Genomic DNA, 57,671 nt, shown 5'->3' with positions numbered 1-57,671 from the left:
ACCCGTTCTTCCGGGTTTTTCGGGTCGACGTGTTTCGCCAAATAATCCCCGATTTGGTAAGCGACATCTGTGATCACTTGCTGAGTCAATCCTTGCTGTTGCGCTTGTTCTAAACGTTCCGCCAAAAAGTCTTTCCATTGTTCAAAGTTATCCAGTACCGACATGTCAATCCCTCCTTGTTGAATGTTTCAAGGATAGTTTGCCTGCCGAACCGGAAAATATACGTTCAACAATACCAGCCGCCGTTGACGGAAATGACTTGGCCGGTGATATACGAAGCGGCATCAGACAGCAAAAACGCCACCGTTTCCGCCACCTCATCCGGGGTGCCGAGCCGGCCGGCTGGAATTTCGTCAGTGAGCGCTTCCAGCTCCTCAGGACGAAACACCCGCAGCATATCGGTATCAATCGCCCCCGGTGCAACAGCGTTGACGCGAATGCCGCTTGGGGCAAGCTCCTTGGCCAGCGCCTTGGCAAACGCGTTCTGCCCTCCCTTTGTCATCGAGTACACCGCCTCGCATGAAGCGCCGCACAATCCCCAAATCGAGGAAATGAACACAATATGACCGCGCTTTCTCGCCACCATTGATGGGGTCAGCCTTTTGATGAGCAACGCCGGGCTTGTCATGTGAAGCCGCACCATCCGCTCGATTAATTCATCGTTCATGTCGGTCAACAATCCGTAATAGCTTGCACCACTGTTGTAAACGATGGCATCAACCGGGCGATCGATTTGCGAAACGAGCTTTTCCACCCCATCCAGTGCCGACAAATCGGCCTCAATCGGCACAATATGCACATCGTTAAGCTCTTCTTTCAGCGCTTCAACAGGCGCCCGTCGCCGATAGTAATGGAGAAAAAGTCCGTACCCCTCCCGAGCGAGCACACGAGCGATGCTTTGTCCGATGCCTCCAGAGGCTCCCGTGATCAAGGCGTAGCGCATGAAACCATCCTCTCCTTTTTGCCGCAAAAAAGCATCCTTCTCAGGAAGGATGCCTTATTGCCCTTTTGGAACGACTTCGCAAACCGCGATTTGCGAATCGCGGAAGCAAGAAGAGGCAACCGCCGCGATATCGTCCATGGCAAGGGATGAAAGCGCCGGCAAAATGTCAAACAAGTTGGATCCGTAAAACGCGTAGCGCGTAAACTGGTTGGCGATGTATTCCGGCGAGTTGAGCGCGCGCAAAAAGGCGCCGATTTTTTTCTTTTTCACCCGTTCAAATTCTTCCTTTTTTATAGTCTCCGCGGCAAACGACAGCAGCACCGTTTGAATTTCCGAAGCGAGCCGTTCAGCGTCCCTTGTATCGCCGCCGATCAACGCGAAGCCGAACCCGCGCTCTTCTGTATAATCGTACATAAATGTATCATCGATCAATCCTTCGCGGTACAGCCGTTCATAATGCGGCGAGCTTTTTCCAAACAAATAGTCCAATGCGACGTGGAAGGCAAGCTCATGCCGAAGTTTTTGTTCGCCGGCTTCAGGAACGGACGGCGCTTTGATGCCGACAAAGCATTTGTTCGTCTGCACATGCATCGGAATCACTTTTTTCTTTTCCGCTACTGCGCTCGGTTCTTCATACGCAAACCGCTTCACTTCCGGGGCTTGCGGGAACGACTTTTTCGCCTGGTTGTCGCGGATTTGCTGCATGATTTTTTGTTCATCGACCGGGCCGACGACAAACAAAAGCATGTTGCTCGGGTGGTAAAACGTTTCGTAGCACTCATACAGCAACTCTTTCGTAATTTGGGCGATCGATTCAACTGTGCCGGCGATGTCGATTTTGACCGGATGGTTGTGATACATGCTTTCGATGGCGCCGAAATAGACGCGCCAGTCTGGGTTGTCGTCGTACATCCGGATTTCCTGGCCGATGATCCCTTTTTCTTTTTCCACTGTCTTGTCGGAAAAGTACGGGCTTTGCACAAAATCGATCAACGTTTCCAAGTTTTTCTCGACGTTGTCGGTGCTTGAGAACAAATAGGCGGTGCGGGTGAACGTCGTAAAGGCGTTCGCCGAGGCGCCTTGTTTGCTGAACTGCTGAAACACGTCGCCGTCTTCTTTTTCAAACAGCTTATGCTCCAAAAAATGGGCGATGCCGTCCGGAACGCGCTTCATCTCCGTTTTACCGAGCGGGACGAACTGGTTGTCGACCGAACCGTAGTTCGTGGTGAATGTCGCATACGTTTTGTTGAATCCTTTTTTCGGCAAAATGTATACGTCAAGGCCGTTGTCCATTTTTTCATAAAACAGCTCTTCGTGCAACGTCTCATACACCCGTTTTTCCATCTTCCGTCGCCTCCATTCCAGTCAAAAAGTACACCGTATCAAGCTCCACCTTGTCAGCGGCGCGCACCACATCCTCGCGCGTCACTTGATCGGTGCCGGCAATCCATTCATCGATCGGGCGCTTTCGCGTTGAGACGACGTTATGGTACAACACCTCCACAAGCCCGCGCGGCGTATCGAGCGTCTCAAGCAGCTGGTTGCGGATGACCGCTTTCGTCTGCGCCATTTCTTCATCTGTGAAATCGCCGTTTTTCATCGCCTGCATTTGCTCATCGATGATGCGGCGCGCCTTCTCATAGTTGGCCGGTTCAATGCCGGACATGACCATAAGCAGCCCTTTATGGCTCTCAAGCCTTGAGGCGGCATAATAGGCAAGGCTTGCCTTCTCGCGGACGTTGATGAACAGCTTCGAATGGGAAAAACCGCCAAAAATGCCGTTAAACATTTGCAAGGCGTAATAATCGTCATCTTCATACGTCACATTTGTCCGATAGCCGATGTTGAGCTTTCCTTGCTTCACGTCTTGCCGCTCGATGACTTCGCGAACTTCCCCTTGCGGCTTGACAGAAACCGACGATGCGCGCTCCCGCTTTGGACGATCCGGCAAAGAGAAGCGCTGCTTCACCGCTGTGAGCACCGCCTCTTCAGCCACGTCGCCAATGACATATAGATCCAGCTCATCCTCGGCCAGCGCTCGTTCATAATAGCGATACAGCCCTTCCGCCGTGATGCCGTCCACGTCTTCAAGCTCGCCGTTTGGCGAGAGGGCGTACGGTTCGCCTTTGCACATTTCTTCTACAAGGCGCATGTTCGCATAGCGCATTTTGTCATCATACACCGCCTGAATGCGTTGACGGAGCGCCCGCTTTTCCTGCTCGACAATGTCGGTGACAAACCGCCCGCCATCAAGAGCCGGGCGGAACAGAAGATCGGCCAAGAGCTGAAACGCTTTCGAAAGCAACGGCGTTTGCTCCGGCAAAAATCGTTCATTGGCGACATCGATGCGAATCGTCATGATATGATGTTCGCCTTTTTTCGTTAAATCGACGTTCAGCGTCGCCCCATACAGTTCATCCAAATAGGTGCGCAGCGCCTTAACGCTCGGATAGTCGGCCGTGCCGCTTTGCAAGACGTATGGCAAAAGCGCGCGCAGCGTGACCGTTTCTTTAGCAAGAGGGGCCTTCATTTTCCAAACGATCGTGTTCGTTTTGTACTTATCGGTCGAAATCGTATGGACGCGAACCGGTCCGACCGCTGTGACTTTTTCGTCGACCAATCCAACTCCTCCTTACTTTTTCTCTTTGCAGATATGCACTATCTTTAATTTATTGTAAAGCGTCTTATCAACAATATACCTTTTGCCAATAGAAAAATGCAAATCATTCCATTCAGCAAAAAACGGCCGTCCGTTTTTCGGACAGCCGCTTTCATCACCGTTTTCCTTTGATGTATGGCGTGCCAGCCGCTTTCGGCGCCTCAGCGCGGCCGATGAAGCCCGCCAGCGCCAAAATCGTGAGTGCATACGGGGCGATGAGCAAGTAAACGGTCGGGACGTTTTTCAAGAACGGAATCGTTTGCCCGACGATGCTTAAGCTTTGCGCCAACCCGAAAAAGAGCGCCGCCCCCATCGCGCCGATCGGATGCCACTTGCCGAAAATCATCGCCGCAAGCGCCATAAATCCGTGCCCGGAAATCGTCGCATGGCTGAAATCGCGGGAAATGATCGTCGCGTATACCGCACCGCCCAAGCCGCCGAGCGCGCCGCTGATCATGACAGCGATGTAGCGCATTTTGGCGACATGAATCCCCATCGTATCCGCCGCCATCGGATGTTCGCCGACCGCACGCAGCCGCAGGCCAAACGGCGTTTTGTAAATGACATACCATGATACAAACGCCAGCGCAATGGCGATATATGACGGCGCGTACGCGTTAGAAAACAACAGCGGCCCGATGACGGGAATGTCGCTTAACACTGGCACGTCAATTTTGTCAAACCCAACTTGAATTTGGTCCGTCTGCCCCTTGCCGTACATTTTCTTCACTAAAAACAGCGACAGACCAAGCGCCAAAAAGTTGATCGCCACTCCGCTTACGACTTGGTCGGCACGAAATGTGACCGACGCGACAGCGTGCAGCAGGGAAAATACAGCGCCGACCACCATGGCAGCCAATAAGGCAAGCCACGGCGTCCATTCGCCAAACCGATCGGCAAACGTCAAATTAAAGACGATGCCGACAAACGCGCCGATGGTCATCAATCCTTCAAGCCCGATGTTGACGACGCCGGACCGTTCACTAAACACGCCGCCAAGGGCGGTGAAAATGAGAGGAGCCGCAAAGAAAATCGTTGTCGGGACAATCGTTTGCAAGACGTCATACACGCTCACTTACTCCGCCCCCTTTTGCCAACGAGATAACAGCCAGCGGATCATGTAGCTGGATGCAACAAAGAAAATGATGAGCGCGATAATAATATCGACGAGTTCGGTCGGCACGCCGGCGCTTGACGGCATTTCCAACGCCCCGACTTTTAAGGCGCCAAACAACAAGGCGGAGAGCAAAATGCCAAACGCGTTGTTTCCTCCGATCAAGGCAACCGCGATGCCATCAAATCCAAGGCCGGTAAAGCCGGCTTTCGTCGAGATGTTTCCAAATGTGCCAAGCCCCTCCATCGCCCCGGCGACGCCGGCAAAAGCGCCGGAGATGACCATCGCTAAAATGATGTTGGCGCGCACATTCATGCCCGCGTACTGTGACGCATGCTGATTGAAACCGACCGCCCGCAGCTCAAACCCTTTCGTCGTCCGCTCAAGCAAAAACCACATGACAAATGCGGCGGCGACAGCGATGAAAATGCCGTAATGCATGGTGGAATGATGCGTAATGGCATCAAAAAAGTCGGAGTGAAGCGATGCGCTTTCTTTCACCGGCTTTGATTTAAATCCCTCATCAGACAAAACGGAACGGATGATGGCGTTCGTTACATGCAAAGCAATATAGTTCATCATGATCGTAATAATGACTTCGTGCACTTTTAAATACGCCTTCAGCACACCCGGAATCAAGCCCCATAGCGCCCCGGCCAACGCGGCGGCCAACAAGGCGAGCGGCAAATGGATGATTTTGGGCAAATCAAAGGACACCCCGACCCAGACGGCAGCGAGCCAGCCGACGATCAGCTGCCCTTCAACCCCGATGTTAAACAAGCCGGTGCGAAAGGCAAACGCCACCGCCAAGCCCGTTAAAATGTATGGCGTCGTCTGGCGGATCGTTTCGCCGATATAGTACGTATCGCCAAACGCCCCGTACACGAGGGCGTAAAACCCAGCGATCGGGTTGTAGCCGCTGGCAAGCATCACGATCGAACCGGCGATCATGCCAAGAAGAACGGCCAACAATGGTATCAAAAATTGCTGGAGACGATTCGACTTCATCACGACACACCTGCTTCCTTCCGTTTGCTTCCGGCCATCAACAGCCCGAGCTCCTGTTCGGTTGTTTCTTTCGGATCGACGATGGCGACGATGTTTCCTTCATAAATGACAGCGATCCGGTCGCTGACGTTCATCACTTCGTCAAGCTCAAACGAGACGAGCAGCACCGCTTTCCCGCGGTCTCGCTGTTCAATGAGCCGCTTATGAATAAATTCGATCGCTCCAACATCAAGCCCCCTCGTCGGCTGGGCGGCGATCAACAAGTCCGGATCGCGGTCGACTTCACGGCCGATGATCGCTTTTTGCTGGTTTCCGCCCGACAGCGCCCGCGCCTTCGTATATTCATCCGGCGTGCGCACGTCAAATTCGCGGATGAGCTGGCGCGCTTTTTCGTAAATGGCTTGAAAATTCAACAGACCCCGTTTCGAGTACGGCGGCTGATAGTACGTTTGCAGCACCATGTTTTCGCCGATCGGAAAGTCAAGGACAAGCCCGTGTTTATGCCGATCTTGCGGAATATGGCCGACGCCGGCTTCGATGATTTTGCGCGGCGGCAAATTCGTAATGTCTCGGCCGTTGAGGCGGATTGTCCCTGATTCAGCTTTGATCAAGCCGGTTATGGCTTCAATGAGCTCGGTCTGGCCGTTGCCGTCGACTCCAGCAATGCCGACGATCTCGCCGGCGTGCACCGTCAAGTTCAAACCGTTGACCGCTTTGATCCCGCGCGCGTCCTTGACGACTAAGTCTTTAATTTCCAACACCGGTTTTCCCGGCTCAGCCGGTTTCTTAGCGGTCGTAAACTGCACCTCGCGGCCGACCATGAGCGCCGCCAGTTCGTTCGGATTCGTCTCCGCCACATTGAGCGTCGCAATTCCTTTGCCGCGGCGGATGACGGTGACGCGGTCGCACACTTCCATAATTTCTTTGAGTTTGTGCGTAATTAAAATGATGGATTTTCCTTCGCGGACGAGCGTGCGCATAATTTGCATGAGCTCGCGAATTTCCTGCGGCGTCAACACCGCTGTCGGTTCGTCAAAAATCAAAATATCGGCGCCGCGGTAAAGCGTCTTTAAAATTTCCACGCGCTGCTGCATGCCGAAAAAAATGCCGAAAANCGCGGACGAGCGTGCGCATAATTTGCATGAGCTCGCGAATTTCCTGCGGCGTCAACACCGCTGTCGGTTCGTCAAAAATCAAAATATCGGCGCCGCGGTAAAGCGTCTTTAAAATTTCCACGCGCTGCTGCATGCCGACGGAAATGTCGGCGATCTTCGCTGTCGGATCGACCGCGAGTCCATATCGTTCCGACAATTCGCGCACTTCCCGCTCCGCCCGCTTCATATCGATCGTTCCGGCCCGCGTCGGCTCGCTGCCTAAGATGATGTTTTCCGTCACGGTGAACGTATCGACGAGCATAAAGTGCTGATGCACCATGCCGATGCCAAGATCATTGGCGACGTTCGGGTCGGTGATGCGCACCGGCTTTCCTTTCACGCGGATTTCGCCGCCGTCCGGCTGGTATAAACCGAACAGCACGTTCATGAGCGTCGATTTGCCGGCCCCGTTTTCGCCAAGCAGAGCGTGTATCTCCCCCTTTTTCACTTGCAGCGTAATGTTGTCATTGGCGACAAACGTGCCAAACACCTTGCGGATATTGAGCATTTCAATCACGTATTCCAAGCGATTCACTCCTTACTCAAGCAAGGTCAAAATCACAAAATGAAAGGCGACAGCGAAACAGCCGCCCTTCATTTTATGATTTTGAAGAAGGCTAGCGGCGCGCACTAGCCTTCTTGGCCTTTGTTCGTCACTTGATCGTCGCAGCGAATTGCTCGTACTCTTTCCGGTTTGTCGGAACTTTCACTTCGCCTTTGATGATTTTTTGCTTCCATTCGTCAACTGTTTTTAACACGTTCTCCGGAATGTTGTCTTGCGTCGGGGCAATGCCAACCCCATTTTCCGGCAACCCGTACTCAATCGTTTTGCCGCCCGGGAAGTCGCCCTCTTTCGCCCGTTTCGCCGTGTCATAGACAGCGACGTCGACGCGTTTCACCATCGAAGTGAGCGTTACGTTGTACGTTTTGCCGCCGACTTTCACTTCTCCCTCCGGCGCTTGGTCTTTGTCAACACCGATGACCCAAATTTCGCGGTTCGGATCTTTCTTCTTCAAATCTTTCGCTTCCGAGAAGACGCCGTTCCCAGTCGCGCCCGCTGCATGGTAGATGATGTCGATGCCAGATGCGTACATGCTCGAGGCGATCGCTTTCCCTTTATCCGCTTGGTCGAACGCCCCGGCGTATTGCACTTCCACAGTCGCCTTCGGATTGACCGCTTTCACGCCGGCGCGGAATCCGCTTTCGAATTTTTCGATCAACGGAATCTCCATCCCACCGACAAAGCCGATTTTATTCGTTTTCGTCATTAGCCCGGCGACAACACCGACAAGGAACGAGCCTTCATGCTCCTTGAACGTGATGCTGGCGACATTTGGCTCGTCAACAACAGTGTCGACGATGGCGAAATGTTTTTTCGGGTTTTGCTTAGCGACTTCTTTCACCGCGTCGCCCATCAAATACCCGATGCCGAAAATCAAGTCAAAGTCGCTGCGCACAAGCTTGTTTAAGTTCGTGGCATAGTCAGCGTCGCTCGATGACTGCAAGTAGTCGTAGCCGCCGCGGCCTTTTTCAAGCCCGTTGTCTTTGCCGAACTTTTGCAGCCCTTCCCAAGCCGACTGGTTGAACGATTTGTCGTCAATGCCGCCGACGTCGGTGACCATGGCGACACTGAACGTATCTTTCTGATTGCCGCCTCCCGCATTGTTGCCGGCTTGTCCGCAGGCGCTAAGCAGCGTGCCGGCGGCAAACAGGACGGACAACACCAATCCGATTCGCTTTTTCACATTCACTACCCCCTGGCTTGAAAATTTGTTCTTTAATTAGTATAAAGCTTCCGCTCTCTTTCTATGTACCCATTTTCACCCCCCTTAAAAGCTGAACCGCTTCCGCATGACATGGAAGCTGAACTTGTCGGAGCGGAAGTAGTTGACGGAATAAAAAATCGGCTCATCGTTTTTATCGAAATGCATTTGCTTGAGCACAAGCAGCGCCGTTTCCGGGTCGCATTGCAAAATCGGCGACACTTTTTCATGATAGCCGAGCGGCACGATGCGCGCGACCGCATAGGCGATATCACGATGCGTTTGGTTGTGCAAGTTTTCAAACAGCGACTCCTGTTCATAGGAGATGCCCTTTGGCAAATATTTGCATAAAATTTTATCCAAGCAATAAACGACCGGCTCCCCATCGGCGGTGCGCACCCGCTCGATGAGCAACAAATTCTCGTCCGGCCGGCATTGGAAGCGGCGCATATCGTCTTCCGTCGGCTGTTGGATGGAGGAAGACAAAAAAATCGTTCCTGGCTTGCGCCCCGCTTGACGAATCATATCCGTGACGCTTGAGAGCTGCTCGATGCCGGACGTAAACAGCGGACGGGCGTTGACAAACGTTCCGACGCCGTGGCGGCGGATGATAATGTTTTCTTCTTCCAGCACCCGCAGCGCTTCCCTCAATGTCGCCCGGCTGACGCCAAGCTGTTTGGCGAGTTCAAACTCGGACGGCAGTTTTTGCTTTTCTTTGTACACTCCCGTTTCAATATCGCGCTTGATGCGATCAATCACTTGCAAGTAAAGGTGGCGGCTGTCTGATTTGATTGACATGACAACGTCCTCCGTGTTACGCATTTCCGTTGAGATCAGACCTCTGACATTAGACATATAACCTTTTTGAGATTACTATATCATTTTTTACTGGGCAAATAAATAGGTGATATCAAATTTTGTCGAAGAAAAAGAAATAGGATTGGCAACGCTTCCAATAAGATGTATGATTGAGCGGGCAGGCTTTTTTCGCCCGCCCTTTTTCCCATTTATGATGTCTTTTTTAAATCTTCCTTCGACCAAAGAACGGCGCGCGGCTTGCTTCCTTCATACGGGCCGACGACGCCGCGCTCCTCCATGGCATCAATGAGCCGAGCGGCGCGATTGTAACCGATGCGGAAGCGGCGTTGCAGCATCGAGACGGAGGCGCTTTGCATTTCAACGACAAGACGGACCGCCTCATCGTACAACTCGTCTTCAAGGGCTGAGGAAGAGGGTTCGCTGTCTTCGACGAACATCTCCTCATAATATTGCGCCTGCTGCTGTCCGATGACAAACCGAACGACTTCTTCCACCTCTTGGTCGGAGACAAACGCCCCTTGGACGCGCACTGGTTTTGAGGCCCCCATCGGCAAAAACAGCATATCGCCGCGGCCGAGCAGTTTTTCCGCCCCGCCCATATCCAAAATGGTGCGCGAGTCGATTTGCGATGATACACTGAAGGCGATGCGCGACGGAATGTTCGCTTTGATGACGCCGGTGATGACGTCCACCGACGGGCGCTGGGTGGCGATGATCAAATGGATGCCAGCGGCGCGCGCCATTTGCGCCAAACGGGTGATCGCCTCTTCCACATCCGAGGAAGCCACCATCATCAAGTCGGCCAATTCGTCGATGATCACGACGATGTATGGCAAAAGCGGCTGCTGTTCCGACGCCGTTTCGTTATGGTGGCGGATATGCTCGTTATATCCTTCAATGTTGCGCGTGCCGGTATGCGAGAACAGCTCGTAGCGCCGCTCCATTTCTTGGACGACTTTTTTCAGCGCCTGGGCCGCTTTTTTCGCGTCGGTGACGACCGGTGTCAACAAATGAGGAACACCGTTGTACACACTTAACTCCACCATTTTCGGATCGATCATCATCAGCTTCACCTCATGCGGCTTCGTGCGCATGAGCAGGCTGACGATAATGCCGTTGATGCAGACGCTTTTGCCGCTGCCGGTCGCGCCGGCGATCAACAAATGCGGCATTTTGTTTAGTTCCGCAGCGACGACTTCACCGGAGATGTCGCGCCCAAGCGGAATCAAAAGCTTCGCCTTGTCCCGTGTATGCTCAATGGCTTCCAGCACTTCGCGCAGCGAAACAGTGGCGATCTCTTCATTTGGCACTTCGATGCCGATCGCAGACTTGCCGGGGATCGGTGCTTCAATGCGGATGTCTTTCGCCGCCAAAGCGAGCGCCAAATCGTCGCTTAAGCTGACAATTTTGCTCACTTTCACCCCGACGTCCGGATACACTTCATATTTCGTCACCGCCGGACCGAGGTGCACTTGCGTCACTTTCGCCTTGACGCCGAAGCTTTGGAACGTTTTCTCCAGTTTTCGCGCGTTGGCGTAAATGTTCGCATGATCGGCCGATTGCCCGGCCGGCTTCGGCAGGCGAAGCAAATCAAGCGGCGGCAGGTCGTAATTGGTGTTTTCATGCTCGGAAAACGCAAGCGGCGGCGCCGGTTTGTCCTCCTCCCCCCCACTGTCGCCTTCCACCAGTGGATTCTTCTCTTCTTCCGGCTCAGCGGCCGACCGGACCGCGGCAAAATCGGAAATGATCGGCGGCGGGGAAAGCAGTTCCTCATCCGGCTCGACGCTGCTTGCTTCAGCCGGCTCGTCTTCCCGCTTTGCGGCCGCCCGCCGCGAGCGTCGGCTTCGGCCGCCGCTTTCCTTGCGCTTCCTCCCCGCCCGCCATTGCTTTATATCTTCGACAAACGCCAACCATTCTTTTCGCACAAACGCTGCGGCAAAAGCAACCCATTTGCCGGCCGTCTCGCGCAGCGATTTCCCGGTCAGCACGACAAAGCCGACGATGAACAGAAGGAAACAAATCCATTTCGTCCCGGGCGAATCGAACAGCTGGTAGCTGGCGGCAAATAACAGGGCGCCGACCATTCCGCCCCCTAAATCCACATCGGCCGCCTTGCCGCTTGCTTCGTTCCAAAACAGCCCCCACGTCGTCCGAATGATGCTCGGATCAAGCTCGCCGCGCCGCGACATGAGTTCAAACAGCTTGTCATGGCTCAAAAGCAGAAGCGCCGCGGCGATGGACGAAGCGCCGACAAACGGGCGGCCCGTCCATGACGGCCACTCCCGCCGCCACATGACGATGAGCGATAATAGGAAAAGTCCGCCTACTAATAGCATGTACCATTCGCCGAAAAAAAAGCGACCCACAAGCACGAGCGTCTCCCCGACAAGCCCGAGGCGGGCCATCGCAACGACAGCGACCGCGAGCAAGCCAAGTCCGATCAATTCAAAGCGGATGGTTTCCGTCCATGGCTGTGTTTTTGACGGCTTCCCTTTTCTTCTTCGCTTTCGTTTCGCCATGATCGTTCACTCCAGCATGAATGAATTGGCAAGCCGGAAAAAAGCAGCCAACAATGGCTGCTTTTTTCCGTTTGTTTTCTATTATATCATGAACGGCTGAACAATTCATTACGATGTTGCCAGAGAAGCCGGAAATCGCGCCCCAGGCGCATATTTGGCGTTTAAAAAATGGAACGGATTCGTGCTTAAGTTTTGCACGATTTCATATTCTCCCGTTTCGACAGCTTGGACGAGAAACGGAATGCCCTCGTAATACACCATTTTCCGCTTCTCATAAACAGCGGCATCGACCGGAAAAATTAAATGTTCGGGCATGATCGTATACAAAATCATTGGATCATCTTCCCTTCCCCGTTTTTCCTCATCGCGATCAGCTCGCGCAGCTTCGCCATCGCTTGGGACACGCCCCCGACTTCATCGATGAGCCCGTACCGGACGGCGTCAGGCCCAACGACGTTCGTGCCGATGTCGCGCGTCAAATTGCCTTTGGAAAACATGAGCTCTTTAAACTTTTCCTCGCTGATCTTCGAATGTTTCGTCACGAAGCGGACGACGCGCTCCTGCATTTTATCCAAGTACTCAAACGTCTGCGGCACGCCGATGACAAGCCCCGTCAAACGGATCGGATGAATCGTCATCGTCGCCGTCTCGGTGATGAACGAATAGTTGCACGACACAGCGATCGGCACGCCGATCGAATGGCCGCCGCCAAGCACAACGGAAACAGTCGGTTTCGAGAGCGAGGCGAGCATTTCGGCAATGGCGAGCCCTGCTTCCACATCGCCGCCGACCGTATTTAAAATGACGAGCAGCCCTTCAATTTTCGGGTTTTGCTCGATGGCCACAATCTGTGGAATGACGTGCTCGTATTTCGTCGCCTTATTTTGCGGAGGCAGCTGAATATGCCCTTCAATCTGTCCGACGATCGTCAAACAATGAATGTTCGTATCGGGATCCATTTGCGGGACGTTCGTCTGCCCAAGCTGGGTGATGGCCGCAGTCGCTTCCTCGGCCTTTGTTTCCGGCTGTTCGCCCTCGGTTTCCGCTTGAAAATAACGTTCCTTCTCCATCCATTTCGTCTCCTTTCTTGTCGATCATACGCTTAGTATGGCCGAAAGAAAAAAGAAAAATGCCGGCAACGGCTGACCGTTTCCAGCATTTTCCAGTTGACTTTGAGCATGATTGCATTATACTTCCATAATAATAGGCAAAATCATTGGTCTGCGCTTCGTTTTTTCAAATAAAAACTGGCTTAACGCTTCACGGATGTTCGCTTTCAACGACGACCATTCAAGCATGTACGATTCAAGGCAGCGCTCGATGATTGCCGCCACCATTTTCTCTGCTTCCTCAAGCAGTGTCTCAGACTCGCGCATGTAGACGAACCCCCGCGAAATGATTTCCGGGCCGGCGGCGATCGTTTTCGCTTCTTTATTCAGCGTGACGACGGCGATCAAAATGCCGTCTTGGGACAATAAGCGGCGGTCACGCAACACAATGTTGCCGACATCGCCAATGCCGAGGCCATCAATTAAAATATTGCCGTACGGCACTTTGCCGCCGGGGCGGGCGGCACCGCCGCGGAACTCGATCACTTCGCCTTTGTCGATTAAAAACGTCCGCTCCTCCGAGATGCCGACCGCCTTCGCCAACCGGGCGTGCGCTTTTTGCATCCGATATTCCCCATGCACCGGAATAAAGTATTTTGGCTTCATTAAATTGAGCATCAACTTTAATTCTTCTTGGCAACCGTGCCCAGATACGTGCACTTGCCGGTCGCGGTAAATCACGTTGGCGCCGGCCCGATACAAGGCGTCGATCGTTTTCGCGAACCCAAGCTCATAGCCCGGCATGACGGATGCGGCGACGATGACGGTATCCCCTTCTTTGATGTTCACTTGTTTGTTCGCTTGACGCGCCATGCGCCAAAGCGCGCTCATCGGCTCGCCATGCCCGCCGGTTGTCAAAATGACGAGCTCGCGGTCATTGTAGCGATCGATATCGTGCGCAGAAATCGTCACCTTGTCTGGAACGTGCAAATAGCCAAGGCGCACGGCGATGTCCATTACTTTATGCAGCGTTTTGCCGATGACTGCCACTTTACGCCCGGATTGGTGGGCGGCGTACAGCACTTGCTGGATGCGGGTGATGTTGGAAGCGTAGCAGGCAACAAACACGCGTCCTTTCGCATGGCCGATCACGTCAGCGATCTCATAGGCGACTACCGTATCGGAGCCGCTGTAGCCGGGGCGTTCGGCGTTTGTGCTGTCCGACAAAAGACACAGCACCCCTTCTTCGCCGATTTGCGCCATTTTCCCTAAGTCGGTGCGGTTGTTGCCGTACGGGGTTTGGTCAAATTTAAAATCGCTCGTGTACACGATCGCACCTTGCGATGTATGCAGACTGATGCCGATCGAATCGGGGATGCTGTGGATCGTGCGGAAAAACGTCACTTTCGCCTTGTCAAACACGAGCTCCGCATCCGGATGAACTTCATTGAGCTTCGCGCCCGACACCCCTTGTTCTTTTAACAGCGCCTCCGCCAACCCGAGCGTCAGCTTCGTTCCGTATACCGGCACAGACAGCTGCTTGAGCACGTAGGCGATCGCCCCCATATGCTCCTCGTGCCCGTGGGTGAGAAAAATTGCCTGAATGCGATGCTGCCGTTCAATCAAATATGTGATGTCCGGGATCACTTTGTCGATGCCGAGCATTTCGTCTTCCGGAAACATCACCCCGGCGTCGATGACAAAAATGTCCTCGTCCAATTCGACAACATACATGTTTTTGCCGATTTCTCCGACTCCCCCAAGGGCAAAAATGCGTATTTTCTCTACCGGCTTTATTTTCGATTTCAAGGCTGCGTCCTCCCAATTGTGATGCTAACCCGCTCAAAGTCACTTGCTTTTATTATAACGAATCGATGCTGAAAAACACAAGATGGTTCATTCACCAGCCAATGGATTTCACAGCCAAGGCAAAAAAAGGCCCCAACGCGCAAGCAAAGCGTTGGGGAATCGTTTCGTTACGACAGCGCATCGAGCAGGCGGCTTAGCTCCTTCCGCTCTTGTTCGGTGAGCGGCACAAGCGGAAGGCGCACCGAACCAACGTCCAGTCCGCGCAGCTGCAGCGCCGTTTTCACCGGCACCGGGCTTGGGGCGGCAAACAAGCCTTTCATGAGCGGCAGCCATTTTCGATGCAGCGCCGCCGCCTTCTGATGATCGCCCGCTAAAAAGGAACGAATCATTTCCTGCATTTCATTGCCAATGATGTGCGAAGCGACCGAGACGACGCCATTGCCGCCGATCGCTAGCACTGGAAGCGTCAAGCTGTCGTCGCCGCTGTAGAGCAAAAAGTCGTCCGGCGTACGCTCAATGATTTCCGCCATGGCGTCCAAATTGCCGCCCGCTTCCTTGACAGCGACAATGTTCGGAACTTCGGACAGCCGGATGACCGTCTCCGGAGCAAGACTCACCGACGTGCGCCCTGGAACGTTATACAGCATCACCGGCAGCGATGTGCTTTCGGCAATCGCTTTGAAATGTTGATACAGCCCTTCTTGGTTCGGCTTGTTGTAATACGGCGCCACAAGCATGACAGCATCGACGCCCGCCTCTTCCGCCTTTTTCGTCAGCTCGATCGACGCGCGCGTATCGTTCGTGCCCGTTCCAGCAATGACCGGCGCCCGGCCGTTGACGACGGAGACGACATGGCGAAAAAGCGCGATTTTTTCCTCGGTCGTCAACGTCGGCGACTCGCCGGTCGTGCCGGCGACAACGAGCGCATCTGTGCCATTGTCAAGCAAATAGTTGACAAGCTCCGTTGTTTTTGCCAAGTCGAGATTCCCTTTTCGGTCAAATGGCGTAACCATCGCCGTTATGATGTTCCCGAACTGAACCACGGTTTTCACTCCTCGCTCCAAATCGCTTCATCTTCGCCCGCATCCGCCTCGGATAAACAGAAGGCGTCATGCAGAGCGTTGACCGCCTTTTCCATATCGTCTTGCTTCACTAGCACCCAAATCGTCGTATGGCTGTCGGCGGACTGCAAAATTTGAATGCCTTGCTCCGACAAGGCAGTGACGATTTTCGCCGTCACCCCCGGTACGCCGGCAATGCCGGCGCCGACGACCGACACTTTGGCGCATCGGGGCGTCACGGCCGGTTCGTAGCCGATGCGGCGCAGGGCGGCCACCGCTTTTTCCGTCATGTCGCCGCTCACGGTGTACACAACACCGTACGGGGAAATGTTGATAAAGTCCACGCTGATCCCTTCATGGGCCATCGCTTGAAACACGTCAGACTGCAGCTCATAGTGGCCTTCTTTCGCCAGCACTTTGATTTGTGTGACGTCGGCGACGTACGTAATGCCGGTGACAAGCCGCTCTTTCACATCGCTTCCTTTTCGGCCGCGCACCGATGAAGTGACGAGCGTCCCGGGGGCATCGGAGTACGTGGAGCGAATGCGCAGCGGCACTTTCGCCTGCATGGCGATCTCCACCGCGCGCGGATGGATCACTTTCGCCCCTTGGTACGCCATGTTGCAAATTTCCGTATACGTAACGACGTCAAGCGGCCGGGCGCTCTCAACGATGCGCGGGTCGGCGGTCATGACGCCGTCGACATCGGTGAAAATATCAACCCACTCCGCGTTTAACGCCGCGCCGAGCGCTGCCGCCGACGTGTCGCTCCCGCCGCGGCCGAGCGTTGTTATGTCGCCGTTTTCCGCCATGCCTTGAAAGCCGGCGACAACGACGACGTCGTATTGCCGAAGCGCCTCAAGGAGGCGGTCGCAGCGCATTTCGAGAATTTTCGCGTTCGTATGATCGCTGTTCGTGCAAAATCCTGCCTGGGCGCCGGTGAACGCCGTCGCTTTGATGCCGTGTTCGTTCAACAAGTTGCTGAACACAACGCTTGAGATGATTTCTCCGCACGCCATAAGCATATCTTGCTCTCGTTTTGTGACATGGTGATGAACGCCGCCGATCAAACTAAGCAGCGTATCGGTCGCATATGGATCGCCGCAACGTCCCATAGCCGATACGACGGCCACGACTTTATAGCCATCTTCCAACGCCCGTTCAATATGGCGGCGCGCCAAGTTCCGCCCGCGCTCGTCGCGGACGGACGTGCCGCCGAACTTTTGAACAATGAGTTTCATGCTAACACCTCGATGCTTTTTCAAATGAGCCCGAGCTTCAACAAACTTTCTGCGATTTGCACCGAGTTCGAGGCTGCACCTTTTAGCAAGTTGTCAGCGACAATCCATAGATGGAAGCCGCGGCGGTTGTCCAAATCGCGGCGGATGCGGCCGACAAACACGTCGTACTTACCGACGCAATGGGCCGGCATCGGATACAACTGTTCGCTCGGATCATCTTGAAGCACGACGCCCGGCGCTTCGCGGAGCACCGCCTGCAAGTCAGAGGCGGTGACGCCGTCTTGTTCAATTTCGATGTACACCGATTCCGAATGGCCGCTCGCCACCGGAATGCGCACGCACGTCGCCGCCACTTTCAGCTCAGGCATATGCATAATTTTTTTTGTTTCATTGATCATTTTCATCTCTTCAAACGTAAATCCATTGTCTTGAAACTTATCGATTTGCGGAATGGCGTTGAACGCAATTGGGTAATGCTTTCGGTCCGATTTCACTGGCAAAATGTTCGCCTCCACCGGCTTCCCTTCGAGCACCGCTTTCGTCTGCTCGTTGAGCTCTTCAATGGCCTGCGCTCCCGCCCCGGAGACGGCTTGGTACGTCGAGACAATGACGCGCTCTAGGCCAAACGCCTTCCGAATCGGCTCCAACGCCACAACCATTTGAATCGTCGAGCAGTTCGGATTGGCGATAATGCCGTTATGCCACGTCAAGTCGCTTTCGTTCACTTCCGGAACGACAAGCGGCACGTTTTCCTCCATCCGAAACGCGCTCGTATTGTCGATCACGATCGCTCCGCGCCGCACCGCTTCCGGCGCCAGCGCTTTCGATACGGCGCCGCCGGCGCTGAACAAGGCGATGTCGACCCCGTCAAAGCGCTCGGGCGATGCCGCCTGCACTTCGATCTCCTCGCTGCGAAAGCGCATTTTTTTGCCGGCTGACCGCTCCGATGACAACAAAGTCAATTTTCCAACCGGGAAGTTCCGGTCTTCAAGCGTCCGCACCATTTGCTGTCCGACGGCCCCCGTTGCTCCGACGACAGCGACATGATATTGTTTTTGAGCCATCCACCATTCTCCTTCCACATCGTCACTCTAAGAAGTGAATTCATAGTCTTTATTTTATCACATTCCGCTGTGGACGAGAGAACATTTTTATGCGGAACATGGATTTTCGATTCAGTTGTAGCGGAACCGCTCGATAATGACCGGCTGCAGCTGCTTCCCTTCAAGCGCGGCGAGAATCGTATCGCGCAAAAGCGGCATGTAGGCGACCATGGAGTTCGGCTTCGCCTGCGGGGCGTCTTGGCCGAACGGGATGAAATAAATGTTTTTTGCTGCCATAAGCCGCATTAGATTGACGCCGTTTAAGCCGAGCGCATCGTTCGTCGAAATGCCAAGCACGACCGGGCGGTGGTTGCGCATCGTCGCTTTCGCCGCCATCAGCACGGGGGAATCCGTCATGGCATTGGCCAGCTTGCTCATCGAGTTGCCGGTGAGCGGAGCGATCACCATGCAGTCGAGCGGAATTTTCGGCCCGAGAGGCTCCGCTTTGACGATCGTATCGATCACTTCATGTCCGGTCAGTTGTTCGAGTTTTTTCACCCATTCTTCCCCTTCGCCAAAGCGGGTGTTCGTCGTTTTCACCGTATAGGTGACGATCGGCAGCACCTCCGCTCCTTCGTTGACAAGCTTCTCGATCTCCGGGAACACCGCATCATATGTGCAATGCGACCCGGTGAGGCCAAAGCCGATCCGTTTTCCTTTCAAGCTGTTTCCGCTCATGCATGATTCTCCTCCCGTTTTTGTAAATCTGCATATAATAGTTGCGCCAAGACGTTGGCAATGATTTGCCCAGCTGTCTTCGGCGCGACAATCCCCGGCAGCCCGGGCGCCAAAATGGCTTTCACTCCCCGTTTTTCGGCATAGCGGAAGTCAGTGCCGCCCGGTTTTGACGCCAAATCGATAATCAGCGTATGGGGCGGCATTTTGGCGATGACGCTCGCCGTCACGATGAGATGAGGCACGGTGTTGATGCAGACGTCAATGTCACGCACTTCTTTTTCCAAATCGTTTAAGTGAAACGGCACGAGCCCCATTTCTGTAATGCGGGCGAGATGCTCCGACCGGCGCGCCCCGACTTTCACTTTCGCCCCCAACGCGGCGAACGTCCGGGCGACGGTCATGCCAACGCGTCCAAGCCCCAAGACGGCAACGCATGAGCCGTGGATCGTAAAATCCGTATGCTGAATGACCATCATCACCGTGCCTTCCGCGGTCGGAATGGAGTTGTAAATGGCGACATCGTCGCGCTCAAACAACTGCACGTGCTTGCGCCCTGTTTTTTTCACCAATTCGTCCAAATACGCGTTGCTGATGCCGGAATAAATCGTGCATTGCCGCGCCGTTTTTTGCACCATCTCTTCTGTAAACGGAATCGGTTCGTGGGCAAACACGCTGTTGACGTTTCCGTCCAGCGTCGTGCCGTGAACCGGCAAAATGATCGCATCCAAATCGGCAAAATCGACTTCGCCAATCGGCAGCTTCATCGCCCCGGTGAAATGATGGGCGAGCTGGTCGAAGCCGACAAGCGACAACTTCGCGTCGAGTTCAACGAGTTTGCGGATGACTTCAAGCTGCCTAGCATCGCCGCCGATGATGGCGATATGCATTCCTGTCAGCATCATGTTGTACGCTCACCTTCTTTTCTGGCAAACTGCTCCGTTTCCTTTCCCATCTTATGTTGGAAGGAAAATATAGGTGAATATCCTTGCGGGAAAAAATGGGCGATATGCGCCCAAAGCTGACAAGAGGCAGTCATTTTTTCTGTTTTTGTTCCTTACATATAAAGTAAAGAAGCGAAAAAGGAGGAAACCAGCATGAGGCTGAGCGAGTTAAGCGGAAAAGAAATTGTCGATGTAAGCCGAGCCGAGCGGCTCGGGGTGCTCGGGCAGACCGATTTGGAAATCAACGAGCAAACGGGGCAGATCGAGGCGCTGCTCATCCCAACGGGAAAATGGTTCGGGTTTCGCAAAGACGGACAGGAAATTCGCGTGCCGTGGAAATATATTCGCAAAATCGGCGCCGATATGGTGATGATCGACGTCCCCGAGGAAGGGTGAAAGAGGCGGAAACGAAAAAGCTAACAACCTAGCGAAAGGTCGTTAGCTTTTTTGGGCTCGGTCTATGAACGGAGCGGGCGCGGCAGCACGCCGTCCGGGCTGATTAAGGCGAGCGCGTAATCGTCCGTGAAAACCGTGCGCGCCAGTTCGTTTACTTTTTCCACCGTGACACTTTCAATCTCTTCAATGATCTCATCAAGCGAGCGGTGGCGGCCGAGAAGGAGTTCATTTTTGCCGTTGCGGCTCATCCGGCTGTTCGTGCTCTCGAGCCCAAGCATCAGGCTTCCTTTCATCTGCTCTTTGCTGTTATGCAACTCTTTTTCGGTCACTCCGTCCTCCTTCAGCTGGCGAATGGTGTGCTGGATCGTTTCGAACAGCACATCAAGCTGGCTGCTTCCTGTGCCGGCGTAAATGGCGAGCAGGCCGCTGTCTTGGTAGGCGGAATGGTACGAGAACACCGAATACGCCAATCCGCGCTGTTCGCGCACTTCCTGAAACAGCCGGCTGCTCATGCTGCCGCCTAAAATATTGTTCAAGATGAGGAGCGGGTACGCGTCCGGATGGCCGATCGGCAACCCGTTGAATCCGATGCATACGTGCGCCTGCTCAGTGTCCTTTTTGCGCGCGATCTTTTGCGGCACAAACGCCGGCGTCCCTGAAGAAGGCGGCTTGCTCTCTGCGGCAAACGAGCCGAAATAGCGCTCGACCTCATCAATAAACCGTTCGTCGACGTTGCCGGCGACCGAAATGACGACGCGATCCGGTGTATAGTAGTCCGCCATATATTGGCGCAGCGTGTCGCCAGTAAACGTGCGCAGCGTCTCTTCCGTGCCCAAAATCGGATAGCCGAGCGGATGACCCGCATAGCACGCTTTGCCGAGCAAATCGTGGACGATGTCATCCGGTGTATCTTCATACATTTTGATTTCCTCGAGCACGACGTTGCGCTCCTTTTGCAGCTCATCCTCCACAAATGTCGAGTGGAAAAACATATCGGCGAGCATTTCAAGCGCCAGCGGCGCGTGTTCATCCAACACTTTGGCGTAGTAACACGTATACTCCTTCGATGTAAAGGCGTTTACTTGCCCGCCGATGCTGTCGAATGCTTCCGCAATGTCCCGGGCCGTGCGCGTCGTTGTCCCCTTGAAAAACATATGCTCTAAAAAATGGGAAATGCCATTGGTTTGCTCCGTTTCATTGCGCGAGCCGGTCCCGATCCATATGCCGATGGCCACCGACCTTACAGTCGGAATTTGCTCGAGCACGATTCGCACACCGTTTTTGCACGTATATTTGTTAATCAACTCCATGTTCCTCCTGTTTGTTTGCCAGTCTTTTCTCATCGAATAAGGCCGTCAAGCTGCCTAGGGCGTAGCCTTTTTGCTTAATCGAGATGATCAGCTCGTCAAGTGCAGCCGCCGTCGGCATCGTTGGGTGCATCAAAATGATGGCGCCAGGATGAACTTTCGATGTCACCCGTTTCACTATAACAGATGGCGACGGTTTTTGCCAATCAATTGTATCGACGCTCCATAGAATCGTTTTCATGCCGAGTTCCGCGGCGACCTCGACGACCTCGTCGCGGTAGCTGCCGCTTGGCGGGGCAAACCATTTGCATTTAACCGATGTCGCCGCCTCAATCACTTCGTTTGTTTTTTCGAGCTCGCGGCGGATGTTGTCGACAGCGAGCGTTTTCATATCGGGATGGCTGTAGGAATGGTTGCCGATTTCATGGCCGGCGTCTGCTATCATTTTTGCCATCTCCGGGTGTTTTTTTACCCATCGTCCTTCCAAAAAGAACGTCGCCTTGACATTGTATTTTTTCATCGTCTCAAGCATGTCGGGGAGGTATTCTTCCCCCCAAGCGACATTGACCGCAAACGCCACCATCGGCTTGTCAGGATGGCCGCGGTAAATCGGCGCCGGCGGCAAATCGTCCAAATGGACGCGCGGGGGCACTTGACGGAACACGAGTTTTCGCTCATCAAACATCCCCGTTTTCTTCATGTTTTGATAGGAGGCGTCAATGTCGACGGCGAGCCCGTTGTAGCCGGGCGTCGCCTTCCATACTTTATCGATGACCGCATCTTGGGCGGGAATTTCATATTGCTTCGCTTGTTTGACGATCGTGTCGTACAGCTTGTCGCGCTCTTTCATCGCGGTTGTTTCCATCGGCCGCCAGTTCGCGATGTAATCGCCAACCGGAGGCCAATGAACCGCCGCCCAGGCGGCAAGAAACATGACCGCTAGCGCCATATAGCGGGCAATTCCGTTGTTCACCCTTGTCCCCCTCCTTTTTTACTACTACAACATATGTCTTACGGGGACAGGATAGAACATAACAAAAGAGCCTTAAGAAACAAATTCCTAAGGCTTCATGCGATGGCGCTCCGGCCGTCTTCCTCGTTTTTCCCTAGATTCCCGCGGCAGTTCCCCTCCAATGTTGCGGGCATCGCGCAACACCGCTTTGCGCGACAGGTTGACGCGCCCTTGCTTATCGATTTCCGTTACTTTCACTAAAATTTCATCACCAATCGAAACGACGTCTTCGACTTTGCCGACCCGCCCTTCAGCGAGCTCGGAAATATGGACAAGCCCGTCTTTGCCGTTGAACAACTCAACGAAGGCGCCGAATTTTTCAATCCGTTTCACTTTGCCTAAGTACACTTGGCCGACTTCGACTTCGCGGACGATGTCTTCGATGATTTGCTTCGCTTTTTGGTTGGCCGCTTCATCCACAGACGAGATGAAAATCGTGCCGTCTTGTTCGATGTCGATTTTGACGCCGGTTTCGTCGATGATTTTGTTGATCTGCTTGCCGCTTGGTCCGATCACCTCCCGGATTTTGTCCGGGTTGATGTGCATGATCAAAATTTTCGGTGCATATTTGGACAGCTCTTTGCGCGGTTCGCTGAGCGTTTGCATCATATGATCCAAAATCTCGAGCCGCCCTTTGCGCGCTTGCATGAGCGCCTCTTCCAAAATCTCGCGCGTCAATCCTTTGATTTTAATGTCCATTTGCAATGCCGTCACGCCTTTTCTCGTGCCGGCGACTTTAAAGTCCATATCGCCAAGATGGTCTTCGATGCCTTGAATGTCTGTCAAAATCGTGTAATGGTCGTCGTTTTTCACAAGCCCCATGGCAATGCCGGCGACCGGTGCTTTAATCGGCACCCCAGCATCCATCATCGCCAGCGTGCTGGCGCAAATGCTGGCCTGCGATGTCGAGCCGTTCGACTCCAGCACTTCGGAAACGAGGCGGATCGTATACGGGAATTCGCGCTCCGACGGCACGACCGGCTCGAGCGCCCGTTCGCCAAGCGCCCCGTGTCCGATTTCACGACGCCCCGGCCCGCGCATCGGCCCGGTTTCCCCGACGGAAAACGGCGGGAAGTTGTAATGGTGCATAAACCGCTTCGATTCTTCAAGGTCAAGCCCGTCCAAAATTTGCACATCACCAAGCGCCCCAAGCGTACAAACGCTCAACACTTGCGTCTNCATGATATCGCAAAAGCGCGCCGAAAACAGGACGCCGACCGCCGATGAAAGCGGACGGATTTCATCGACTTTGCGCCCGTCCGGACGGATTTTCTCGACCGTGATCAAACGGCGCACTTCCTCTTTTACGAGTTTATGCAAAATTTCCTGTACTTGCTTGAGCTTCTCCTCATCCGCTTCTTCCGCCTCATATTTGGCGATGACGCCAGCTTTCACATCTTCAATGGCAGCATCGCGCGCCAGTTTCTCCGGCACTTGCACCGCTCGCTTAATGTCCGCTTCGGCAAGCTGGCGGATTTCCGCCTCCAGCGCTGGATCCGGCTCGTAAAGGACGACTTCCATTTTTTCTTTGCCGACTTGGGCGGCGATTTCCTCTTGGAAGGCGATGAGCCGCTTCACTTCCTCATGGCCGAACATGATCGCTTCCAAAATCACTTCTTCCGGCACCTCATCCGCCCCGGCTTCCACCATGTTGATCGCATCTTTTGTGCCGGCGACGACAAGATGCAGATCGCTTTTTTCCATTTGCTCGACCGTCGGATTGATGACAAACTGGCCGTCAACGCGGCCGACGATGACACCGGCGATCGGCCCTTCAAACGGAATGTCGGAAATCGTCAGCGCCACCGACGAACCGATTAAGGCCGCTACTTCCGGCGCGCAGTCTTGATCAACGCTCATGACCATCGAGACGACTTGCACTTCGTTGCGGAATCCTTCGGCAAACAGCGGGCGAATCGGTCGGTCGATGAGACGGCTCACCAAAATGGCTTTCTCGCTCGGGCGACCTTCGCGCTTAATAAACCCGCCAGGAATTTTTCCAACCGCATACAACCGTTCCTCGTAGTTGACGGTAAGCGGGAAAAAGTCAACGTTTTTCGCCTCTCGCGACGCGGTGGCTGTGCTCAACACGACCGTATCGCCGTAGCGGACGAGCGCCGCGCCATTCGCCTGTTTCGCCAGCTCGCCGGTTTCGACGATGAGCGGCCGCCCGGCCACATCGATGGAAAACACGCGTTTCTCTTGTTCCATACAGACGAGTACTCCTCTCTATGTACAGATGAAATTTAGATCAGCTGATGATTAGTATAGACGAATTGGCACCATTGTTATCATCGCCGTGTCAATCACGCCTATAAACTAGCAAAAAAGCGGGAATGCTCCCGCTTTTTTATCGACGTAATCCAAGTTTCTCAATCAATTCACGGTAGCGCGCCACATCTTTCTTGCGCAAGTAGGCCAATAAGTTGCGGCGCTTCCCGACCATTTTCAGCAAGCCGCGCCGTGAATGATGGTCTTTTTTATGAATGCGCAAATGCTCGTTCAAGTTGTTGATTTGCTCCGTCAGGATCGCAACTTGCACTTCCGGAGAACCAGTGTCGTTCTCATGGATTTTAAACTGCTCGATGATTTCGCGTTTGCGCTCCTGCGTCAATGCCATCCTTGTTCACCTCCCTAGTCCTAGATCCCCGATTGCCGAGCGGGCGTCGGTGACTCGCCTAGCCAAGCAATGGTTCGCATACATTGATTAGAATACCTCTTTTTCCGGCAAAATGCAAGTCTTTTCGCTGAAACAGCGGAAATACTGCTCCGCCTCTTTCTTGTCGCGGGCGATTTGCGCCGTCAGTTCATCGACACTGGTAAACTTCTGCTCGCTCCGCAGACGGCGGTGCCACTCAATGGTCATCGTTTGTCCATAAATATCGCCGGAAAACTCGAATAAGTGCACCTCAATATTCGGCAATCCTTCGCGCGTTTTATGGAACGTCGGTTTGTAGCCGACGTTCGCCACCCCTTCATATACTTGCCCGCCGATCACCGCCTTGACTGCATAGACGCCGACTGCCGGCAAGGCATAATCGCTGTTTAAAGCGATGTTCGCCGTTGGAAAGCCGATCATCCGCCCGCGCCGTTCCCCGGCAACGACCGTTCCTTCAAGCTCATAAAAGCGGCCGAGCAGGCGGGGAAGCTGTTCGACCGCCCCGTCTTCGAGCAGTTTCCGCACCCGGGACGAGCTCACTTTTTCCCCGTCGACCGCGAGCTTCGGAATGACCGTCTGTCCAAAGCGGCCGCGCGCATGAATCGGCATCGTCTCCATCGTTCCTTTTCCGAACCGCCCATAAGTGAAATCGAAGCCGGCGACGACATGTTTCACGTGCAACCCGTCCAAATATTGGTCAACGAACGCTTCTGGCGACAGCGCAGCAAACGTCGGCGTAAATTCAACGATGTACAGCCGGTTGACGCCAAGTGATGCAATCAGCTGCTCCTTTTTGCCAAGCGGCGTGATCGAGCGCAGCTCGGACTGTTTGCCAAGCACAACGGACGGATGAGGATGAAACGTCATCACCGCGCTTTCGTACCCACGCTCGTTGGCGATCTCGACCGCGGTGCGGATCACTTTTTGATGGCCGAGGTGGATGCCGTCGAAATAGCCCAGCGCCATCACCGTCGGGGGGAGCGCCTGGCGTTCGAGACGGTGGGGATGCGAAAGAAACAGCGTTTCCATGTCCATGACCTACCTTCTTTATTTCCGCGCTGCACCCGCGGCGTTAACGAAACACTTTGAGCGGTTTCATCAAGCCGGGGCGCGCCGGATGCTTCACGTACAGGGCCAGCGCTTCCCGCTCGGGCGAAACAAGCACGACCGGCCCGTCAAGCTTCTCTAAAAAAGCGGGAAGCCGGAGCAGCGCCCCGTTTTTTACCTTCTCTGCTACTTTATCATTGATTTCATATTTCGGCAAATGAAAAAGCGCCCGCTCGATCGGGATGAGCAAGGCATCAGCCGTCCCGTCGGCCGCCCGGCGCTCAACGTCTTCAAACGTTACGCAATCTTCAAGCCGAAACGGCCCGGACGCCGTACGGATGAGGTCGGACATATGCGCCGGATAGCCGAGCCGCTCGCCGATCATCACCGCCAGCGTACGCACGTACGTGCCTTTGCTGCACGTGACGCGAAAGCGAAATGACACCGTTTCCCCAAAGAATTGTTCACGTTCATCAAGCAGTTCGAGCTCATAAATGGTCACGCGCCGCGTCGGACGTTCGACTTCGATGCCGGCGCGCGCGTATTCATACAGTTTTTTGCCGCCCACTTTCACCGCGGAGTACATCGGCGGCGTTTGCTCAATTTCTCCGGTCAAGCTGTCAAACACCGCTTCGATTTCCGCGCGCGCAATCGGCCGGTCAACCGGACGGGCGGCGATGATGTCGCCGTCCGCATCTTCGGTTGTCGTCGCGGCGCCAAGCGTCACTTTTCCTTCATACGTTTTCGTCGTCCCGGTCAAAAACTCGGCGATGCGCGTCGCCTTGCCAAGGCAAATGGGCAGCACACCGGACACGTTTGGGTCAAGCGTGCCGGTGTGTCCCGCTTTTTTTACGCCAAGCAGACGGCGCACTTTGGCCACGCAGTCGTGAGACGTCATCCCTTTCGGTTTATTCAGCAGCAATACCCCGTCCATCGACGCACCCTTTCCGTTTCCATGATCATGAATGGAAATGGATAGACGGTTCGTCTATCCATTGTTCGGCTCCCCATCCGCCTCTTTCGCCGGGTGGTCATCGCTTGAAATTTGCCGAATCAGCTGTTCGATGCGGCTGCCGTATTCAATCGTTTCATCGATTTCAAAGAAAATTTCCGGCGTCTTGCGAAGGCGGATGCGCTGCCCGATTTCCGAACGGATAAACCCTTTCGCTTTCTCGAGCGCCTTCAACGTCTCTTCCTGCTGCTTGTCATCGCCAAGGACGCTGATGTACACTTTCGCCTGTTGCAAATCACCGGTGACCCGCACATCGGTCACCGTGACAAAGCCGATGCGCGGGTCTTTCAGCCTGCGGCTGATGATGTCGCTCAACTCTTTTTTCATTTGCTCGCCAACGCGAGTTGCCCGTATATTCATCACCCATCACCTCGGTTACAACCACTCGAATGATGTGGCCGCCCGCTCCAGCTCAGGGAACGAGTCGATCAAAGCAAGCGCACGCTCGAGCTCCCGTTCGGTCGCCCGGCGGCTGGACGTAATGGCAACAAGGCCGATGGTCGCTCGTTGCCATGCGTCTTGATGATCGATTTCGGCCACAGAGACGTTATATTTTTGCCGGATTCTTGTCATGACCCGCTGCAGGACGGCCCGTTTATCCTTGAGCGAGCGGGCGTTGTAGATGATGCATTCGCACGCAGCGAAGCCGATCATGCCCGGGCCACTTCCTGCATGATGTATGCTTCGATGACATCTCCTTCTTTGATATCATTGAAGTTTTTGATCGTCAGCCCGCATTCATACCCTTGCGCCACTTCGCGCACATCGTCTTTATACCGCTTGAGCGAATCGATTTCCCCTTCGTAGACGACGATGCCTTGGCGAATGAGGCGCACCTTGCTGTCGCGGGTGATTTTGCCGTCCGTGACATAGCAACCGGCGATCGTGCCGACTTTCGATACTTTGAACGTTTGCCGCACTTCCGCCTGACCGATCACTTTCTCTTCGTACTCCGGATCGAGCATCCCTTTCATCGCCGCTTCAATTTCCTCGATGACATTGTAAATGATGCGATGGAGGCGGATGTCGACTTTTTCCGATTCAGCGGCGCGCTTTGCGTTTGCATCCGGACGGACGTTAAATCCAATGACGATGGCGTTCGATGCCGTCGCCAGCGAAATATCCGATTCGGTGATGGCGCCGACAGCCGCGTGGATGATTTTCACCCGCACGCCTTCCACATCGATTTTTTGCAAGGCGGCGACAAGCGCCTCAACCGATCCTTGAACATCGGCTTTGACGATCAAATTCAGCTCTTTCATTTCGCCTTGCTTAATTTGTTCAAACAAATCATCCAAGCTGACGCGCGTTTTGACGCTTCGCTGCTCCTGCAGCTGCCGCTGCGCCCGCGCCTCCGCGATTTGCCGCGCCTTTTTCTCATCCTCAAACACCATGAAGCGGTCGCCGGCTTGCGGCACTTCATGCAGCCCAGTAATTTCGACTGGCATCGACGGAGTCGCCTCTTTGACGCGCCGGCCGCTGTCGTTCACCATCGCGCGCACGCGCCCGTATGTTGTGCCGACGACGATCGGATCGCCGACACGCAACGTTCCCGCTTGAATCAAAAGCGTTGCCACCGGGCCACGCCCTTTATCAAGCTTCGCTTCGATCACCGTACCGACCGCACGCCGGTTCGGGTTGGCTTTTAATTCTTCCATCTCACTGACAAGCAAAATCATTTCCAAAAGATGATCAAGGCCCTCTTTCGTTTTCGCCGACAACTTGCAGAAAATCGTATCGCCGCCCCATTCTTCCGGAACGAGGTTGTATTCCATCAATTCTTGCATGACGCGGTCCGGGTTCGCTTCCGGCTTATCGATTTTGTTGATGGCGACAATAATCGGCACGTTTGCCGCCTTGGCGTGGTTGATCGCTTCCACCGTCTGCGGCATCACCCCGTCATCCGCGGCAACGACAAGAATGACGATATCGGTCACTTGCGCGCCGCGCGCCCGCATCGTTGTAAACGCTTCATGCCCCGGCGTATCGAGGAACGTAATTTTTTTGTCATTGACCGTCACTTGATACGCACCGATGTGTTGCGTAATACCGCCGGCTTCTTGCTCCGTCACTTTGGAGTGGCGGATCGCATCAAGCAACGTCGTTTTCCCGTGGTCGACGTGCCCCATGATCGTCACGACCGGCGGCCGTTCAACCAAATCTTCCGGCGCATCGACAATTTCGATCGCTTCAAAGTTCGTCTCATCGATCGTCACTTTTTCTTCGACTTCAACGCCGTAATCTGAGCAGATGAGCTCGATGGCGTCTTTGTCTAAATCTTGGTTGATTGTCGCCATCACGCCGAGCATAAACAGCTTCTTAATAATTTCCGACGGTTCGCGGCCAAGCTTTTTCGCCAGTTCGGCCACGGTAAGCGAGCCTTCAAACGTAATTTTTTTCGGCAGCTCTTTTTCTTTTTTCGCCGGCTGCGGCGCTTGTTTTGCGGCTGGTGCTGCCTGCTTTTTCCCTTTCGCCGGCCCTTTTCCTTTCTTTTTCGCCGCTTGGAGCAGTTTCTTTTCTTGCTGTTGCGCCTCGGTTTTTTTCGTTTCCTTCCCTTTTGGCGCTCCCTTTTTCTTCGCCGGTTTCATTTTCGCCGCTTCTTTGCTGTCGTCAAAAATTTCCTCATCAGCAAAATCGGCCGCTTTCGCCGGCGTCGGCCGTTTCGGCTTCTCCGTTTTCTTTTCCGCTTTTTTCTCTTCTTTTTTCCCGGTGTTCGGGCGATATTGATGGTCGAGTTTTTCGACGACATCAGCCTCCAGCATCGCCATATGGTTGTTCACTTCAATGTTCATTTCTTTCAATTTATGAATGACGTCCTTGCTTGGAACGTTCTGTTTTTTCGCGTATTCATACACACGCATTTTCGACATACATTCACCCCCATTAAGATCGGTCGAGCATCGTTTGCAATTGGCGCGCAAACCCTTCGTCGATGACAGCGACAACGACGCGGGCGTCCTTGCCGATCGCGCCGCCAAGCACATACCGGTCCGGTACTTTGCAAAGCGGGACGCCATAAAACGTGCATTTGTCCGTCACTTTTTTTTCGGTGTTGACGGATGCGTCTTGCGAAAGCAAGACGAGCCGCGCCCGGCCCCGCTGCACTTCTTTGACGACAAGCTCCTCGCCGGAGACGACTTTGCCCGCCCGCTGCGCCAATCCAAGCAGCGATGCCCAACGGTTATGCTTCATGTCCGGCCTGTTTCTCCTTTTCCGCCAAGGCGAGCAATTCGTCATAAATCGCATCATCGATGTCTGCTTTTAAATGGCGGGCCAAAATGTTTTTCTTTTTCGCCTGCAAAATGCACTCCGGATCAAGGGTAATATACGCGCCGCGCCCCGCCTTTTTGCCGGTTGGGTCGATCGACACTTCCCCCTCTTTCGAGCGGACGATGCGCACCATCTCCCGTTTCGGCTTCATCTCTCCAGTGACGACGCATTTGCGCAACGGAATTTTCTTTTGCGCTGCCATTTTTCATTCCCCCTCACTCGATTTCCGCCGATTGATCAAACGATGGGCCGTTTTCTTCGCTATTTTCATTATCGGCCGCCGCATCGCTGAAATCAAGCGAAGTGGATGGCGCATGCGGATCAATGCCCATCTCCCGCGCTTCCGATTCGCTTTTAATATCAATTTTCCAGCCGGTCAATTTCGCCGCCAGCCGCGCGTTTTGCCCGCGTTTGCCGATGGCGAGCGACAGCTGATAGTCCGGAACGATGACCGTCGTCGCCTTTTGCTCCTCGTTGACAATGACGCGCAACACTTTCGCCGGGCTTAACGCGTTGGCGACAAACTCCACCGGATCGGCCGACCAGCGGACGATATCGATTTTTTCTCCGTTCAGCTCATCAACAATGGCCTGCACGCGTTGCCCTCTCGGTCCGACGCATGCGCCGACCGGATCGACCTCCGGGTTGTCGGAGTGGACGGAAATTTTCGAACGGTCGCCGGCTTCGCGGGCGATCGATTTAATCTCGACCGTTCCGTCGTAAATTTCCGGCACTTCGAGCTCAAACAGCCGTTTCAACAGTCCCGGGTGGGTGCGGGAGACGAAAATTTGCGGCCCTTTTGTCGTTTTTTCCACTTTCGTAATGTATACTTTCAACCGGTCGTGCGGCTTATAGGTTTCATTCGGCATTTGTTCGTTTGCCGGCAGGAGCGCCTCCGCCTTGCCGAGGCTGACGTAGACAAAGCGCGGGTCGACGCGCTGAACGATGCCGGTCATAATGTCCTCTTCACGGTCGACAAATTCGGCGTAGATGATGCTCCGCTCTGCCTCGCGCACGCGCTGGGTGACGACTTGCTTCGCCGTCTGTGCGGCGATGCGCCCGAAATCGCGCGGCGTCACTTCGAGCTCGATGACGTCGCCGATTTGATAATTCGGATTGATCCGCTGCGCGTCCTCAAGTGAAATTTCAAGGCGCGGATCGGCCACCTCTTCGACGACATCTTTGCGCGCGAACACGCGGATCGTGCCGGTGTCCATATTGAGATCGACGCGCACGTTTTGCGCCTGGCCGAAATTGCGTTTATACGCTGAAACGATCGCCGCTTCGATCGCTTCCATCACGACTTCTTTGCTGATGCCTTTTTCCCGCATCAGATCGGCTAACGCCTCAAGCAATTGCGTGTTCATGCAACAAAAATCCCCCTTTTGCGATTAGAAGAAAATAACGGCTAATCGGGCGCTTGCCACTTTTTCATACGGAATGGCGACCGTTTTTTGCCGTCCGCGGTCTTTGACCAACAGCGTCACGGTCGTTCCGTCAAAAGCGGTTAGTTCGCCTTCAAACTGCTTTTCTCCTTCAATGGGCTCATACGTTTTGATATATACATTTTTCCCAATGGCCTTGGCAAAATCTTTTGCCTTTTTCAGCGGCCGCTCTGCTCCGGGCGATGATACTTCCAAAAAATAGTTATGCGGAATCGGATCGACTTCATCCAGCTTTTCGCTCAATTTTTCGCTGACAGCACCGCATTGTTCAATATCGACGCCATCGTCAGAGTCAATGAAGACGCGCAAAAACCAATTTTTCCCTTCCTTCACATATTCAATATCGACGAGTTCAAGCCCCATTTCGTCCAAAATCGGTGTGACGAGTTGTTCGACCGTTTCTGTCACCTTTTTGCTCATTGTGTTCCTCCTTACCGAGCAAACGTGCATGCGTGGCATAATGAGAAAATCCCCTGCACAAGGCGGGGAATGAACGAGAGACGGGTGCCCATTCAAGACGAAAGAGTGGGTTTCCCCACTCTCTGCTTGCCATTATCTTTGCCAATTCCACTAAAACTATAACACATTGGGAAATATATTGCAACGGGAAACTGCCGCTCGGGCGAAAGAGCGCTGTCCGCTTCCTTCAGCGGCGGCGTTTCCACTAAAACAGCGACAGCTGGTTATGGTCTGGAAGCGAGTCAAGGCAGCCGCGGCTTTCTAGATACTCGAGCAGCGTTTTCGACAATTTGCCGCGCTGTTGCAAATCCTCCTTCGACAAAAACTCACCTTCCTCGCGAGCGCGCACGATCGCCTGCGCCACGTTCGTCCCAAGCCCCGGAATGGCGTTGAACGGCGGAATGAGAGAATTGCCGTCAATGACGAATTCCGTCGCCTGCGAGCGGTACAAATCGATATTTTTAAAGGAAAAGCCGCGCTCGCACATCTCTAAGGCCACCTCAAGAACCGTGAGCAAGCTTTTTTCTTTCGCCGTCGCCTGAATGCCTTTGGCGTTGATTTCCTCAATCCGCTTGCGAATGGCGGCTGATCCTTTGATCATGGCGTCAAGGTCAAAGTCCTCCGCCCGCACCGTAAAGTACGACGCGTAATACAAAAGCGGATGGTGCACCTTAAAGTAGGCGATGCGCACCGCCATTAACACGTAGGCGGCGGCGTGCGCTTTCGGGAACATGTACTTGATTTTTTTGCATGAATCGATGTACCACTCCGGCACGTCATGTTTGCGCATTTCTGCTTCAAACTCCGGCGTTAAGCCTTTTCCTTTGCGCACGGATTCCATGATTTTAAAAGCGAGCGACGGCTCGAGCCCGCGGTAAATCAAATAGACCATAATGTCGTCGCGGCAGCCGATGACTTCCGATAACGTACACGTGCCGTTTTGAATGAGCTCTTGCGCGTTGCCGAGCCACACATCGGTGCCGTGCGACAAGCCGGAAATTTGCACGAGTTCGGAAAACGTTTTTGGCCTTGTCTCTTCCAACATTTGTCGAACGAAGCGCGTGCCAAACTCCGGAATGCCGATCGTGCCGACATTGCACATGATTTGCTCCGGCGTAACGCCAAGCGGCTCGGTGCTGCTGAAAATGCCCATCACATCCGGGTCGTCGGTCGGGATCGTTTTCGGATCGATGCCGCTTAAATCTTGCAGCATGCGAATGACCGTCGGATCGTCGTGCCCGAGAATATCGAGCTTCAACAAATTGTCGTGGATCGAATGGAAGTCGAAATGGGTCGTCCGCCATTCAGAGGACGTGTCATCGGCCGGATATTGAATCGGCGTAAAATCGTAAATTTCCATATAATCAGGGACGACGATGATGCCGCCCGGATGCTGTCCGGTCGTCCGCTTCACCCCGGTGCAGCCAGCCGCGAGCCGGTCGATTTCCGCGCCGCGCAGCTCTAAGTTATGGTCGCTCGCATACGCTTTGACAAATCCGTACGCCGTTTTGTCAGCGACCGTGCCAATCGTCCCGGCGCGGTAGACGTTGTCTTCGCCAAACAGCACTTTCGTATAGTTGTGGGCGCGCGGCTGGTATTCGCCGGAAAAGTTCAAGTCGATATCCGGCACTTTGTCGCCTTTAAAGCCGAGAAACGTCTCAAACGGGATGTCGTGCCCGTCTTTCTTGTATTTCGTTCCACATCGCGGGCAGTTTTTATCCGGCAAATCAAACCCTGAGCCGACTGAACCGTCGTTAAAGAACTCCGAATGCTTGCAGTTTGGGCAAACGTAATGCGGCGGCAGCGGATTGACCTCGGTGATTTCCGTCATCGTCGCGACAAACGACGAGCCGACCGATCCGCGCGACCCGACAAGGTAGCCGTCATCGAGCGATTTTTTCACAAGCTTGTGCGAGATCAAATAAATGACGGCAAAGCCATGGCCGATGATGCTTTTTAGCTCCTTCTCAAGCCGCTCTTCAACAAGTTTCGGCAACGGGTCGCCGTAAATTTCCTTCGCNCGTGTCTTGTTGTCCGTATGTTGCATGTCGTTGATATGTACCTTCGTGCAAATAGTACACATGAATCATTTTATTAGCAGTATCAACAAAAAAATAGCCGAAAAATTTTTTCACAAGCTTGTGCGAGATCAAATAAATGACGGCAAAGCCATGGCCGATGATGCTTTTTAGCTCCTTCTCAAGCCGCTCTTCAACAAGTTTCGGCAACGGGTCGCCGTAAATTTCCTTCGCCCGCCGGTAGCTCATTTCCCTGATTTCCTCGTCCGCCCCTTCGATGCGCGGCGTATACAGCTCATCTTTGATCGGCTTGACATCGCCGATTAACGAAGCGATTTTTTGCGTGTTGTCAACGACGATTTCCTTCGCTTTTTCCGGCCCTAAAAACGAGAAGCAGTCAAGCATTTCATTCGTCGTACGGAAATATACATCCGGCAGTTCATGGCGGTTGAGCGGATTCGCCCCGCCTTGCGAATGGATTAAGATTTTCCGGTAAATTTTATCTTCTGGGTTCAAGTAATGGACGTTGCCAGTGGCGACAACCGGGATGTCAAGCTTCTCACCAAGGGCGACGATGCTGCGGATGATGTTTTTGATCATCTCTTCGTCTTTCACATAATCCATCTCGATGAGCGGCTTGTACACGTCCGGCGGATGCACTTCAAGAAAATCGTAAAAACGGGCGATGTCTTCGACTTCTTCCGGCGCCTTTTGGATCAAGTTGTCAAACAGCTCTCCTTTGTCGCAGCCCGAGCCGACAAGCAGGCCGTCGCGGTGCTTGACGAGCACGGAGCGCGGGATGCGCGGCACACGGTGAAAATATTGAATGTGCGACAATGACACAAGCTTGAACAAATTTTTCAATCCAGTCTCGTTTTGCGCCAACAGCGTCACATGGAACGGGCGCGCAAGCCGATAGGACGCTTCGCTGTGCGTGCGGCTGTTTAATTCGTCATGAAACAGTATGCCGCGCTCTTCCGCTTCCTTCAACAGCCGCATAAGCAAATGCCCGGTCGCCTCCGCGTCGTAGATGGCGCGGTGATGCTGCGTCAATTCAATGTCAAATTTTTTGCACAATGTATTGAGCCGATGGTTTTTCAAATCCGGGTATAAAAAACGGGCCAGCTCGAGCGTATCGATGACTGGATTCGCGATTTTGCCGCGCCCCATGCGAGCGAAGCCCGCGTTTAAAAAACCGATGTCAAAGCTGGCGTTGTGGGCAACAAGCGTCGCATCGCCGGCCCAGTCAACAAAACGGGCTAGCACCTCGTCCGGCTTCGGGGCGCCTTTCACCATCTCATCGGTGATCCCAGTCAGCTCCATCGTTGTCACTGACAACGGATGTCCAGGGTTGGCAAACGACATGAACCGGTCGATGATCTCGCCGTCTTTCACTTTCACCGCCGCCAGCTCAATGATCGTATTGTACACAGCCGACAGGCCCGTCGTCTCGACGTCAAAGACGACGTACGTTTCCTCCGAAAGACGGCGGTGCGTTTCATTGTAGGCGATCGGCACGCCATCGTCGACGATGTTCGCCTCAAGGCCGTAAATGACCTTCATGCCGTGTTTTTTCGCCGCGCTGTAGGCCTCCGGAAACGACTGAACAACGGCATGGTCGGTGACGGCGATCGCCGGATGCCCCCATTTTTTCGCTTGCTCAATGAGTTTTGTCACCGAGGTGACCGCGTCCATTTGGCTCATCGGGGTATGCAAATGGAGCTCGACCCTCTTTTCCCCTTCCGGCGCCGTATCTTGCCGTTCGTTTGCGGCGATTTCGTTCAAATCGTTGGCGATGATGACCAAATCACGGACGAACGTATCGTTTTGCACGCTGCCGCGCACTTTCACCCACATGCCTTTTTTGACGCCGCTCATGAGCTCGGCGTCCTCTTTGTCGCGCGAGAACATTTTGACTAAAATCGAGTTCGTGTAATCTGTGATTTTCATGGTCAACAGCGTGCGGCCGCTTTTTAATTCGCTCACTTCGGCGTCAAATACATAGCCTTGCACAACGACGCGCCGCTCTTCTTCGACGATCGTTTCAAGCCGCCGCACCGGCTCCTCGTCGCGGATCGGATAGCCGATGACAAGCGGACCGGACGGCGGCGCAGACGCGGCCTTTTCTTCTTCCCTCGCTAAATCGGTCAGTACAGCAAGCGCTCGCTCTTCGTCCTCTTGCTGTTTTTGCGCCAAAAACTGTTCCATTTCTTGCTTGGACGGCTCAACGCTGACGTCAAGCTGAAGGGGGGGGAACCCAAACGAAGCGTACACATCAGCGATTTTTTTGGCGAACCGCCGTTTGATCGCCAGCGCTTCCGCTTCATGGCGGGCAACGACAAGCAGCTTGTTTCCTTTCAGCTCGGGCGTCTGCCGGCTGAGCCAATCGACAAGCGGCGACATGCCTTCTTGCAGCTCGGCAAGGCAAAGCGGCCAATACGCCTGCACATCCGCCTCAGTTACGCGCGGCGCTTCGACCTCCATCGTATGGCGGACGGCGGCGATATGGCGGAACGCCGTCTGCAGTCGATCGGCAAACGTTTTGTATACATGAACCGGCAGCACGTTGTCGAACTGAAAATAAAAATGCCAGCTTTTCTCCTCTTTATCGATCACGACTTTGCGAATGGCTGCCTCACGAAAATGCGGCATCCATTCGTCCGACGTCATCTTCAACTGCTCAAGCAGGATGAGAAACCGCTCTTTTTGCTCTTTTGTCACCATGACGTCCGTTTGTTCCCCTCTCAACATCATTCTCTTTCTATATCATACCATAACAAAAGCGCCGGCGAAAAAGACAGAATTCTTTTTCGCCAGCGCCGGCACTCATGATTGAAGGAGACGGCGCGCAGTGTCGACAAGCTCGCTGACCGGCACATCGAACGTCTCGCCTGTTTTCCGCACTTTTACTTCCACAACGCCTTCGCCCGCTCGCTTGCCGACGGTGACGCGGAGCGGAATGCCGATCAAATCGCTGTCGGCAAACTTCACTCCGGCCCGTTCGGGGCGGTCGTCATACAACACTTCAAACCCAGCCTGTCCGAGCTTTTCATACCACTCTTCCGCCAACGCGCGCTGTTCATCGCTTTTTGCGTTCGCTGTAAGCAAATGGATGTGAAACGGTGCGACCGAAGCCGGCCACACAAGCCCGTGTTCGTCAGCAAACTGTTCGGCGATTGCGGCCACCAATCTTGATACGCCGATGCCGTAGCAACCCATGATCATCGTCTGCGTTTGGCCGTTTTCATCCAAATAGACGGCGTTCATCGCTTCGCTGTATTTTGTCCCCAGCTTAAACACATGCCCGACTTCAATGCCGCGGGCAAAGCGGATCGTCCCTTTGCCATCTGGAGACGGGTCGCCTTCTTTTACGAAGCGCAAATCGGCGTATTGACTGACGGCAAAATCGCGGCCCGGGTTGACTCCGATGTAATGGTATCCTTCCTCGTTCGCGCCGCAAACGCCGTTGACGATGGCGGCGACAGCATGGTCCGCGATCACAGTGACGTCTTCGCTGACGCCGATCGGGCCGAGCGAACCAATTGGAGCGTTCATCACCCGCTCCGTTTCTTCCGGCGTCGCCAATTCGACGACCGTCGCGTCGAGCACGTTTTTCACCTTCACCTCGTTCGCTTCATGATCGCCGCGGACGAGAACGAGCACATAGCGGCCGTCCACATTGAACAAAAGCGATTTGATGCAGCGCTCCGGCGATATTTGTAAGTGCGAAGCGACTTCAGCGATCGTTTTTTGCCCCGGCGTCGCCACTTTTTTCAATTCGGCTGGCGGCTCATCGCTTTTTTCGTACGTCGCCACGACCGGCGCCATCTCGATGTTGGCGGCATAGTCAGACGCATCGGAGTAGGCGATCGTATCTTCGCCGATGTCCGAGAGCACCATAAACTCATGCGTATCTTTGCCGCCAATCGCCCCCGAGTCGGCGATGACGGCGCGGAAGTTCAATCCGCAGCGGCGGAAAATGTTCGCATACGCCTCATACATGTTGTTGTACGTTTCATCCAAGCTTTCTTTCGACGTATGGAACGAGTAGGCGTCTTTCATCATGAACTCGCGGCCGCGCAACAGCCCAAAACGCGGACGCTTTTCATCGCGGAATTTCGTTTGGATTTGATACAAGACAAGCGGCAGCCGCTTGTACGTTTTCACCTCGTCGCGGACGATCGCCGTGATCATTTCCTCATGCGTCGGCCCGAGGGCGAAATCGCGCTCGTGCCGGTCTTTTAAGCGCATCAGCTCCGGCCCGTACGAGTACCAGCGGCCGGACTGCTGCCAAAGCTCAGCTGGCTGCAAGGCCGGCATGAAGAGCTCCATCGCTCCAATCCGGTTCATTTCCTCGCGAATGATGGCTTCCACTTTTTGCAAAACACGCTGCCCAAGCGGCAAAAACGTATAGACGCCGCTTGCGCTTTGACGAATGAAGCCGGCCCGGAGCAGGAGCTGATGGCTTTTCACTTCCGCATCCGCCGGCACTTCACGCAACGTCGGAATAAATGCTTGACTTTGTCTCATCCATTAGCCACCTCGTTTTCTCTCTATAGGAAAAATTTTTGAATGTCATTCCATGTCACCACAAGCATAAGCAACATAAGCAAGGCAAAGCCGATAAAATGAACCATTCCTTCTTTTTGCCGGTCGACCGGCTTGCCGCGCACCGCTTCAATGGCGAAAAAGAGGAGCCGCCCGCCGTCTAGCGCCGGCAATGGCAACAAGTTGACAATCCCCAGGTTGATGCTTAAAATCGCGCCCCATTTCATCAAGTAGTAGATCCCAGACTCAGCCACTTTGCCGGTCGATACGGCGATGCCGACCGGTCCGGACAGCATGTCAAGCTGAAACTGGCCGGTGATCAATTGGCCGAGCCCCGTTACAATTTCCCGCGTCCAGTAATACGTCTCAACCAGCCCTTGCTTGATCGAGCCCAACACCGATTTTTCCATCGGCTGATAGACGCCGATCAAGCCGATCGTCTCCCCTTGCACCGTTTTCGCCTCCGGAGTGACCGTCACACTCCGTTTTTTCCCATTCCGCTCAATTTGAAACTGAAGCGGTTCTCCCGGATGGGCGCGAATCGTGTTGACGATTTCCGTCCATGTTTCCATCCGTTCGCCGTTAATGGCGATCACTTCATCCCCTTGCTTCAAGCCGGCGGCGCGCGCCGCTCCTTCCGGCGTCAGCTCGCCGATCACCGGCTTGTCGACCGGATAGCCTTGCAAAAGACCGATGATGATAAAGACAACGAGCGACAAGAGAAAGTTGGCGAGCGGTCCGGCCAAAATCGTCATCGTTCGCTGCCCGAGCGTTTTTGCCGCAAATTGGCGATGGTACGGAGCAATTTGAATCTCTTGGCGGTCGACGACGAAAAACGCCGGCTCCTTGACCGTAAACCGCTCGAACCGCTCGCCGTCCGTATAGCCGGTCACATACATGCCATGCTCTAAATCGGCCTCTTCCACTTCCACTACGCGGATATTCGGATAATCGTCCTTATGGTTGAGGACGATTTTTTCCACTTGGCCGCTCTCATCAAGCAAAAGACCGACGACTTGCCCACGCTTCAATTCAATCGTCTCCGGGTCTTCACCGGCCATGCGGACGAAGCCGCCAAGCGGGAGCAGGCGGATCGTGTACACCGTTTCGTTTTTCTTGAACGAAAACACTTTCGGTCCGAAGCCGATGGCAAATTCGCGGCACAAAATGCCGGCCCGTTTTGCTAGCAGCAAGTGGCCGAGCTCGTGAAAAAAGACGAGGGCACCAAAGACGACGATAAATGAAATGATCGATTCCAACGTTTCAACCACCTTTATGATAGTAGTGAGCGGACGTAGGCGCGCGCGTCCGCATCGATTTCACGAATGTCCTCAAGCTGCGGATCGCTCACTGGCCGATGGCGCTCGAGCGCGCGTTCAATCCACTCCTCGATGGCCAAAAACGGAATGCGCCCGGCTAAAAACGCCGCCACCGCCTCCTCATTGGCCGCATTCAACACCGTCGGCAGCGAGCCGCCGCGCTTGCCAGCCTCATAGGCGAGACGCAAACAGCGATAGCGGTCGAAATCAACCGGGGCGAAATGGAGCGCCCCAAGCGAGATTAAATCAAGCGGCTTGGCGGATGGGAGCGGCAACCGCTTTGGATACGCAAGCGCATATTGGATCGGAACGCGCATATCCGGCGTTCCAAGCTGCGCCAATACACTTGTGTCACGGAACTGAACGAGCGAATGGATGATGCTTTCTCGATGCAAAACAACCTCAATCCGCTCATACGGCAGCCCGAACAGCCAATGAGCCTCAATGACCTCAAATCCTTTATTCATCATGGTCGCCGAATCAATCGTAATTTTTGCCCCCATCGACCAGTTCGGATGGCGGAGCGCCTCCTCAACCGTCACATGAGCGAGCTCTCGGCGCGTCTTGTCGCGGAAGCTGCCGCCGGATGCGGTCAGAATGAGTTTGTCAACTTGTTCCATCCTTTCCCCTTGCAGACATTGAAAAATGGCGGAATGTTCACTGTCAACTGGCAACAGCGGCACGCCGCGCCGCTTGGCTGCAGCCATGACGAGATGTCCGGCGACAACGAGCGTCTCTTTGTTGGCGAGGGCGATCGCTTTTCCCGCTTCAATCGCCTTCAGCGTCGGCACAAGGCCGACGCTGCCGACGACAGCGGTGACGACAACATCGGCTTGTGGGCAAACGGCTGCTTCAATCAATCCTTCCTCTCCGTACACGATCGTCGTCCGCCCGCGGTACTCGCGATAAAGAACTTCATACGCATCACGGTCAGCGACGGCGACAAGACTTGGGGAAAATTCAGCGATCAGCCGCCTCGCCGCCTCGATATTTTTCCCGACCGATGCGGCGGCCAAGCGGAATTCGTCCGGATGGGCGCGGATGACATCGAGCGTCTGTGTGCCGATCGATCCGCTCGCCCCTAATATACTAATATATTTCAATCGTTTCACTCCTCACCCGCTTATCGTGCGATTTCAAGCAATATGTACAATATCGGCAGCACGAACAGCAAGCTGTCAAACCGGTCTAAAATGCCGCCATGTCCCGGCAAAATCGCCCCGGAATCTTTGACGCCGTAATGGCGCTTAAATGCCGATTCGATCAAATCGCCGAGCTGACCGAACGCCGACAGCAGCAGCGCGACGCCAAGCGCGGCCGCCAAACTGCCAAACGGCGCCGCCGCCCACTCGTAAATCGCGGCGACAACAGCCGCGGAAGCGATGCCGCCGATGGCGCCTTCCACCGTTTTTTTTGGGCTGATCTCCGGCCATAGCTTGCGCCGGCCAAACGCGCGGCCAAAGAAATACGCCCCAATGTCAGTCGCCCAAATGACAAACAAGGCATAAACGAAGTACACGAACCCAACCAAACGAACAGCGCCGAAACAGAAAAACCCTACGCCGACATAGACGACCGCCAAAACGACAAACGCCGCCTCATCGAACGAGAGCGCATTTTTCGTCACGACCGTACCGACAAGCAGCAAAAAAGCCAAAGCGGCGAGCACGCCAAATTTGGCGGTCCCAGACGCCAACCACTCGCCGCCGTAACGGGCGGGAACGAGCAACAGCCAAAGGGCGATCAATCCAGCCGCCCCGACAAACGACAACGGGTGCATCCCTTTCATCCGCAACAATTCAAACAGCCCAATCGTGGCCAATATATATGTTACTATTATAAACGGAAATCCGCCAAAAATAACAATCGGCAAAAAGAGCGCCGCCGCTATGACTCCGGTGATGATTCGCTGCTTCATCGCGCTGACACTCCTCCAAATCGGCGGTCGCGCCGCTGGTAAGCGGCAATCGCCTCTAAGAAATGTTGCTCCGTAAAATCCGGCCATAAGACATCCGTAAACCAAAGTTCCGTATACGCCAACTGCCAAAGCATGAAATTGCTCAAGCGAATCTCCCCGCTCGTACGGATGAGCAAGTCAGGGTCAGCGAGCCCGCTCGTCATCAAGTACGAGGAAATGAGCGGCTCGGTGATGTCTTCCGGCGCGAGCATCCCGCGTTCAACGTCTTTGGCGATCTGCTTTACGGCGGCAGTGATTTCCGCCCGGCTTCCATAATTAAGGGCAAAGTTTAACACAAGGCCGGTGTTGCCGCTTGTTTCCTTCACGGCTTTCTCGACCGCCCGGCGCGTATGATCAGGCAGCGCCTCCGCATGACCGATCACTTGGACTTTGACATTTTCGGCGACGAGCTCGGGAAGAAACGTCGTCAAAAACTGTTCCGGCAGCTTCATCAAATAATCGACTTCACTTTTCGGACGTTTCCAGTTTTCTGTCGAAAACGCGTAAAGCGACAAAATCTGAATCCCCAGCTCATTCGCAAAACGAGTGATTTTGCGCACAACTTGCATGCCTTCGTAATGGCCGGCCGCCCTTGGCAGCGCCCGCTTTTTCGCCCATCTCCCGTTTCCGTCCATAATGATGGCGACGTGGTTCGGCATCGGATGCCTGAGCACCTCTTCTTTCGTCACCGGGACGTCTTTCTCTTTTGTTTTTCGCATTTTATTGAACATACGAGTCCTCCGGGATCGTGTTTTGCCTTTCCATTATAGCAAAAAAACCCTCCATCAACATAGAGGGTTTGCATGGTTTTGCCTATACTTCCATCACTTCTTTTTCTTTTTCTTTTGTGATGGCGTCAATTTTGGCGATGTGGTCATCGGTCAGCTTTTGCACTTCGTCCGTGTAGCTGCGGAGCTCATCTTCCGTAATCTCGCCGTTTTTCTCGAGTTTTTTCAATTCATCGTTCGCATCGCGGCGGATGTTGCGCACCGCGACTTTCGCGTCTTCTGAATACTTTTTGACAAGCTTCGCGAGCTCGCGGCGCCGTTCCTCGGTGAGCGGCGGAATGACAAGACGAATGACCGATCCATCATTCGATGGCGTCAGCCCTAAATCCGATGCTAAAATCGCTTTTTCCATTTCTTTAATGGCCGATTTGTCGTACGGCTGAATGACAAGCAGCCGCGCTTCCGGCACGCTGATGGAGGCCAGTTGGTTGATTGGCGTCGGCACGCCGTAATAGTCAACGGTTACTTTCTCAAGCAGCCCTGCGTTCGCCCGTCCGGCGCGAATGCTTGCCAGCTCGCGGGTGAACGCTTGCACCGCTTTATCCATCTTTTCTTTCGCCTGTTGGATCACTTGCTTTGCCATCGTTATTTCCCCCTTACGATCGTTCCGATGTTTTCACCTAACACAGCGCGTTTAATATTGCCTTCTTCCATAATCGAGAAGACGATGAGCGGAATGTTGTTGTCCATGCAAAGCGAGGAAGCAGTCGAATCCATGACGCCGAGCCCTTGCTTGATGACGTCCAAGTACGACAGCTCATCGTATTTGACCGCATTGGCGTCGACGTTCGGGTCGGCGCTGTAAACGCCATCGACGTTGTTTTTCGCCATTAAAATGACGTCCGCCTCGATTTCCGCCGCCCTGAGCGCCGCGGTCGTATCGGTCGAAAAGTACGGGTTGCCTGTGCCGGCGGCGAAAATGACAACTCGTTTTTTCTCAAGATGGCGAATCGCCCGGCGGCGAATGTACGGTTCGGCCACTTGCCGCATTTCAATCGATGTTTGCACCCGCGTTTCCACACCGAGCTGCTCAAGGCTGTCCTGCAAGGCGAGGGCATTCATCACCGTCGCCAACATGCCCATGTAATCAGCCGTCGCCCGGTCCATGCCCATTTCGCTTCCCGTTTTTCCACGCCAAATGTTGCCGCCGCCGACGACGATGGCGACCTCGACGCCCAGTTCAACAACTTCTTTCACTTGTTTGGCGATCGACTGAATGACCGCCGGTTGAATGCCAAACCCTTGCTTTCCGGCGAGCGCTTCCCCGCTCAACTTTAACACGACGCGTTTGTATTTTGGCTGTTCCATGTCCAACCTCCATGATGCGAATCACTTTGAAAAACAGGGAACACGCGCGTGTTCCCTGTTGCGGTCCGTCATTGTTTTCTGACTTGGCTCATGACTTCTTCTGCAAAATTGTCTTGGCGTTTTTCGAGCCCTTCGCCGACTTCGTAACGGATGAACTGCTTGACTGTTGCTCCGTTCGATTCGACGTATTGGCGCACCGTCACATCCGGGTTTTTCACGAACGCTTGCTCGAGCAGGCAGACGTCTTCGTAAAACTTGTTCAGCCGGCCTTCGACCATTTTTTCAACGATTTTCTCCGGCTTGCCTTCGTTTAAGGCTTGCTGCTTCAACACTTCACGCTCATGCGCAATCTCTTCCTGCGGCACGTCGTCGCGCGAGACGTATTTCGGATGAAGTGCGGCAATGTGCATGGCGACATCTTTGGCGACGTCTTCGCTCGCATTGCCGGCTAATAACGTTAATACGCCGATGCGCCCGCCCATGTGCAAGTACGCACCGAACGTTTCGCCGTCCGCTTTATTGACGACGGCAAAGCGGCGAAGCGTAATTTTTTCACCAATTTTGGCGATCGCTTCGTTGATGTAGTCTTGGACGGTCGAGCCGTTGTCCATCGTTTGACCGAGCGCTTCATCAAGCGAAGCCGGCTTTTGTTTCAGCAAGTGGGCGGCCAGCTCTTTGACAAGCGTTTGGAATGCTTCGTTTTTCGCAACGAAGTCCGTTTCCGAGTTCACTTCCAAAATGACGGCGGTATTGCCTTCCACCGCGATGTACGCCATCCCTTCGGCCGCGATGCGGTCCGCTTTTTTCGCCGCTTTGGCAATTCCTTTTTCGCGCAGCCAGTCGATCGCTTTCTCCATGTCACCGTTTGTTTCGGTGAGCGCCTTTTTGCAGTCCATCATGCCTGCGCCTGTTTTTTCGCGCAGTTCTTTCACCATTTGTGCTGTAATCGCCATAAAAAAATCCTCCTTCTCATTGTCCCGTATATGTATCGGTGCCGGCAGCGGCTTCCCGTTTTGCTCTTATTCGTTAGTATAGCCAAAAGTTGCTCATTTCTGTCTCAAAAAAAGGTGATAAAAGGCTTTCCCCTCTTATCACCTTTCTTGTGCATCGTTACTCTGCTGCGACGGCCGCTTCTTCGCCTTGTTTCGCCTCAAGCACGGCGTCGGCGATTTTCGAAGTCAACAGCTTAACAGCGCGGATGGCGTCGTCGTTGGCCGGAATGACATAGTCAATTTCATCCGGATCGCAGTTCGTGTCGACGATGCCGATGATCGGGATGTTCAGCTTGCGCGCTTCCGCCACCGCGATCCGCTCTTTGCGCGGGTCAATGACAAACAACGCATCTGGCAGCTCTTTCATGTCTTTGATGCCGCCCAAAAACTTCTCAAGACGCTCTTTTTCTTTTTTCAAGCGAATGACTTCTTTTTTCGGCAGAACGTCAAATATTCCATCTTCTTCCATTTTTTCAATTTCACGCAGCCGTTTGATCCGCTTTTGGATCGTAGCGAAGTTCGTCAGCGTGCCGCCGAGCCAGCGTTGGTTGACATAAAACATGCCGCAGCGTTCCGCTTCTTCCTTCACCGACTCTTGCGCTTGTTTTTTCGTGCCGACGAACAAAATTTTGCCGCCATTCGCCGCCAATTCGCGGACGAAGTTGTATGCTTCCTCGACTTTTTTCACCGTTTTTTGCAAGTCGATGATATAGATGCCGTTGCGCTCCGTGAAAATGTATTTTTTCATCTTCGGATTCCAACGGCGCGTCTGATGTCCAAAGTGGACGCCAGCTTCAAGCAGTTGTTTCATCGAAATAACCGACATGTATGCTCCTCCTGTTTCCTTAGTGGTTTTTGGTCCTCCGCCTGCCTCATCTTTCAGCAAGACTGGCGTTGCCAGCACCGTTGCTGAAATCACCAGGCGTGTGTATTCACACCATGAAAAAATATATCACAACTGCAAGCGGCAAATCAAGCTGTTATTCGCCTATTGATTCGTTTTTTGCGCAAATTTGAGCCATAGCTCGACTTCTGTTTTCCCTTTGCCGAGCTGTTTGGCAATTTCCTCGACCGTCGCCCCTTCCGCATATAGGCGGCGAGCAAGCTCACTCGCGTCCGCTGGTCGGGTGAGTGAAAGTTCGAGCACATCCTTGACCGTTCCGATGTCTGGGAAATAGCCCGGAGCGGCGCTTGGGCGGCTTGTTTCTGTGCGTTTTTCGGTTTCTCCCCGCTCCGCCGGCTCGTTTTCCTCCTTTTTTGCTTCCGCTGTTCGCTTTTCGAACCCCGCTCCGATTTCACCGCCTCCTGCCCCCAGCATGGACGCCGTCTCTTTCCCGTTCGCGCCCCGTTGCACACTGGGCGCATCGTTCGTTTCCGGTGCAGAAACGAATGGATCCGCTCCGCTGCCAAGCAACGAGTCAAGTTCAGCCAAAAAGCGCTCGTTTTCTTCCTTCCAAGCAGCGAGATAAGCGGTCATGGCTTCCTCGAGCTCCTCGGCCCGCCTCTCCGCCTCGCCAAGCCGCGACAGGCGAAGGAAAAGCACAATGATCAACCAAAACGACAAGGCGTGCAGCAGCAAACTGATCGTTAGCCAAAATGCCATCATGATGTTCACTATCCTTGAATGTCGATCGTTTTTCCTTTATAAGGGTGTCCTCCAAAACGGGACGCCTCCTGCTCAAGACGGGCGCTCGTTCGTTTATCCGTCACCCGACGGCGCGCACGCTCCGCCCGCTTTTGGCCGGCAGTTGCCATTTGCGCCTGCACTGCATAGGAGTGTTGTTGCGTCGAAGCTTGAAGCCTTTCCGCGTCGGGCGCTTTCGGCATGACGCTTTGCAACGCTGGAAGCTGGATGTCCATCGCGTTTTCTCTCCCCTCATGGCTCTTTTTCAAAAAAGCGGCGCAGTTTCCAAAGCGCTTTCGCATGAATTTGCGAAATTCTTGATGTCGACAAATGCAAAAGGCTCCCGATTTCTGTAAACGTCAGCTCCTCTTTATAAAACAAACTGATGACGAGCTGCTCTTTTTCATTCAGCTGTCCGATGGCTTCAGCCAGCTTTTCGATCATTTCCTGCTTAACGATTTGCTCCTCGGGAAGCGGAGCGCGGTCGTCGCGAACCGCCAACAGTCCTTCATCTTCGTCGACGGTCGTCTGCCCGAGCGGCAGCCAATGGGAAAAAAACGTTTCACTCGCCGCCGCCTGCACTTCCTCTTCCGTCATCCCGAGCTCAGCGGCGATCTCTTTCGCCGTCACCGATCGCATGTGCCGCTGTTCAAGCCGCTCGATCGCTTCCTCAATTTTTTTTGCCTTATCGCGCATGCTGCGCGGCAGCCAGTCTTCTTTGCGCAAACCGTCTAAGATGGCGCCGCGGATGCGGAACGAGGCGTACGTGTCGAACTTCAAATCACGCGATGGATCAAATTTCTCCAACGCATCGTATAAGCCGACGAGTCCAAGGCTGACGAGCTCATCCTTCGGCACGGAGCTCGGCAGCGTCGCCGAAAGCCGCTGCACGTGGTAGAAAACAAGCGGCATATAGCGCTGCACCAGCTCCTCGGCCGCGTGACGGTCGCGGCCATTGATCCATTCATCCCAGTATTTCCGTTCTTCTCCTTTTAGCGCGCTTCCCATTATTCTCCCCCTTGCCTTGCGGAAACGGCGCATCCCGGTCATATTTCCTTTATTTCTTGAGCGGCGGTGCGGATGGAGAGCACACCCGTCTGCGGATTAAATTCGATCGTGCGGCCGCTATGACCCCCGACATCTTCGGCGACGACCGGAATGTGAAGCCGCTCGAGCTGCTTTTTCACTTCCTCCACATTGCGCGCGCCAATGCGCATCATATCGCCGCCAACTGTCGAAAACGAAAACATTTGCGCCCCGCCGGCCAGCTTCGCTTTCAGCATCCCTTTCCGCCCGCCAGCGGCAATGACAAGCTGAACGAGCGCCTCGACCGCCGTATCAGCGTATTTGGCCGCATTGATGACTCCGCCGCGCGCCATCGAGGAATGCGGAAGCATGACATGCGCCATGCCAGCAACCGCCTTGCCTGCATCGTAAATGACGACACCGACGCACGACCCAAGCCCGCACGTGCGGATGACATTCGGCGCTATGACGACCTCCATTTCCGCAATGCCGATTTTGACAGCCTGCGCTGTGCTCATAGACCATCCACACCTAGTGCTCGAAAGATGGTGGAAAACGACTCGGGGTCAGGTAGAAGAAAGAAATGGCCGTTGATGCTTTCGTCCGGGCGCCGTTCATCGTAAATGGCTGTGTCAATCAAAATGGCGTAATCGCCAACACGCGACAGCTCAAGCAATCCGAACGACAGCACAGCTCCAATCATGTCGATGGCCAATGCCGGCACGGACGGGTGCAAGTTGAGCCGCGTAAAGTCAGCCAATGCCGACAAATACGAGCCGGCTAAAATATTGCCGAGCTCCTGAAGCGCCGAGCAGCCAAGCTCATGGGCTTCTCCTTGAAACGAAAACGAGTCATCGCCAATCATCCGACGGACAAACCGCTCAGCCTGTTCCGGCGGCAACACGAAAAACATGTTTCCCGGCGCTTCTCCTTCGATGCGCAAATAGACGCACGCCACTACTTGTTCCGGTCCACCGATTGATTCCATCATTTCGGCAAACGTCGCAATTTGAACGCGCGGCACCGCCATTTCAATTTTTTTGTTTAGCAACGTCGACAAAGCCGTCGCCGCGTTGCCGGCGCCAATGTTGCCGATTTCGCGCAAAATGTCAATATGCATCCCCGTCAAGTTGCGAATATCGTCCAATGTCAACGCTCCTCTCCACGGATTATCGGTCGAGCACTTTCGCCAAATCGAGCAAAATGAGGAGCCGATTCTCCACTTTCGCCACGCCGTCGATGTAACTTGCCTCAACGGAGCCAATTGCCTCTGGCGGCGGTTCGATGCTTTCCGCCGGCAGATCAAGGACATCATTCGCGGCATCGACGATGAGCCCAACTTCCATATCCTCAAGAGCAACGATAATGATCCGCGTCTGTTCCCCATATGGTTCGGGGGCAAACCCGAACCGCTCGCGCAAATCGATGATCGGCGTCACAACACCGCGCAAGTTGATGACCCCTTTTACATAATGGGCCGTCCCCGGCACGCGCGTGATCGGCTGCATTTTCTCGATGGAACGGACATGCTGCACCGGCAGAGCATATTCTTCTTCTTTCAGGCGAAACGCAATCACTTTCCAGTCTGCTTGCACGCTGGCCGTCATCCAATCCTCCCCCTTTTTTTCGACATGCCACTGAAAACGGCAGATCAACGCCATAGGCGCCCCCGCACCGACACGGCCATCTCCTACTTCACGAGCGCGTTGCAGTCGATAATCAGCGCCACTCGGCCGTCTCCCAAAATCGTCGCCCCCGAGATGGCGAAAACCGAAGATAAATAGTTTCCTAGCGATTTCAACACGACTTCTTGCTGCCCGATAAACGAGTCGACCGCCAGCGCCGCCAGTTTTTCCCCTTTCCGGACGATCACGACCGCCACCGCATCTCCGTCATCGGCTGCTCCAGGAACAGCGAAGACGTCTTTCAGGCGGACGAGCGGCACGATTTTGCCGCGAAAATCGATGACCGGCTGGTTGTGGGCGGAAAAAATCTCTTCCTTTTTCACCAGCGCCGTCTCAATGATCGATGACAGCGGAATCGCGTACGTTTCCTCGGCGATTTGAACGAGCAACACAGAAATGATCGACAATGTGAGCGGCAGCTGAATCGAAAAGAGCGACCCTTTTCCAGGCTGCGAATCGACCGAAACGGTGCCGCCGAGCGACTCAATCGTGCTTTTGACGACATCCAAACCGACGCCGCGGCCGGAAATGTCAGAAACTTGCTCAGCGGTCGAAAAGCCGGGAGCGAAAATAAGCTCGTAAATTTGCTGATCGTTCAAATGCTCCGCCGCCTGCGGCGAGACAATGCCGCGGCTTTTCGCCTTTTGCAGCACCTTCTCCCGGGAAATGCCGGCGCCGTCATCCTCGATTTCAATAAAGACATGGTTGCCGCTATGGTACGCTCGCAATTGAACGGTCCCTTCTTCCGGCTTTCCGCGCGCCACCCGGACGTCCGGCGCTTCGATGCCGTGGTCGAGCGCATTGCGGATCAAATGGACAAGCGGGTCGCCGATTTCATCGATCACCGTCCGGTCAAGCTCGGTATCCGCGCCGATGATGTCAAGGCGCACCTTTTTGCCGAGCTCGCGGGCGAGCTGGCGCACCATGCGCGGGAAGCGGTTGAACACCGTTTCGACCGGCACCATGCGCATATTTAAAATGATCGTCTGCAAATCGCTCGAGATGCGAGACATCCGCTCGACCGTTTCCGTCAATTCGGCATGGTTCAGTTCGCGGGAAATTTGCTCAAGCCGACCGCGGTCGACAACCAATTCTTCAAATAAGTTCATCAACCGATCGAGCCGTTCAATGTTGACGCGGATCGTTTTCGTCGCCTGTTTCGCTGTTTGTTTTTCCGGCGCCTCCGCTTCGGCCTGAACGGCCGCCGCCTGCTCCATAGCGGCCGGTTGTTGGGGCGCAGCCGCTTTCTCGCTTTCTGCCGACGGTTCATTGCTCGATAGCATAGACACCTTGACGTCATCAATTTCCGAAATGCCCATCAGCCGCTTTTGCAACTCATCGGCTGGCGCTTTGGATACAACCGTAACGAGAAACTCCCGGTCAAACTGTTCTTCCTCCAGCATCTCGACCGGCGGCGTTGCTTTCACAATTTCTCCGACTTCATTCAGCTGTTCAAACACCATATAGACGCGCGCTGCTTTCAACAAGCAATCATCGCGAAGCCGAACGCGGATTTCGTAGACGGAAAATCCCTGCTCCTTCGCCTGCTCGAGCACATGGTATTCAAATTCCCCATACGCATGTTCAAGGGGCGGTTCTTCTCTTGCTGCCTGCTTGTTCGGCATCTCCCCTTGCTCGATTCGTTTCAGCTGTTCGACTGTTCTCCTTACATCGCGCGTTCCGTCGCCGCCTGCAGCGATGGAACTGATCATCGCCTCCAAATGGTCGACGGCCTCAAAAATGACGTCAAGCAATTCCGGGGTAACGGAAAGCCGCCGATTGCGGATGCCATCGAGCACGTTTTCCATTTGGTGCGTCAAATTGGCCAAATCTTCAAACCCCATCGTGGCGGACATGCCTTTCAACGTATGGGCCGAACGGAAAATATCATTCACCACAGACATGTCCTCCGGAGTTTTTTCAAGTTCCAACAGCCGCTCGTTGATCGCCTGCAAATGCTCTTTGCTTTCATCAATAAATAAATCCAAATATTGGCTCATGTCCATGCCGTTTCCCCCTCACTCCCCGATCAATTGGACGATGGCAGCGGCGATGCTGTCAAGCGGAACGATGACATCAACGACGCCAGCCTCGATCGCCGCTCTTGGCATCCCAAAGACAACGGCTGTCTCGCGCGCTTCCGCGATCGCTTTTGTGTTCCCGCTTTCCTTCAGCTTTTTCAACCCCGCTGTTCCGTCGCTTCCCATCCCGGTCATGATCACCGCGATTTTCCGACAGAGGCGAATGGCAGCGAGCGACTCGAACAACACGTCAACAGCCGGACGATGGCCGGCGCGCGGCGGCGATTCGTCGAAACGGGCTTTAAGCGCGCCGCCTTCTTCGCGAACGATGAGATGGACGCCGCCTGGCGCGATATAGGCGGTGCCATTTTGCAGCACTTCCCCGTCTTCCGCCTCCTTGACCGTGATTGCGGCAAGCGCATCAAGCCGGTTGGCGAGCGATGTCGTAAATCCTTTGGGCATATGCTGGACAGCGACGACCGGAGCGGCTTTTTCGGCTGAGTTTTTGGGTTAAGTCNTTTTCGGCGGCCTTTTGTGGAAGTGCCGATCGCGACGATGGCCTGTTGCGGCCGCGCCGCCGCTTTGAACGATGGGCGCCAAGACGGACGTTGGCGGCGCGGGGCAGTCAAGGCAGCCACGTTCGCTTCGCTCGCGTGCAGCACTTTGCCAATCAGCTCGTCTTTCACTTTGTACAAATCGAGCGAAATCGGTCCGGACGGCTTAGCGACAAAGTCGACCGCCCCGTACTGCATGGCGGCGATCGTGTTTTCCGCCCCTTCGGTCGTCGTGCTTGACACCATGACGACCGGCACGGGATGGTCCCGCATGATGCGCTGCAACGTTTCGAGTCCGTTCATGACCGGCATTTCCACATCAAGCGTCACGACATCCGGCCTTAGGGCGGCGATTTTCTCGAGCGCCTCCCGGCCGTTGCGAGCTGTTCCGATGACTTCGAGGCGCGGATGTTCGGACAAAAAATCACTGATCCATTTGCGCATAAACGCCGAGTCATCGACGACAAGCACCTTGATCGTCTTCATGTTCCGTCTCTACCTTTCTAGCAAAAGTTGACGCAGCTTCGCAAAAAAGCGGGGAGCCCGCTCCGGCTCTTTTTCTCCTCCCGCCGCATAGCGGCATGCCATTTGACGCACTGCCCGGCTCGCCTTCGCCGCTGGATCAAAGAGAACAAACGGCGTTTGCCGGACGACACAGCGCGCGACCATCCGGTCTTCAGGAACGACGCCAAGCAAGGCGATGTCTTTATGGAAAAACCGACTGGCGGCATGCTGCAGGCGCGAAAAGACGCCATATCCTTCCCGCTCGCTGCCGGCGCGGTTGACGATGACGGAAAACGGAGCCTCGCTGCCGGCGGTGTGCATATATTTCATCATGGCGTACGCATCCGTCATCGCGGTCGGCTCCGGCGTCGTGACAATAAACACATCGTCGACGGACTTTAAAAAATACAATCGTTCTTCTGAGGCACCCGCCCCCATATCGAAAATGAGATAATCATATCGCGACGCCACCGTCTGCAGCTCGGCCAACAAATAGTCGATAGCGGATCGATCGACACTCAACCATTGCGCGGCGCCCGTCCCCCCAGCAATATACGATAGATGCTCCGGTCCGCTTTTTACCAGCTCGGAAAGCGGCAACCGCGCGGAAAACCAATCCGAAAGCGTCAATGGCGACGACTGGCCGAGCAAAATGTCGATGTTGCCCATGCCGATGTCCATATCAAGCAGCAAGACGCGAAACCCGAGCTTCGAGAGCGACAGCGAAAAATTGAGCGAAAGGTTTGACTTGCCGACTCCGCCTTTCCCGCTCGTCACCGCGATGGTCCGCGGCCCCGCCGCCGGCTGGCGCCGGCGGCCCAGCTCATAGCGCAGCCGTTCTGCTTGATCGCTCACCATCGCTCCGCCCCAAACAGCAGATGAACGAGCCGGTCTGCGGACGCTTCCACCATGTCGTCCGGCACATTTTGCCCGTTCGTGAAATAGGCGGCGGCAAGCCGGCTGTCAAGCAACACATTGACGATCGTTCCAAACGAGTCCGTCTCATCGAGCTTCGTCACGATCAGCCGATCGATCGGCAGGCGGGAAAAGTGGTTGTAAATCATTTTCATATCGTCATACTTTCCCGTGGCGGCGAATACAAGAAACGTTTCCGTTTCGCTGTCAAACTCGAGCGTTTGCTGCAGTTCATCCACGTATTGCGGGTTGCGGAAGTTGCGGCCAGCCGTATCGACGAACACGAGATCGCAACCGGCCAATTTCCGCTTCGCCGTCCGAAAATCGTCGGCATTGTAGCATACTTCCAACGGAGCGTGCAAAATGTCGGCATACGTCTTCAGTTGGTCGATGGCGGCGATCCGGTACGTGTCGGCCGTGATGAACCCGACTTTTTTCCCTTGCTCGAGGACGGCGCGCCCTGCCATTTTGGCGAGCGTCGTCGTTTTTCCAACCCCGGTCGGACCAAGCAAAATCATATACTTTTTTTGCTCCGCCGTTTTGACAAACGGAAGCGTCGACAATAGATCGCGCACCGCTTCTTTCGTCCAGGCGGAGACCGCAGCGGGCGACCGGCTGTCTTTGTCGGCATACCACCGTTCAAGCAGGCGATCCATCACTTGGCGGACGTACACATCCGCCATCCCTTGCCGAACGAGGCGCCGTTCCGCTTCCGCAAGCGGCGGAGGATACAAAAGCGAAGACGAGCGGGCGTTGAACTGACGGATGAGCGCCTTGACTTCCTCGATCTCACGGGCAAGCGAGCCGTCTTCCTCCCGCTCGGCCGCCGGCAAAGGGGCAAAGGACGCAGCACTCGGCTGACGCGTCAAAGACGCGGCGGCATCCGGCTGACGCGTCAAAGACGCGGCGGCATCCGGCTGACGCGTCAAAGACGCGGCGGCATCCGGCTGACGCGGCGGCAGTGGATCCGGATCAACGCCGGCCAACACTTCGATCTTTTTTTTCGCAAACAGACCGAAAAATCCGCCGGTCTGCACGACTTTCGAGTGCAAAATGACGGCGTCGCGGCCAAGTTCGGCGCGAACCATTTTCATCGCTTCGTTCATGGACGGGGCGACAAATTTTTTCACTTTCATTCGATTTCCACCATCCCCACGCTTTGAACTTCGACATCCGCTTCAAGCTCGTTGTACGACAGCACCGGAACAGTCGGAAAATGGCGCTCGGTCAGCTGGCGGACGTACATGCGCACCGCCGGGGAGCAGAGCAAAATCGGCGTCTGGCCGGCGAACGGATAGCGTTCAAGCGCCGCGGCGACCGCTTCCACAAACGCCTGCGCCCGCGCCGGCTCGAGCGCCAAATAGCGGCCATGCTCTGTTTGCTGCANTTTTCGGCGGCGTTTTGCCGGCGAACGGATAGCGTTCAAGCGCCGCGGCGACCGCTTCCACAAACGCCTGCGCCCGCGCCGGCTCGAGCGCCAAATAGCGGCCATGCTCTGTTTGCTGCACGGCGTCGGCGATCGTTTTTTCCGCTCTGCCCGACAGCGTAATGACGCGCAGCGGCTCGCCCGGCACGGCGTACTGCGAGGTGATTTGCCGCGCCAACGCTTGGCGGACGTATTCCGTCAACAAATCGGTGTCGCTGGTCAGGCGGGCAAAATCGGCAAGCGCCTCAAAAATGAGCGGCAAGTTGCGGATCGACACTTTCTCTTTCAATAGCTTGGCGAGCACTTTTTGCACGTCGCCGACAGACAACGGATTCGGCGTCACATCGTCGACAAGCACCGGATACGATTCTTTTAAATGATCGATCAGCTGTTTTGTTTCCTGGCGCCCCAGCAGTTCGTGGGCATGGGCTTTCAGCACCTCCGTTAAGTGTGTCGAGACGACCGATGGCGGGTCGACGACCGTATAGCCAAGCATTTCCGCCCGGTCTTTTACGGTCTCGGAAATCCATTTCGCCGGCAGACCAAACGCCGGCTCGATGGTGTCAATGCCATCAATCGAATCGTCGTCAACCCCGGGGCTCATCGCCAAATAATGGTCAAGCAGCAACTCGCCGCGCGCCACTTCCTCGCCTTTGACTTTGATCCGGTATTCATTCGGCTGCAACTGGATGTTGTCGCGAATGCGCACAACCGGGATGACAATGCCAAGCTCGAGCGCGAGCTGCCGACGGATCATGACGATCCGGTCAAGCAAATCCCCGCCTTGATTGGCATCAGCGAGCGGAATGAGCGCATAGCCGAACTCAAATTCAATAGGATCGATATGCAACAGTTGGATGACGCTTTCCGGGCTTTTCAATTCGTCGGCGGCCGCCGCCTCCTCTTCCGGAGCGGCCAATGCCGCTTCTTCTTGCTTTTGCCGCTCGATAAATCGGTAGCCGCCAAGCGCCAGCAACCCGGCAATCGGCATCGTCAACAAGTCGTTGATCGGCGTAAACAAGCCGAGCAGGAAAATCGTTCCTGCCGTCACGTACAACATTTTCGGAAACGCGAACAGCTGGCGCATAATATCGCCGCTCAAGTTGCTGTCCGACGCCGCCCGGGTGACGATGATGCCGGTCGCCGTGGAAATCAACAGCGCCGGAATTTGGCTGACGATTCCGTCGCCGACCGTCAAAAGCGTGTAGCGCTTCGCCGCCTCCGCCATCTCCATCCCTTGCTCAACGACGCCGATCACCATGCCAAACAACATGTTGATGACGACGATAATGATGCCGGCGATGGCGTCGCCTTTCACGAACTTGCTCGCCCCGTCCATTGCTCCGTAAAAGTCGGCTTCTTGCGCCACTTTTTCCCGCCGCTTTCGGGCTTCTTGCTCCGAAATCATGCCGGCATTTAAATCGGCGTCAATGCTCATCTGTTTGCCGGGCATCGCATCGAGCGTAAAGCGGGCCGCCACTTCAGAGACGCGCTCCGCCCCTTTGGTGATGACAACAAACTGGATGATGACCAAAATCAAAAACACGACAAACCCAACGACGACATCGCCGCCAACGACGAACGTTCCGAACGTTTCAACGACGCCGCCCGCCTCCCCTTTGCTTAAAATCGAGCGGGTGGTTGACACATTCAGCCCGAGCCGAAACAGCGTCAGCACTAAAAGCAATGACGGAAAAATGGAAAACTCAAGCGGCTCTTTCGTGTTCATCGCCGTCAGCAATACAAGCAAGGCAAGGGAAATATTGATGATGATCAATACGCTCAACAGCCATGTCGGCAGCGGGATGACGAGCATGGCGACGATGAGCACGACAAGAAACAATACGGATAAATCTTTGATTTGCGCTTGCATTGTTTTCTCTCCTTGTTGCTACACGTTTCCTTTGAGCCGATAGACGTACGCCAAAATTTCCGCCACTGCCTTAAAAAACGCCTCTGGAATCATATCGCCGACTTCCGTCTGGCGGTAGAGCGCCTGCGCAAGCGGGCGATTTTCGACAGTCACGACGCCATGGGTTTTCGCCACTTCCTTGATTTTCATCGCCATATAATCCGCCCCTTTCGCGACGACGACCGGCGCTTCCATCTTGCCGTCTTCATACTTGAGGGCAACGGCGTAATGCGTTGGGTTGGTAATGACGACATCCGCGTTCGGCACTTCCTGCATCATCCGCCTCATCGCCATCTCGCGCTGTTTTTGCTTGATGCGCGATTTGATGAGCGGATCGCCTTCCGTCTTTTTGTATTCATCTTTAATGTCCTGTTTGGACATGCGGATGCTTTTTTCAAATTCAAACCGCTGATACAAGTAATCAAACAGCGCTAAAAACAAGAGCGCCCCCGCGGCGTACAGCCCCATTTTCACCGTCAAGCCGCCGACGACAGTCAAAGCCTCACCCGGCGTCTTGGAAACGAGCGCCGCAAGCTCGCTTCGTTCGGCCAACAGCGCCGCGAACACGACCGCACCGATTTTCGGCCGTATTTTCTTTCGCTCATC

At 54.5% G+C, this 57,671-nt stretch carries 50 protein-coding genes and 6 pseudogenes (1 of these 56 running past the window's edge); 1 reads left to right on the top strand and 55 read right to left on the bottom strand.

All coding sequences use genetic code 11. The annotated features are described in order from the left end of the window. The 19 genes and pseudogenes from T260_RS127040 to dpaA form a co-directional block, all read right to left on the bottom strand. Window positions 1–164, bottom strand: the 5' portion of a protein-coding gene (locus T260_RS127040) for a DUF3243 domain-containing protein (RefSeq protein ID WP_011230790.1). The gene continues 85 nt to the left of window position 1, outside the view; 164 of the gene's 249 nt are visible here — the first part of the coding sequence; its start codon is at window positions 162–164; the stop codon falls past the left edge of the window. A 62-nt stretch (window positions 165–226) separates the two neighbouring features. Beyond that, complete coding sequence (gene ymfI / locus T260_RS127045; protein WP_021322287.1) at window positions 227–943, bottom strand: elongation factor P 5-aminopentanone reductase; 717 nt, start codon at window positions 941–943, stop codon at window positions 227–229. A 54-nt stretch (window positions 944–997) separates the two neighbouring features. Next, a complete protein-coding gene (yfmH, locus tag T260_RS127050; protein ID WP_011230788.1) occupies window positions 998–2,287 on the bottom strand; it encodes an EF-P 5-aminopentanol modification-associated protein YfmH in 1,290 nt (429 codons plus the stop codon). After that, complete coding sequence (gene yfmF, locus T260_RS127055) at window positions 2,268–3,563, bottom strand: EF-P 5-aminopentanol modification-associated protein YfmF (RefSeq protein WP_023634157.1); 1,296 nt, start codon at window positions 3,561–3,563, stop codon at window positions 2,268–2,270. Before yfmF ends, yfmH begins: the two co-directional genes overlap by 20 nt. A 154-nt stretch (window positions 3,564–3,717) precedes the next feature. Continuing rightward, window positions 3,718–4,677 (bottom strand): ABC transporter permease, encoded by a 960-nt coding sequence (locus tag T260_RS127060; protein WP_011230786.1) that lies wholly within the window; start codon window positions 4,675–4,677, stop codon window positions 3,718–3,720. Beyond that, window positions 4,678–5,724 carry an ABC transporter permease gene (locus tag T260_RS127065; RefSeq protein ID WP_025951132.1) on the bottom strand — a complete coding sequence of 349 codons (1,047 nt, stop codon included), beginning with the start codon at window positions 5,722–5,724 and terminating at the stop codon, window positions 4,678–4,680. Beyond that, a pseudogene (locus T260_RS0120530) lies at window positions 5,724–6,830 on the bottom strand (ABC transporter ATP-binding protein); the annotation flags it as partial. The gene T260_RS127065 and the pseudogene T260_RS0120530, both read right to left, overlap by 1 nt. Window positions 6,831–6,851: 21 nt before the next feature. After that, a pseudogene (locus T260_RS0120525) lies at window positions 6,852–7,404 on the bottom strand (ATP-binding cassette domain-containing protein); the annotation flags it as partial. 127 nt (window positions 7,405–7,531) lie between these two features. Next, window positions 7,532–8,623 carry a BMP family lipoprotein gene (locus T260_RS127070; RefSeq protein ID WP_014195487.1) on the bottom strand — a complete coding sequence of 364 codons (1,092 nt, stop codon included), beginning with the start codon at window positions 8,621–8,623 and terminating at the stop codon, window positions 7,532–7,534. A gap of 84 nt (window positions 8,624–8,707) precedes the next feature. Beyond that, on the bottom strand, window positions 8,708–9,439 hold the full coding sequence (locus T260_RS127075; protein ID WP_011230782.1) for a GntR family transcriptional regulator: 732 nt from the start codon (window positions 9,437–9,439) through the stop codon (window positions 8,708–8,710). Between the two features lie 209 nt (window positions 9,440–9,648). After that, entirely contained in the window at window positions 9,649–11,979 is a 2,331-nt protein-coding gene (locus T260_RS127080) for an FtsK/SpoIIIE family DNA translocase (protein WP_011230781.1), read from the bottom strand. A gap of 108 nt (window positions 11,980–12,087) precedes the next feature. Continuing rightward, on the bottom strand, window positions 12,088–12,312 hold the full coding sequence (locus T260_RS127085; protein ID WP_023634155.1) for a YlzJ-like family protein: 225 nt from the start codon (window positions 12,310–12,312) through the stop codon (window positions 12,088–12,090). Beyond that, window positions 12,309–13,049, bottom strand: coding sequence for a ClpP family protease (locus T260_RS127090; protein ID WP_015374439.1), 741 nt, complete (start codon window positions 13,047–13,049; stop codon window positions 12,309–12,311). Before T260_RS127090 ends, T260_RS127085 begins: the two co-directional genes overlap by 4 nt. A gap of 117 nt (window positions 13,050–13,166) precedes the next feature. Further along, on the bottom strand, window positions 13,167–14,837 hold the full coding sequence (locus T260_RS127095; protein WP_011230778.1) for a ribonuclease J: 1,671 nt from the start codon (window positions 14,835–14,837) through the stop codon (window positions 13,167–13,169). A 167-nt stretch (window positions 14,838–15,004) separates the two neighbouring features. Continuing rightward, window positions 15,005–15,880 (bottom strand): 4-hydroxy-tetrahydrodipicolinate synthase, encoded by an 876-nt coding sequence (gene dapA / locus T260_RS127100; protein ID WP_011230777.1) that lies wholly within the window; start codon window positions 15,878–15,880, stop codon window positions 15,005–15,007. A gap of 5 nt (window positions 15,881–15,885) precedes the next feature. After that, window positions 15,886–17,139: an aspartate kinase gene (gene dapG / locus T260_RS127105; protein ID WP_011230776.1), complete on the bottom strand. Its 1,254-nt coding sequence runs from the start codon at window positions 17,137–17,139 to the stop codon at window positions 15,886–15,888. Window positions 17,140–17,159: 20 nt separating this feature from the next. Next, the gene (gene asd / locus T260_RS127110; protein WP_014195482.1) at window positions 17,160–18,203 is read right to left on the bottom strand and encodes an aspartate-semialdehyde dehydrogenase; all 1,044 of its coding nucleotides are present in this window, start codon (window positions 18,201–18,203) and stop codon (window positions 17,160–17,162) included. A gap of 111 nt (window positions 18,204–18,314) precedes the next feature. Next, window positions 18,315–18,920, bottom strand: a complete 606-nt coding sequence (locus T260_RS127115) for a dipicolinate synthase subunit B (protein WP_011230774.1) — start codon at window positions 18,918–18,920, stop codon at window positions 18,315–18,317. Beyond that, complete coding sequence (dpaA, locus tag T260_RS127120) at window positions 18,917–19,822, bottom strand: dipicolinic acid synthetase subunit A (RefSeq protein ID WP_013145722.1); 906 nt, start codon at window positions 19,820–19,822, stop codon at window positions 18,917–18,919. The genes T260_RS127115 and dpaA overlap by 4 nt, the downstream gene beginning before the upstream one ends. Before the next feature lie 192 nt (window positions 19,823–20,014). Here dpaA and T260_RS127125 point away from each other — a divergent pair, with 192 nt between their 5' ends. Beyond that, entirely contained in the window at window positions 20,015–20,257 is a 243-nt protein-coding gene (locus tag T260_RS127125; RefSeq protein WP_011230772.1) for a YlmC/YmxH family sporulation protein, read from the top strand. A 62-nt stretch (window positions 20,258–20,319) separates the two neighbouring features. Here T260_RS127125 and T260_RS127130 read toward each other — a convergent pair whose 3' ends face one another. The 36 genes and pseudogenes from T260_RS127130 to flhB all read right to left on the bottom strand — a co-directional run. Further along, window positions 20,320–21,567, bottom strand: coding sequence for a M16 family metallopeptidase (locus tag T260_RS127130; protein ID WP_014195480.1), 1,248 nt, complete (start codon window positions 21,565–21,567; stop codon window positions 20,320–20,322). Continuing rightward, the gene (locus T260_RS127135; protein ID WP_023634154.1) at window positions 21,554–22,537 is read right to left on the bottom strand and encodes a polysaccharide deacetylase family protein; all 984 of its coding nucleotides are present in this window, start codon (window positions 22,535–22,537) and stop codon (window positions 21,554–21,556) included. Before T260_RS127135 ends, T260_RS127130 begins: the two co-directional genes overlap by 14 nt. 87 nt (window positions 22,538–22,624) lie before the next feature. Then, the gene (pnp, locus tag T260_RS127140; protein ID WP_023634153.1) at window positions 22,625–24,787 is read right to left on the bottom strand and encodes a polyribonucleotide nucleotidyltransferase; all 2,163 of its coding nucleotides are present in this window, start codon (window positions 24,785–24,787) and stop codon (window positions 22,625–22,627) included. Between the two features lie 139 nt (window positions 24,788–24,926). After that, window positions 24,927–25,196 (bottom strand): 30S ribosomal protein S15, encoded by a 270-nt coding sequence (gene rpsO, locus T260_RS127145; protein WP_011230768.1) that lies wholly within the window; start codon window positions 25,194–25,196, stop codon window positions 24,927–24,929. Window positions 25,197–25,283: 87 nt separating this feature from the next. Then, a complete protein-coding gene (ribF, locus tag T260_RS127150) occupies window positions 25,284–26,264 on the bottom strand; it encodes a bifunctional riboflavin kinase/FAD synthetase (RefSeq protein WP_031206507.1) in 981 nt (326 codons plus the stop codon). Between the two features lie 43 nt (window positions 26,265–26,307). Continuing rightward, a complete protein-coding gene (gene truB / locus T260_RS127155) occupies window positions 26,308–27,216 on the bottom strand; it encodes a tRNA pseudouridine(55) synthase TruB (RefSeq protein ID WP_013523418.1) in 909 nt (302 codons plus the stop codon). A gap of 54 nt (window positions 27,217–27,270) precedes the next feature. Then, a complete protein-coding gene (gene rbfA / locus T260_RS127160; RefSeq protein ID WP_014195477.1) occupies window positions 27,271–27,654 on the bottom strand; it encodes a 30S ribosome-binding factor RbfA in 384 nt (127 codons plus the stop codon). A 15-nt stretch (window positions 27,655–27,669) separates the two neighbouring features. Beyond that, entirely contained in the window at window positions 27,670–27,948 is a 279-nt protein-coding gene (locus T260_RS127165; RefSeq protein ID WP_011230764.1) for a DUF503 domain-containing protein, read from the bottom strand. Next, on the bottom strand, window positions 27,945–30,164 hold the full coding sequence (gene infB, locus T260_RS127170) for a translation initiation factor IF-2 (RefSeq protein WP_013523417.1): 2,220 nt from the start codon (window positions 30,162–30,164) through the stop codon (window positions 27,945–27,947). Before infB ends, T260_RS127165 begins: the two co-directional genes overlap by 4 nt. Before the next feature lie 13 nt (window positions 30,165–30,177). Beyond that, window positions 30,178–30,486 carry a YlxQ family RNA-binding protein gene (locus T260_RS127175; protein WP_011230762.1) on the bottom strand — a complete coding sequence of 103 codons (309 nt, stop codon included), beginning with the start codon at window positions 30,484–30,486 and terminating at the stop codon, window positions 30,178–30,180. Further along, complete coding sequence (rnpM, locus tag T260_RS127180) at window positions 30,476–30,766, bottom strand: RNase P modulator RnpM (protein WP_011230761.1); 291 nt, start codon at window positions 30,764–30,766, stop codon at window positions 30,476–30,478. The genes T260_RS127175 and rnpM overlap by 11 nt, the downstream gene beginning before the upstream one ends. Window positions 30,767–30,779: 13 nt before the next feature. Continuing rightward, on the bottom strand, window positions 30,780–31,931 hold the full coding sequence (gene nusA / locus T260_RS127185) for a transcription termination factor NusA (RefSeq protein ID WP_023634152.1): 1,152 nt from the start codon (window positions 31,929–31,931) through the stop codon (window positions 30,780–30,782). Window positions 31,932–31,955: 24 nt separating this feature from the next. Further along, complete coding sequence (gene rimP, locus T260_RS127190) at window positions 31,956–32,429, bottom strand: ribosome maturation factor RimP (protein ID WP_011230759.1); 474 nt, start codon at window positions 32,427–32,429, stop codon at window positions 31,956–31,958. Between the two features lie 244 nt (window positions 32,430–32,673). Beyond that, window positions 32,674–34,455 (bottom strand): annotated as a pseudogene (locus T260_RS0120520) (PolC-type DNA polymerase III); the annotation flags it as partial. 151 nt (window positions 34,456–34,606) lie between these two features. Beyond that, window positions 34,607–37,210: pseudogene (locus tag T260_RS0120515) on the bottom strand (PolC-type DNA polymerase III); the annotation flags it as partial. Between the two features lie 102 nt (window positions 37,211–37,312). Continuing rightward, window positions 37,313–39,016 carry a proline--tRNA ligase gene (locus T260_RS127195; RefSeq protein ID WP_013523414.1) on the bottom strand — a complete coding sequence of 568 codons (1,704 nt, stop codon included), beginning with the start codon at window positions 39,014–39,016 and terminating at the stop codon, window positions 37,313–37,315. Window positions 39,017–39,039: 23 nt separating this feature from the next. Beyond that, complete coding sequence (rseP, locus tag T260_RS127200; protein ID WP_023634150.1) at window positions 39,040–40,305, bottom strand: RIP metalloprotease RseP; 1,266 nt, start codon at window positions 40,303–40,305, stop codon at window positions 39,040–39,042. Between the two features lie 2 nt (window positions 40,306–40,307). Beyond that, window positions 40,308–41,456 (bottom strand): 1-deoxy-D-xylulose-5-phosphate reductoisomerase, encoded by a 1,149-nt coding sequence (gene dxr / locus T260_RS127205; protein WP_023634149.1) that lies wholly within the window; start codon window positions 41,454–41,456, stop codon window positions 40,308–40,310. 20 nt (window positions 41,457–41,476) lie between these two features. Continuing rightward, entirely contained in the window at window positions 41,477–42,271 is a 795-nt protein-coding gene (locus T260_RS127210; protein ID WP_014195473.1) for a phosphatidate cytidylyltransferase, read from the bottom strand. Next, window positions 42,268–43,041: an undecaprenyl pyrophosphate synthase gene (gene uppS / locus T260_RS127215; RefSeq protein WP_014195472.1), complete on the bottom strand. Its 774-nt coding sequence runs from the start codon at window positions 43,039–43,041 to the stop codon at window positions 42,268–42,270. The genes T260_RS127210 and uppS overlap by 4 nt, the downstream gene beginning before the upstream one ends. Window positions 43,042–43,123: 82 nt before the next feature. After that, on the bottom strand, window positions 43,124–43,681 hold the full coding sequence (frr, locus tag T260_RS127220; protein ID WP_011230752.1) for a ribosome recycling factor: 558 nt from the start codon (window positions 43,679–43,681) through the stop codon (window positions 43,124–43,126). A 2-nt stretch (window positions 43,682–43,683) separates the two neighbouring features. Continuing rightward, the gene (gene pyrH / locus T260_RS127225; protein WP_011230751.1) at window positions 43,684–44,406 is read right to left on the bottom strand and encodes a UMP kinase; all 723 of its coding nucleotides are present in this window, start codon (window positions 44,404–44,406) and stop codon (window positions 43,684–43,686) included. A 68-nt stretch (window positions 44,407–44,474) separates the two neighbouring features. Beyond that, window positions 44,475–45,359: a translation elongation factor Ts gene (tsf, locus tag T260_RS127230; RefSeq protein ID WP_011230750.1), complete on the bottom strand. Its 885-nt coding sequence runs from the start codon at window positions 45,357–45,359 to the stop codon at window positions 44,475–44,477. 157 nt (window positions 45,360–45,516) lie between these two features. After that, on the bottom strand, window positions 45,517–46,224 hold the full coding sequence (gene rpsB / locus T260_RS127235) for a 30S ribosomal protein S2 (RefSeq protein ID WP_013145737.1): 708 nt from the start codon (window positions 46,222–46,224) through the stop codon (window positions 45,517–45,519). Window positions 46,225–46,386: 162 nt separating this feature from the next. Further along, complete coding sequence (locus tag T260_RS127240; protein WP_031206499.1) at window positions 46,387–47,004, bottom strand: hypothetical protein; 618 nt, start codon at window positions 47,002–47,004, stop codon at window positions 46,387–46,389. An 8-nt stretch (window positions 47,005–47,012) separates the two neighbouring features. Next, on the bottom strand, window positions 47,013–47,258 hold the full coding sequence (locus tag T260_RS127245; RefSeq protein ID WP_011230747.1) for a hypothetical protein: 246 nt from the start codon (window positions 47,256–47,258) through the stop codon (window positions 47,013–47,015). A gap of 16 nt (window positions 47,259–47,274) precedes the next feature. Then, window positions 47,275–48,030 carry a FliA/WhiG family RNA polymerase sigma factor gene (locus T260_RS127250; RefSeq protein ID WP_023634148.1) on the bottom strand — a complete coding sequence of 252 codons (756 nt, stop codon included), beginning with the start codon at window positions 48,028–48,030 and terminating at the stop codon, window positions 47,275–47,277. Between the two features lie 38 nt (window positions 48,031–48,068). Then, complete coding sequence (locus T260_RS127255) at window positions 48,069–48,566, bottom strand: chemotaxis protein CheD (protein WP_011230745.1); 498 nt, start codon at window positions 48,564–48,566, stop codon at window positions 48,069–48,071. After that, window positions 48,563–49,195, bottom strand: a complete 633-nt coding sequence (locus tag T260_RS127260) for a chemotaxis protein CheC (protein WP_011230744.1) — start codon at window positions 49,193–49,195, stop codon at window positions 48,563–48,565. The genes T260_RS127255 and T260_RS127260 overlap by 4 nt, the downstream gene beginning before the upstream one ends. A gap of 22 nt (window positions 49,196–49,217) precedes the next feature. Next, entirely contained in the window at window positions 49,218–49,655 is a 438-nt protein-coding gene (locus T260_RS127265; RefSeq protein ID WP_011230743.1) for a chemotaxis protein CheW, read from the bottom strand. Between the two features lie 83 nt (window positions 49,656–49,738). After that, window positions 49,739–51,739 carry a chemotaxis protein CheA gene (locus T260_RS127270; protein ID WP_021322275.1) on the bottom strand — a complete coding sequence of 667 codons (2,001 nt, stop codon included), beginning with the start codon at window positions 51,737–51,739 and terminating at the stop codon, window positions 49,739–49,741. 12 nt (window positions 51,740–51,751) lie between these two features. Next, window positions 51,752–52,794: pseudogene (locus tag T260_RS01000000138045) on the bottom strand (protein-glutamate methylesterase/protein-glutamine glutaminase). A gap of 9 nt (window positions 52,795–52,803) precedes the next feature. Further along, entirely contained in the window at window positions 52,804–53,670 is an 867-nt protein-coding gene (locus T260_RS127275) for a MinD/ParA family protein (protein ID WP_021322273.1), read from the bottom strand. Continuing rightward, entirely contained in the window at window positions 53,664–54,863 is a 1,200-nt protein-coding gene (gene flhF, locus T260_RS127280; protein WP_023634147.1) for a flagellar biosynthesis GTPase FlhF, read from the bottom strand. The genes T260_RS127275 and flhF overlap by 7 nt, the downstream gene beginning before the upstream one ends. Further along, window positions 54,860–57,026 (bottom strand): annotated as a pseudogene (gene flhA, locus T260_RS01000000138040) (flagellar biosynthesis protein FlhA). The gene flhF and the pseudogene flhA overlap by 4 nt, the downstream one beginning before the upstream one ends. A gap of 18 nt (window positions 57,027–57,044) precedes the next feature. Next, window positions 57,045–57,671: flagellar type III secretion system protein FlhB (gene flhB, locus T260_RS127285; protein ID WP_023634146.1), on the bottom strand; the 627-nt coding region annotated here is incomplete at its 5' end.

It is taken from the genome of Geobacillus thermopakistaniensis, from assembly GCF_000498995.1.
Lineage (GTDB): Bacteria > Bacillota > Bacilli > Bacillales > Anoxybacillaceae > Geobacillus > Geobacillus thermoleovorans.
The sequence above is the reverse complement of the archived record's forward strand: the minus strand, read 5'-3'. Positions and strand labels throughout refer to the sequence as shown.

Excerpts from the sequence above, each read along its gene's own strand:
- infB (WP_013523417.1), bottom strand. The coding sequence starts at position 30,164 with ATGTCGAAAATGCGTGTGTATGAATACGCGAAAAAACAGAACGTTCCA.
- asd (WP_014195482.1), bottom strand. The coding sequence starts at position 18,203 with ATGGCTCAAAAACAATATCATGTCGCTGTCGTCGGAGCAACGGGGGCC.
- rbfA (WP_014195477.1), bottom strand. The coding sequence starts at position 27,654 with ATGAATATACGGGCAACTCGCGTTGGCGAGCAAATGAAAAAAGAGTTG.
- T260_RS127195 (WP_013523414.1), bottom strand. The coding sequence starts at position 39,016 with ATGAGACAAAGTCAAGCATTTATTCCGACGTTGCGTGAAGTGCCGGCG.
- nusA (WP_023634152.1), bottom strand. The coding sequence starts at position 31,931 with ATGAACACGCAATTGCTTGAGGCGTTAGCCGATCTGATGCGGGAAAAA.
- rnpM (WP_011230761.1), bottom strand. The coding sequence starts at position 30,766 with ATGGCAGCGCAAAAGAAAATTCCGTTGCGCAAATGCGTCGTCACTGGA.
- yfmH (WP_011230788.1), bottom strand. The coding sequence starts at position 2,287 with ATGGAAAAACGGGTGTATGAGACGTTGCACGAAGAGCTGTTTTATGAA.
- T260_RS127240 (WP_031206499.1), bottom strand. The coding sequence starts at position 47,004 with ATGATGGCATTTTGGCTAACGATCAGTTTGCTGCTGCACGCCTTGTCG.
- dpaA (WP_013145722.1), bottom strand. The coding sequence starts at position 19,822 with ATGATGCTGACAGGAATGCATATCGCCATCATCGGCGGCGATGCTAGG.
- T260_RS127250 (WP_023634148.1), bottom strand. The coding sequence starts at position 48,030 with ATGGGAAGCGCGCTAAAAGGAGAAGAACGGAAATACTGGGATGAATGG.
- T260_RS127085 (WP_023634155.1), bottom strand. The coding sequence starts at position 12,312 with ATGATTTTGTATACGATCATGCCCGAACATTTAATTTTTCCGGTCGAT.
- T260_RS127065 (WP_025951132.1), bottom strand. The coding sequence starts at position 5,724 with ATGAAGTCGAATCGTCTCCAGCAATTTTTGATACCATTGTTGGCCGTT.
- T260_RS127270 (WP_021322275.1), bottom strand. The coding sequence starts at position 51,739 with ATGGACATGAGCCAATATTTGGATTTATTTATTGATGAAAGCAAAGAG.
- ymfI (WP_021322287.1), bottom strand. The coding sequence starts at position 943 with ATGCGCTACGCCTTGATCACGGGAGCCTCTGGAGGCATCGGACAAAGC.
- T260_RS127255 (WP_011230745.1), bottom strand. The coding sequence starts at position 48,566 with ATGAGCACAGCGCAGGCTGTCAAAATCGGCATTGCGGAAATGGAGGTC.
- truB (WP_013523418.1), bottom strand. The coding sequence starts at position 27,216 with ATGGACGGGGTATTGCTGCTGAATAAACCGAAAGGGATGACGTCTCAC.
- T260_RS127130 (WP_014195480.1), bottom strand. The coding sequence starts at position 21,567 with ATGGAGTTGATTAACAAATATACGTGCAAAAACGGTGTGCGAATCGTG.
- frr (WP_011230752.1), bottom strand. The coding sequence starts at position 43,681 with ATGGCAAAGCAAGTGATCCAACAGGCGAAAGAAAAGATGGATAAAGCG.
- T260_RS127165 (WP_011230764.1), bottom strand. The coding sequence starts at position 27,948 with ATGATCGGCTTCGCTGCGTGCGAATGCATCATCTACAACGCCCGCTCG.
- tsf (WP_011230750.1), bottom strand. The coding sequence starts at position 45,359 with ATGGCGATTACAGCACAAATGGTGAAAGAACTGCGCGAAAAAACAGGC.
- uppS (WP_014195472.1), bottom strand. The coding sequence starts at position 43,041 with ATGTTCAATAAAATGCGAAAAACAAAAGAGAAAGACGTCCCGGTGACG.
- rpsO (WP_011230768.1), bottom strand. The coding sequence starts at position 25,196 with ATGGCATTGACGCAGGAGCGCAAACGCGAAATCATCGAGCAGTTTAAA.
- T260_RS127265 (WP_011230743.1), bottom strand. The coding sequence starts at position 49,655 with ATGACGGCCAGCGTGCAAGCAGACTGGAAAGTGATTGCGTTTCGCCTG.
- T260_RS127115 (WP_011230774.1), bottom strand. The coding sequence starts at position 18,920 with ATGAGCGGAAACAGCTTGAAAGGAAAACGGATCGGCTTTGGCCTCACC.
- T260_RS127080 (WP_011230781.1), bottom strand. The coding sequence starts at position 11,979 with ATGGCGAAACGAAAGCGAAGAAGAAAAGGGAAGCCGTCAAAAACACAG.
- dapG (WP_011230776.1), bottom strand. The coding sequence starts at position 17,139 with ATGAAACTCATTGTTCAAAAGTTCGGCGGCACGTCCGTCCGCGACGAG.
- T260_RS127245 (WP_011230747.1), bottom strand. The coding sequence starts at position 47,258 with ATGGACATCCAGCTTCCAGCGTTGCAAAGCGTCATGCCGAAAGCGCCC.
- T260_RS127125 (WP_011230772.1), top strand. The coding sequence starts at position 20,015 with ATGAGGCTGAGCGAGTTAAGCGGAAAAGAAATTGTCGATGTAAGCCGA.
- T260_RS127175 (WP_011230762.1), bottom strand. The coding sequence starts at position 30,486 with ATGAAGCATAACCGTTGGGCATCGCTGCTTGGATTGGCGCAGCGGGCG.
- rpsB (WP_013145737.1), bottom strand. The coding sequence starts at position 46,224 with ATGTCGGTTATTTCGATGAAACAACTGCTTGAAGCTGGCGTCCACTTT.
- ribF (WP_031206507.1), bottom strand. The coding sequence starts at position 26,264 with ATGGAAACGCTGTTTCTTTCGCATCCCCACCGTCTCGAACGCCAGGCG.
- T260_RS127275 (WP_021322273.1), bottom strand. The coding sequence starts at position 53,670 with ATGGTGAGCGATCAAGCAGAACGGCTGCGCTATGAGCTGGGCCGCCGG.
- T260_RS127210 (WP_014195473.1), bottom strand. The coding sequence starts at position 42,271 with ATGAAGCAGCGAATCATCACCGGAGTCATAGCGGCGGCGCTCTTTTTG.
- T260_RS127075 (WP_011230782.1), bottom strand. The coding sequence starts at position 9,439 with ATGTCAATCAAATCAGACAGCCGCCACCTTTACTTGCAAGTGATTGAT.
- rimP (WP_011230759.1), bottom strand. The coding sequence starts at position 32,429 with ATGAGCAAAAAGGTGACAGAAACGGTCGAACAACTCGTCACACCGATT.
- flhF (WP_023634147.1), bottom strand. The coding sequence starts at position 54,863 with ATGAAAGTGAAAAAATTTGTCGCCCCGTCCATGAACGAAGCGATGAAA.
- T260_RS127090 (WP_015374439.1), bottom strand. The coding sequence starts at position 13,049 with ATGGAGAAGGAACGTTATTTTCAAGCGGAAACCGAGGGCGAACAGCCG.
- pyrH (WP_011230751.1), bottom strand. The coding sequence starts at position 44,406 with ATGGAACAGCCAAAATACAAACGCGTCGTGTTAAAGTTGAGCGGGGAA.